The organism is Actibacterium atlanticum, from assembly GCF_000671395.1.
Classification (GTDB): Bacteria; Pseudomonadota; Alphaproteobacteria; order Rhodobacterales; family Rhodobacteraceae; genus Actibacterium_D; species Actibacterium_D atlanticum.
This window is the reverse complement of record NZ_AQQY01000008.1, coordinates 1-55,666: the sequence shown is the minus strand read 5'-3', so window position 1 is coordinate 55,666 and position 55,666 is coordinate 1. Positions and strand designations below refer to the sequence as shown.

Sequence of the window (55,666 nt, the reverse complement as noted above, 5' to 3'; positions counted from 1 at the left end):
TGGAAACAGGAATTCCACCGCCTCAAACCCCGCCTTTGCCGCCGCCGAAAATCGCTCAGGAAAGGGCCTTTCCGTGAACAAAAATGACAGGTTGGCAGCGAAACGGGGCATCAGGTTTCCAGTTCAGCCGACAGGATGATTGGAAAGAAAACCCCGCCGGACCAGACCCCAAACCAGCTGTCGCCGTCGTGCTGTTCGTGGCAGCCCAGCTCTATCAATCGATAGAAGCTCTTGCGATCCAGCAAGGCCTCCAGATTGGCGCGGATCAGGATGTAAGGCGACGGTTCACCGGTTTCGTCGCGCACCACACGGATCGGGTTTTCCGGGCCTGCGACGGCCTCATCCCCGACATGGGTGGTGAAACACAACAGCTGATCGCGGCCTTCGCCTTGGGCTTCGAAATCAACAGCGACAAAGGGGGCATCTTCGACGGTGATCCCGACCTTTTCAACCGGCGTGACAAGGAAGTAGTCATCCCCATCCTTGCGAAGGATCGAAGAAAACAGTTTGACCAGCTCAAACCGGCCAATCGGGGTGCCCAGATAAAACCACGTCCCGTCCCGCGCGATACGCATATCAAGATCGCCACAAAACGGCGGATTCCACAGATGCACCGGCGGCGGCCCCTTTTTGCCTGCCTTTTTCGCTGCAGAAATGATGTTATCCACACCCGGTTTCACAATCATTTGTCCTATCGACCATTTTGTCATTTGTGTGCAGCGCGATAGTTGCCTTTAATGGGACCATAGGCAACGGGAGAGTTCCAATGAGTGACGAGACACAGCTGGTTACGCAGATCGAGGCACTGGGCACGCAACTGGCCGAGGCCAAAGCGAGCATCACCAAGCGCTTTATCGGTCAGGAACGGGTCGTCGATCTGACACTCTCGGCGTTGCTGTGTGGCGGTCATGGGTTGTTGATCGGTCTGCCCGGTCTGGGCAAGACCCGGCTGGTCGATACGCTGTCGACCGTGATGGGGCTGAACGGCGCCCGCATCCAGTTCACGCCTGACCTGATGCCGGCAGATATTCTGGGCTCCGAAGTGCTTGAAACCGCCGCTGATGGCAGCCGCGCGTTTCGCTTTATCGAAGGCCCTATTTTTTGTCAGCTGTTGATGGCGGATGAAATCAACCGTGCCAGCCCACGGACCCAATCCGCCCTGTTGCAGGCGATGCAGGAAAAATCCGTGACCATCGCAGGCCAACCCCACACGCTGTCGCCACCGTTCCATGTGCTGGCCACGCAAAACCCGATTGAACAAGAAGGCACCTACCCGCTGCCCGAAGCCCAGCTGGACCGCTTTCTGGTTCAGATCGACGTGCCCTATCCGGATCGCAAGACCGAACATGACATTCTGCTGGCCACCACCGGGATGGCCGAGGACGACGCGCACGCCGTTTTCACCGCACAGCAGTTGATCGACGCTCAGGCGGTGATCCGGCGCATGCCCGTGGGCGAAAGTGTGGTTGAACTGATCCTGGATCTGGTCCGCGCTTTCCGCCCCGGCCAGCCTGACGCCCCAGCCGTCGTACGCGAAAACGTGGCCTGGGGGCCCGGCCCGCGTGCGGCGCAAGCGCTGATGCTGACGGTGCGGGCGCAGGCCTTGTTGGAAGGCCGGTTGGCCCCGTCGGCCGAAGACGTTCTGGCCATGGCCACACCGGTGCTGAAACACCGTATGGCGCTTAGCTTTGCCGCCCGGGCACGGGGCGAAGATCTGGACAGCATCATCACTGATGTTGCCACATCTGTCATCCGGGCCGAGGCCGCCGCGTGAGCACAGCCGCCACCCTCCGCGCCCGGTCCGAGGCGCTGGCGGCACAGTTGCCGCCGCTCTTGGCCGAGGCCGAGCATCTGGCGATGACCATCCTGATGGGTGAACATGGGCGACGCAGGTCCGGTCAGGGCGAAGAGTTCTGGCAATACCGCCACGCACAGCCCGGCGACCCGGCGCATCGGATTGACTGGCGCAGATCAGCCCGGTCAGATCAGCATTTCGTGCGCGAGAAAGAATGGCAGGCGGCGCAATCCGTGACCCTGTGGGTCGATGACGCCCAAAGCATGCAGTTCGAAGGCGATGGTAGCCACGGCAGCAAAGCCGAACGCGCGCAGGTTCTGGCGCTGGCGCTGGCGGTCCTGCTGGTGCGCGGCGGCGAACGCGTGGGGCTTTCTGGCTTCTCTCTGCCGCCGCGACGCGGCGCGTTGCAATTGCTGCGACTGGCCGAGGCTTTCTCCAATGCTGACCATAGCGCTGACTTTGGCTCGCCTGAAGCGCGTGGCATGCTGCCGCATTCAAGAACGGCGTTTATCTCTGATTTCATGGGCGATCTGGCGCCCGTCGAAGCCGCCATGGCCAAGGCCGCTGATCGCGGTGTGAAAGGCGTGCTGTTGCAGGTTCTGGACCCCAGCGAAGAAGCCTTTCCTTTTGACGGGCGCACCATCTTTGAAAGCATGGGCGGCAGCCTGCGCCATGAAACCCTGAAAGCGGGCGATCTGCGGGATCGGTATTTGCAGCGCCTCGCCGACCGTAAATCGCGGCTGGCTGAACTGGCCCAGATCAGCGGCTGGCATTTTCAATGCCACCACACAGGCGAAAGCGCGCAAGCCGCGTTGCTGTGGATGTATGGCGCGCTGGAGCGCGGGCGCTGATGTTGGCGCTGGGACCCATCGCCTTTACCGCGCCCGCCGTGTTGGTGGCGCTTCTGGCCCTGCCCGTGCTGTGGTTCCTGTTGCGCGCCGTCCCGCCCGCCCCTTTGCGGCGCCGGTTTCCGGGCGTCGCCCTGCTGATCGGGCTGAACGACGACGAAAGCCAAACCGACAAGACCCCGTGGTGGCTGTTGCTTTTGCGCATGGCCGCGGCTGTTTTGGTGATCCTTGGGTTTGCCGGACCGATCCTGAACCCGCAGTCCGAAAGCACCGGCACTGGCCCGTTGTTGGTGCTGGTCGATGGCACATGGGCCGACGCCCGCGATTGGAACCGCCGCGCCACGCGGCTTGACGCCGTGCTGGATGAAGCCAGTCGCGATGGCCGCCCTGTTGCATTAGCCCTGACCACCGACCTGCCCCCCGAAGGGCCACAGTTTCAGGCCGCCGAACGTTGGAAATCCCGCCTGCCCGGCATTTTACCCAATCCATGGGCCCCGGAAGCCGCCCGCCTGACCGAATGGGCCGATGCGCTTGAGGGCCGGTTTCAGACCTATTGGATGTCAGACGGGATCGCCCGCGATGGACGCATGCAGGTGCTGGGCGCGTTGGAAAGCCACGGCGATGTGCGCATCTTCGAAAGCCCCGCGCCCGCCTATGCCCTGCGCCCGGTTGTGCTGCAAGACGGCGACATTCTGTTGACGGCCCTGCGCGCGGGTGCCGGCGCCGCCGAGAGCGTGTCGATCACCGCGCATGGGCTTGACCCGAACGGCGTAGAGCGGGTTCTGGCACGCACCAGCGCCGCGTTTTCGCTGACCGGAAAAACCGCCGAAGCCAAGCTGACCCTGCCTCCGGAACTGCGCAACCGGATATCGCGCTTTACGATTGAAGGATACCGCTCTGCCGCCGCTGTCAGCCTGAGCGACGACAGCCTGAAACGCCGCGAAGTGGCGCTGATCGCCGGGCGCGACGAAGGGGAAAGCGTTGCTGTGCTGGCGCCGCTGCACTATCTGGAGCAAGCCCTGTCGCCCACCACAGACCTGATCGACGGTGCGCTTGAAGACCTGATGCTGGCCAATCCGGACGTGTTGATCATGGCGGATGTCGCACAAGTCAGCGAGTTGGAAGAAGACGCGCTGATCGACTGGGTGATGGACGGTGGTCTTTTGCTACGCTTTGCCGGGCCGCGCATGGCCGCCAGCAGCGTCAGCCGCAATGCCGAGCACCCGCTGATGCCGGTGCGCCTGCGCGCCGGGGGACGGTCGGTTGGCGGCGCCATGAGCTGGGGCGCGCCCAAAGTTCTGGCTCCTTTCCCCGAAGGATCCCCCTTTATCGGCCTGCCGATTCCCGAAGATGTCGAAATCAATGCGCAGGTTCTGGCCCAACCCGGCCCTGATCTGGCCGAACGCACCGTCGCCGCACTGGCCGATGGCACGCCTTTGGTGACGCGCAAGAAACTGGGGGCAGGTCAGGTGGTGCTGTTCCATGTCACAGCCAATGCTGAATGGTCGAACCTGCCGTTGTCGGTGCTGTTTGTGCAGATGCTGGAACGTCTGGCGGTCTCAACCCGCCCAGACCTGCCTGACGCCTCGGATCTGGCGGGCACGACATGGGTGCCGGAACAAGTGCTTGATGCCTTTGGCACGGTGCAAACGGCACAGGACCGCCCCGGTATCGCGGGCGAGGATTTGGCAGATGCGCCGCTGTCGCAGCAAGTGCCGCCCGGCCTATACCGCGGCGAAGATCGCCGTATCGCCCTGAACGTCACAAACGCAAATACCGAGCTAAGCGCCACAAACTGGCCGGCGCGCGTGCCGATAGATGGCCTGCAGGTCGCGCGCGAGGTCCGTTTGAAAGGCTGGGTTCTTAGTCTGGCGATGATCCTGCTGGCGCTGGACGTGCTGGCAACGCTGTGGTTGTCGGGCAAGCTGATGCGCGGCGCGGTGGCCGTGCTGGCGCTGGCCGTGCTGCCCTTGATGCCGCAAGATGCACTGGCGCAGGAAACCGAGCAGGACTTAGCAGCCCTTGCCGCCACAACCGAGGTCGTGCTGGCGCATGTCATCACCGGCAATGAACAGGTTGATGCGCTGGCCATGGCCGGGCTTTGGGGCCTGTCAGATAAACTCTATCAACGCACCACGGTAGAACCGGCTGCGCCGATTTCAGTGAATATCGAAACCGATGAGCTGTCGTTTTACCCTTTCCTTTACTGGCCGATCACACCGGAAACGCCCCTGCCCTCGGCTCAGGCCTATGCCAAGCTGAACCGCTATATGCGCAGCGGCGGGTTGATCCTGTTTGACACGCGCGATGGTGACATCGCCCGGTTTGGCAGCGGCACCCCGGCCGGGCGTCGGTTACAGGAACTGGCCCGCCCGCTGGACGTACCCCCGCTGGAACCCGTGCCCGAAGACCACGTGTTGACCCGCACCTTCTATCTGCTGCAGGCCTTCCCCGGGCGCTACGATGGTGGCTCGATCTGGGTCGAGGCCGCCCCCGCAGACGCTGAACAGGCCGAAGGCATCCCGTTTCGCAATCTCAATGACGGGGTGACCCCGGTGGTGATCGGTGGCAACGACTGGGCCGGGGCCTGGGCGATCAACCGACAAGGCCTGCCCAGCCTGCCAGTGGGGCGTGGCTATGCCGGGGAACGCCAGCGCGAGATTGCCTATCGGTTTGGGATTAACCTGATCATGCACGTGCTGACCGGCAACTATAAATCCGATCAGGTGCATGTGCCGGACCTGCTTGAAAGGTTGGGCCAATGAACGGCGTGGTGATCTTTGACCCTCTGGTGCCCTGGATGGTGGTGTGGATTCTGATAGCGCTGGCCGTGGCCTATGTCGGGCTGGCGGCGTGGCGTCGCCTCGCCGGGTGGGCCTTTCGGGGGCTGGCGGCGCTGGCGCTGTTGGCGGCCATTGCCAACCCCAGCCTGCAAAGCGAAATCCGCGAGTCCCTGTCGGACATTGTCGTGGCTGTGGTGGACGAAACCGCCTCGCAGAGGCTGTCAGACCGCCCCGCACAAACCAACGCCGCGCTGACCCGCCTGCGCGCCGAGGTTGCGGCCATGCCCAACACAGAACTGCGCGAAGTTATCGTCACCGATGCGCCCGACAATGGCGGCTCGCTGTTGATGGGGGCACTGAACCAGACCCTGAACGAACTGCCGCGCGGGCGCGTGGCCGGGGTGGTGATGTTCAGCGATGGGCAACTGCACGACATGGCCCAAGCGCCCGAGCTGGACGCCCCGCTGCACATGCTACTGACCGGGCGCGGTACCGATTGGGACCGCCGGCTGATCGTTAAATCCGCCCCGGCTTTCGCCATCATCGGCGAAGAATTCACCCTGCAATTGCGGATCGAGGATGAAGGCGCGGTACCGGTTTCCCAGCCCGCCCGGGTGGAAATTTCGATCGCGGTGGATGGCGGGGAACCCGCGTTCTATGAGGTGCCCGTTGGCGTCGATCTAAGCCTGCCGGTGACGCTTGAACATGGCGGGATGAACGTGCTGCAGTTCAGCCTGCCCGCCGCCGAGGGGGAACTTACCGACCGCAACAATGCCGCCGTTGTTCAAATCAATGGCGTGCGGGATCGCTTGCGGGTTCTGTTGGTATCAGGAGAGCCGCATCCCGGTGAACGCACATGGCGCAACCTGCTGAAATCCGACAGCTCGGTCGATCTGGTGCATTTCACCATCCTACGCCCGCCCGAAAAACAAGACGGCATCCCGGTGACGGAACTGTCGCTGATCGCCTTCCCCACCCGTGATTTGTTCATCGAAAAGATCGACGAGTTTGACCTGATTATCTTTGACCGTTTCAAACGGCGCGGCATCCTGCCCAGTGCCTATCTGGACAACGTGCGCCAGTATGTCGAAAACGGTGGGGCGGTTCTGGTGGCTGCGGGTCCGGATTTCGCCAGCGCCGACAGCCTGTTTCGCTCGCCTCTGTCCGATATCATGCCCGCCGAACCCACCGCACGCGTGGTCGAAGAAGGCTTTCGCCCCGGCATTACGGAATTGGGAGAACGCCATCCGGTCACCCGCGGGTTGCTGCAGGCATGGCAGGCCGACAAGGGCGAATGGGGTCGCTGGTTCCGTCTGATTGAAACCCGTTCACCCAAAGGGCAGGTCGTCATGGAAGGCCCCGATGAACGGCCGCTGCTGATATTGGATCGCGTCGGCGAAGGGCGCGTGTCGCTGCTGGCCTCGGATCACGCCTGGCTGTGGAACCGGGGCTTTGAAGGCGGCGGTCCGCAGTTAGAGCTGCTGCGGCGGCTGGCCCATTGGATGATGCGCGAACCCGATCTGGAAGAAGAGGCCCTGACCGCAACAGCACAGGGGCAACGTATTCAGATCACCCGCCGCAGCCTGGAACAGCGCGACCATTCTGTTCAGGTGCTTGGTCCGGATGGGTCCACAGCCACCGTGCAGCTGGTGGAAACCGCGCCCGGCCTGTTCACGGCCACCTATGTTGGGGCGCAAATCGGGCTGTATCGTCTGAGCGACGGAGAACTGGACGCGGTGATTGCGCTTGGCCCTGCCGCCCCGCGCGAATTTGAACGCACCATCGCCAGCGGCGATGTCGTTGCGCCAATGACCACGGCCACGCGGGGCGGGGTCAAGGCGCTGGAAAACGGCGTGCCCGACCTGCGCACCGTCCGCGAGGACCGCATGGCGCATGGGCGCGGTTGGATCGGGATCACCCCACGCAAAGCCTTTGTCACCGCAGACGTCACGCTGACGCCGCTGGCGCCGATTTGGTTGATGCTGTTGCTGGCTGCGGCCTTTAGCCTTGGCGCTTGGCTGCGCGAAGGACGGCGCTAAAGGCCTAAGGCAGGCGATACACAAACCTCTGATCGCCCCAGCCATCCACGTTATCACGCGCACGGATGATCACTTCGGCTACGCCCTCGGGGATCGTCACACCTGACAAGGATCGGGTGAAGGGCTGCTCGTTGACATGCGGATGCGCCAGAACCCGAAGGCCCAGCTGGCTTCCGTCTGGCGCCAGAACCTCCCATCCGTCAGCATAGTGATCCCAGCCGGTATCCGGGTGGCTCAGCGTTACGTCAAACCGCCAACTGCCCCCCTGTTGCGTGGCGCGGACCTGTTCCACGACCGGCCCATCAGCCAGCGCGGGTGTGGCGACAAACGCCAATATCAAGGGAATCGCTTTGAACATGTGTGCAGGATGCGCCCGATACCTGAACAGCGCCATTCACATTGATGTGCGGTCCAGCAAAGTCATGCGCGATGCCGACGCAAACTCGCGCCGCCAAAGCATCAGCAGCGTCGCGCCTGTTGCCAGCATTAAGGGCGCAGGCCCCAACAACCACGCCAATCCCGCCAGCGCGAAATAAAGCGAACGCATGCCCCGATTGAAGCTACGCGCCGCCGTGTTGCTCAGATCCGCCGCGTTCTGCGCGCGTGGATAGGCGTTGGGGTCTTGCGGTTCATTGGGCACCGCCGCCATGACAACAGCGCTATAGCCGAACAACCGATGCGACCAGACGAATTTCAGAAACGCATTGGTGACCAGCAGCAACACCGCCAGCAGTTTCAGCTCCCAAACCACCGCTGGCGCGATATCCAGCGTCAAATCGCGCGCCACGCCCAGCAGGCGTTCGGTATTGCCGATCAACGCCAACCCGCCCCCGATCGAAATCATCGAGGCCGAGGCAAAGAACGTCGTGCCCTGACGTAGGGTTCCCAAAATCTGGGCGTCAAACATGCGCGGCTGACGGGTGACCATCTCTTTCATCCAGTCGCTGCGAATTTGTTTCATCAGCACCGAAACGGACTCGCGCCCGCGATACCCGCGTTCGATCACCATCCCGATCAACAGCCACGCCCCGCCCCAAAACAGCACGGCGACCGCATCTAAGGGCGCGAACAAAGAAATGCGTTCCATCAATTCCATACGGGCACCCTAGCGCTACGCTTTTTGCTGCGCTACCGCTATCACGCCTTAATCTTGCCGCACCTGCGAAGTAACTTGACCTTACGACACGGAGGAAACATGCGCCATTTTGTAAAGCTTTGCCTTTTGGCTCTGCTGGTGTTCACGGCACCGGCACAGGCCAATCAGGCAAGCGATCTCAAACTTTTGGCTACCGCAGATGACAGCAAGGGCTGGCAGGCGGTGGGACGTTTGAACTTTGGGAGCAAGGGTTTTTGCTCGGGCGCGCTGATTGGTGCAGACCTTGTATTGACCGCGGCCCACTGCCTTTACGACAAGGAAAATGGCAAGCCCGTCGATATGTCCTCGATTGAGTTTCTGGCAGGTTGGCGCAATGGCCGGGCCGAAGCCTATCGCGGCGTCCGCAGCGGCGTGGTGCACCCCCGCTATGATTATCGCAATGATGACCGCGTCAGCCGCGTTGCCTATGACATTGCTGTGCTGAAGCTGGATCGCCCCATCCGTCTGCCCGGCCTTACACCCTTTGAAACTGCCAGCCGCCCGCGCAAAGGCGATGAGGTGGGCGTTGTATCCTATGCCAAAGACCGGGCCGAGGCCCCATCACTGCAAGAGGTCTGCCATGTTCTGGCTGGGCGTCCGGGCATCCTGATGCTGTCATGTTCGGTTAATTTTGGCTCTTCAGGCGCGCCGATCTTTTCGTTTCGTGATGGTGCGCCCCAGATTGTATCCGTCGTATCTTCGATGGCCGACATGAAGGGCAAACCGGTGTCGCTGGGCGTTTCATTGGGCGACAACCTGGACCTGCTGCAATCCCGTCTGGAGGCTGGTGAAAACATGTTCCGTGACACTTCGCCTGCCATTCGACGTTTCGGACAAGGTGCCCCGAAATCTGACCTGGGCGCAAAATTCCTGAAACCCTGACCGCTTGAAAGCGGTTTTTCCACTTCCTATCTCGGGATTGTGCGGGTGCCATGATGGGCCCGCCAAGCCCTGCCTGTCCCTTGGGGAAGGCGCAACATAGACATCGCTTCTAGGAGGATGACACCATGCGAAACCTTGATCTTTCGCCCCTTTACCGTGCCACTGTCGGTTTTGACCGTGTGGCCGATTTGATGGACCGGGCCCTTGCGGCCGACGGGACCAACGCCACCTACCCCCCTTATAACATTGAAAAAACCGCCGATGACGCTTACCGCATCACCATTGCGGTTGCGGGCTTTGCCGCCGACGAACTGAACGTCGAGGTCAAAGAAAACCAGCTGGTTGTCGCGGCCCGCAAGGCCGAGGACGACACGCCACGCAGCTATCTGCACCGGGGCATCGCCACCCGCGCGTTCGAGCGTCGTTTCCATCTGGCCGACCACGTTAAAGTGACCGGTGCGAGCCATGTGGATGGCTTGCTGAACATTGATCTGGTGCGCGAAGTGCCGCAGGCGCTGAAACCCCGCCGGATTGAAATTGCCGGTACCAACACGGTCGACGCAAAGGCCGTTGAGGCTTAACCAAACACCACCAAAATCATCGTCTGCAACGCGCGGTCCACAAGGGGCCGCGCGTTTTCTTTTGGCGGGGTACGCCGGTTAACCTTTGCGAAATCCTTGCAAGAAAGGTTTAAACCTTTGCCCTGAGTTTCAAGCAAAGGTTTAAAGGTTTTGCAGGCCCAGATCGGCTTATTGACCCAGACTATTGGCCAGTCGCATCAGCTGGACGGCCTCGGTCCGATAGCCGAACGGGTCGTCGCCGCGGGCACTGTTGGCCAGGGCGATGGCATCATCCCAGCCCCAGTCGTTCAGATAGGTCGCGCCGGTCAGAAGCTGCGCAAACCCGGCCATAGCAAAGGCGAACTGGGCCTCTTGCCCCGCCGCGGTTGGCTGGGCTGCGATGGGGGTTTCGATCAGCTGGCTGGTGGTTTCTCCGGGCGCCTTATAGCGCAGACGCAGGAAGCCCAGCTCGTCACTTTCGCTGGTCGCCACCGCATCGCCATAGCGCAGCGGATCGTTCAGCACCGCGTCCGAGCCAACCGGCGTGACCTCATAGATCGCGGTGACGGAATGGCCTGCGCCGATTTCACCCGCATCGACCTTGTCGTTGTTGAAATCTTCGCGCCGCAAGGCACGGGTTTCATAGCCGATCAGACGGTATTCGGCGACCTTGGCGGGGTTGAACTCGATCTGGATTTTGACGTCATCGGCAATCGGAAACAGCGCGCCGGAAAGCTGATCAACCAGCACTTTCTGTGCCTCGTTCAGCGTGTCGATATAGGCCGCCTGCCCATTGCCGTTCTGCGCCAACGCCTGCATTGTGGCGTCATCCAGATTGCCCCGGCCAAAGCCCAGAACCGACAGATAGGTGCCGCTGTCACGCTTGTCGGCGATGAAGGTTTTCAGCGCCTCGGGGTTGGACAGGCCGACGTTAAAGTCGCCATCCGTCGCCAGCAGAACGCGGTTCACTTCACCCTCTGCGGCCATGGTTTCCGCCAGCGCATAGGCCTGCTGCAAACCGGCCTGTCCGGCGGTTGATCCACCGGCTGACAGACGTTCAAGCGCGGCCAGAATCGTCGCGCGATCAGAGGCTTTGGTGGGCGCAAGCACCTGCCCGGCACTGCCCGCATAGGTCACGATTGCAACCTCGTCTTCGGGGCGCAGTTGCGACAACATCAGACTAAAGCTTTGTTTTAATAGGGGAAGCTTGCTGGGCGTGTTCATAGAACCTGACGTATCAATCAAGAATACAAGGTTCAGCGGCGGGCGATCCGCAAGTGCGGGCAACTGCCCCTGAAGCGCGATGTGCAACAGCTGCGTTCCTTCGTTCCACGGGGTCGGCGACAGGCTGACCGTGGGCTTGAAGGCGGCGTCATCCGGCGCCGGATAGGCATAGGGAAAATAGTTGATGATCTCTTCGGCCCGCACGGCATCAACAGGGGGCAACTGCCCGCGATTAAGCGAAGACCGCACGACCCCATAGGCGGCCGTATCGACGTCAATCGAGAAGGTCGAAACGGGGTCGTCGGCCACGACTTTTACCGGGTTAGGGTCTTCATTGGCAAAGGCTTCGGTGTTGGCGGGTTCCGCGATGATGATGTCAGGCGCAATAACCCCGCCAAAGCCGTTTACGGCACCGCCAGCGGGGGCCAATTTCTGGGCCGCGCGGGGGGCGGATGAAAGTGCATCAGCCTCTTGCGCGAACTCAACCATCGGTTCGGCTACTGCGTCATCAGAGATGCCGGGCAGGATGATTTCAGGGTCGATCATTGGTTCGTCAACGGCGCCTGGCTCGGGCTGGTTCAGCGTGATTACGGTGGGTTTTTGCAGCTGTTGCCCTTGCGGTGTGAAGACAATAAAGGCCGCTGCAACGGCGACGATACCGGTGGTCGCGGTAAGGCCCGCGCGGCTGCTAAGGGATTGAAACATATTAATAACTCCATCCAGAAAACCCCCACCCTTTGTGGCGGGATCATTCTTAAGACGGGTCTGGGCAGTGGTTTCTTGGTGGGCTTGGAAACTTTCCATCGCGCGCGCCAGATGGTCGGCCTTTTTATCAGGCGCGGGGGGCGGGGTTTGGCGCAAAGCGTCTTTGAGGAACTCCAGATCGTCACTCATTGCTGGGCCTCCTTTTCATGGATTTCGCGCAGGCGTTTTTTGACATCGGACATGCGCCACGCGACAGTTCCTTCTGCGATATCAAGAACTTGAGCAGCTTCGGATTGGCTGAGCCCTTCGCCCAGAACCAAGGCGACGGTATCACGTAAGTCATCGGGCAAAGTCGCCATCGCCTGGGTCAGCCAGTCATTGGCGTCGCGCGATTCTGCCTGTGTTTGCAGGCGGTTACGCTCCCAATCGCCCCAACCTTGGGATGCTTTTGCATGGCTTGCCGCACGGCGACGGCGGTCATGCGAGGCGTTCACTGCCACCCGGTAAAGCCACGTGCTAAACCGCGCATCCCCCCGAAAAGAAACAAGTTTTCGCGGCAGCGCAACGCATATGTCCTGGGTCAGGTCTTCGGCTTCGGCGCGGTTTCCGGTTAGGCGAAAGGCAAAGGCGAACAGCCGGTCATAGTGCCGCGACAGCAGGGCTGCAAAAGCATCGCGGTCGCCATCAGCGGCGGCCCGGGCCAGGTTTTCATCCGAACTGGTCATACGCATCACACTTGGTTGGACGTTTACCAACCGTTCATCCTTGGAAGAATGTTTTAAAGTGTTTAAAGCGCGCCAAGGCCAAGGTTTAAAGGTTTAAACCGCCCTATCCGCCGCATAATCGCGCAATGCTGCGATGGTGCCCTTGTCCCAGATCAGGGTCAGCCAGCGTATGAAGGACCGGGCAAAGCGGGGTTCCTGCAGGAGATCACCATAGAGGTGGGTTTGTTCGAGCCATGCCATCGGACGGTCGCGGGCCGCCAGCGCGGCGGCGTTCAATTGATCCCACTGCGGATCGTTTGGATCAATCGCGCTGCCATCCTCGCGGGTGCCCGCGCACATGCGGGCCCACAGGGCCTCGACCAGACTTAGGCCCTCAACCGGACCGCCCGCTGCCAGCGCGTCGCGCAGGATCGGCAGCACGAAACCGGTATGACGCGAGGCCCCGTCAAAGGCGACGCGCCGGGTGGTATCCAGAATGGCCGGGTTCGAGAACCGATTGGCGATCAGATCGACATAGGCATCGGCGGTCATGCCCGGAACGCCCGGCACATAGGGCGCGATTTCTTCGTGCTGGACACGGTTGAACAGCGCGGCAATTTCAGGATGTGCCATGCAGTCGGCGATGGTGCTGACTGAACATAGTTCACCCGCATTGGCCAAAACCTGATGTCCGGCGTTCAGAATGCGGATTTTCATCGTCTCATAGTCATGCACAGAGTCGGTGAAGATGGCTCCGGCCTGATCCCAGTCGGGACGACCGGCGCAAAAGTCATCTTCGATCACCCACTGGCGATAGTTTTCATGAGTGACGGGCGCGGCATCGTTGACGCCCAAAGAGCGGGCCAGCGCGATCTCGGCAGTGCCGGTGGCCGGGACGATGCAGTCAACCATGGAGTTGGGGAAGCTGCACTGGGCCTCTATCCAATCGGCCAGCGCCGGGTCTTGGTGGCGGGCAAGCGTGACGACGGCCTGTCGGGTGATCTGGCCATTGCCTTGCAGGTTGTCACAGCTTTGGGTGGTGAACGGCCCGTGCCCGGCAGCGCGGCGCAGGGCCAGCGCCGCAGTGATTGCGCCAAAGACCGTGTCCGGCGTTGTCGGGTTGGCGATGTCATGTTGGATATCGGGATGGGTCAGATCCAGCCCGCCCGCCGGGTCGATGAAATAGCCCCCTTCGGTCACCGTCAGAGACACGATCCGAATGCCGGGCTGTGCCATCGCTGAAATCAGGGCAGCGTTGCCCTGCTGAATGGGCAGATAGTCGATCATTGCGCCGGTGACCTCGGCCGCGGCGCTGTTGGGGGACAGTTCGATCAAGGTGGTCAGGCAGTCCTGCGCCAGCAATTTGTCGCGCATCGCGCTGTCATAGGGGCGCACCCCGGCCCCCAGAATGGCCCAGTCAAACGCCTGCCCTGCCTGCATCAGACGGTGCAGGTACCACGCCTGATGGGCGCGGTGGAAATTTCCCAGACCGATATGCACAATTCCCGGTGTCAGCGCGCTGCGATGATAAGACGGGCGCGCGATATCCGCTGGCAATTCAGACAGCGTCGCAAGGGAAAGACCAAGGGGTTGCGGGGCGTTTTTCTGCATCAGCTCATCCACTGTCCACCATCCACGTTGTACGTTTGGGCGACGATATATTTGGCCTCGTCGGTTGCCAGAAACACGGCCATGCCTGTCAGGTCTTCGGCCACCCCCATGCGGCCATAGGGGACGGCTTGGCCGACTTCTTGTTTCTTCTGGCCCGGGGCCTTGTTTTCATATTTGGCAAAGAAGGCATCGACCCCAACCCAGTGATCGCCGTCGACCACACCCGGCGAGATGGCATTCACGTTTATCCCATGCGCGATCAGGTTCAGCCCGGCGGATTGGGTCAGGCTGATCACCGCCGCCTTGGTGGCACAGTAGACCGCGACCAGCGGTTCACCCCGCCGCCCGGCCTGACTGGCAAGGTTGATGATCTTGCCACCCTGCCCGCGCGCGATCATGTGACGGGCGACGGCCTGCATCATGAACAGTGTTCCAGACACGTTTACCTCAAAGACCTTGGCATAGTCTTCGCGCGTGATCTCGGCGATTGGTGCGGCGGTGAAAAGCGCCGCGTTGTTGATCAGAATGTCGATATGGCCAAAGGCCTGCACGGTGGCTTCAACCGCTGCGTCGATGCTGTCCTGATTGGTGACATCCAGCGCCACCGCAAGAGCACCCTCGCCCAGTTCTGCCGCAGTTTGTTGGGCCTGTGCCATGTTGATATCGGCGATGGCAACGCGGGCGCCTTCTTGCAGATAGGCCTGCGCTAAGGCGCGCCCGATGCCGCGCGCGGCACCTGTAACCAACGCTGTTTTGCCGATCAGTCGGGTCATTCGATCCGCAGCCCCTGCGCATCGAACCGGTGGATCACATCGGCCCGCGGCGTCATGAAGACACGATCGCCGTGTTTGAAGCTGACGTTGCCATCGGTGCGCACGGTGATCGAGTCGGCCAGCCCGGTGTCATGCACGTGCAGGAACGTATCAGAGCCCAGATGTTCCGAGACGCTGACCCGGCCGGACCAGTCCCCGCTTTCGGCTGAAACTTCAAGGTGTTCGGGGCGCACGCCGATGGTCTGGGCATTGTATTTCGCTGCCTCTGGGCCTTCGATCAGGTTCATCTTGGGCGAGCCGATGAACCCGGCCACAAAGGTGTTGCAGGGGCTGTTATAGAGTTCAAGCGGAGAGCCAACCTGTTCGATCACCCCGGCGCGCAGCACCACGATTTTATCGGCCATTGTCATGGCTTCGACCTGATCGTGGGTCACGTAGATCATCGTGGTTTCAAGGCGTTCGTGCAGTTCGGAGATCTCCAGCCGCATGCCCACCCGCAGCGCCGCATCCAGGTTCGACAGCGGCTCATCAAACAGGAAGGCCGCCGGTTCACGCACAATGGCGCGGCCGATGGCAACGCGTTGACGTTGCCCGCCTGACAGTTGGCCCGGTTTGCGGTCCAGATAGTCGGTCAGGTTCAGGGCCTTGGCGGCGGCCTCGATGCGCTTGTTCTGCTCGGCCTCGTCGATCCCGGCCATCTTCATCGGAAAGGCGATGTTCTTGCGCACCGACATATGCGGGTAGAGCGCGTAGGACTGGAACACCATGGCCAGACCGCGTTTGGCGGGGGGCACTTGAGTGGCCTCGGTGCCATCAATGCTGATGGTGCCCGAAGTCACGTCCTCCAGCCCGGCGATCAGGCGCAGGAGGGTGGATTTACCGCAGCCCGAGGGGCCGACGAAGACGGCGAACTCGCCATCTTCGATGGTCAGGTTCAGCGGCGGGATGACCTCGACGTTGCCGAAGCTTTTGGTCACGTTTTCAAGTTGGATGCGTCCCATGGGTTCACTCCTTATTTCACAGCGCCGAAGGTCAGGCCGCTGACGAGTTGCTTCTGGCTGAACCAGCCAAGGATGAGTATCGGTGCGATGGCCATGGTCGAGGCCGCCGAAAGTTTCGCGTAGAACAGCCCTTCGGGGCTGGAGTAGCTGGCGATAAAGGCCGTGAGCGGGGCCGCTTTGGCCGCAGTCAGGTTGAGGGTCCAGAAAGCCTCGTTCCAGGCCAGGATCACGTTCAGCAGCAGGGTCGATGCGATGCCCGGGATCGCCATGGGCGTCAGGATGTGGATCACCTCTTCGCGCAGGGTGGCGCCGTCCATCCGCGCGGCTTCCAGAATTTCGCCGGGGATTTCCTTGAAGTAGGTGTAGAGCATCCACACAATGATCGGCAGGTTGATCAGCATCAGGACGATCATCAGGCCGATCTTGGTGTCCAGCAGACCCAGTTTGATGAACAGCAGGTAGATCGGGTACAGAACCCCAACCGCCGGCAGCATCTTGGTGGACAGCATCCACAGCAATATGTCTTTGGTCCGTTTGCTGGGCACAAAGGCCATCGACCATGCGGCGGGCACCGCGATGATGATGCCAAGGATGGTAGACCCGCCCGCAATGATGATCGAGTTCCACAGGAAGCGGCCATAGTTGGAGCGTTCCATCACGACGCCATAGTTTTCCAGCGTCCAGTCAAAGGCCAGGAACACTGGCGGGTCGGCGATGGCCTGCGCTTCGGTTTTGAAGCTGGTCAGGATCGTCCAGAGGATCGGAAAGAAGATCAGCAGACCCACGGCCCAGGCGGCTGTCGTGTTGATGATCTTGCGTTGTTGGGTAACGGCACGTGCCATGATTGTCTCTCCTCACGCGTCCAGGTTCTTGCCGACGATGCGCATCAGGAAGATGGCAACGATATTGGCCAGAATGATTGCATAGACACCCCCGGCAGAGCCGAGCCCGACGTTCTGGCTTTCCAGCACGCGCTGAAAGATCAGATAGCTGAGGGTCTTGGTCCCGAAGGCGCCGCCGGTGGTTACGAAAATCTCGGCGAAGATCGAGAGCAGAAAGATGGTTTGGATCAGGATCACCACGGTGATCGCACGGCTGAGGTGCGGCAGGGTGATATAGCCAAAACGTTTCAGGGCGGGGGCGCCATCCATTTCAGCCGCCTCCAGCTGTTCACTGTCCAGAGACTGGATCGCCGTCAGCAGGATCAGCGTTGCAAAGGGCAGCCATTGCCAGCTGACGATCATCACGATCGAGGGCAGCGACGCCTGACTAAGCCATTCCACCGGGGTGGCGCCAAAGAACTTCCACAGGTGGGCCAGAAGGCCATAGTTGGGGTCCATGAACATATTCTTCCAGACCAGTGCCGAAACGGTGGGCATGACGAAGAAGGGGGCGATGACCAGAATGCGGACCATGCCTTGACCCCACATCGGCTGGTTCAACAGGATCGCCAGCAAGACGCCCAGAACCACGGTGATCGCCAGAACGCCGCCCACAATGATCAGGGTGGTCACGACCGACGGCCAGAAGGCGCTGGAGGTGACGAAGCGGACGTAGTTATCGAACCCGACCCAGCCCAGGTCGCCGCCCCGCAGAGGCAGGTATTTCTTGAATGAGAAAAACAGCGTCATCGTAAGTGGGACAAGCATCCATCCCAGAAGCAGGATCACGGCGGGGGCCATCATCAGGCGGGCCGCAGATCTGGAGTGTTGAGTAGCCATTGGGTAAGTCTCCTCCGTTGACGGCAGGCGTACCTTCTTGAACAACTATGCGCTGTGAGGGGGGATTGGGGCCAGAGGGCGATATGAGGTCGCCCTCTGGAGTGGGAGGGGGCGGTTAGTAACCCGCGGCTTCCATGGCGTCGATGGTCAGAGCCTGCGCTTTTTCAAGCGCTTCTTCGACGGTCTGCTGGCCTGCATAGGCGGCCGAGAACTCTTGGCTGACTTCGGTGGCGATGCCAGCGAATTCAGGGATCGCGGCGAACTGAACACCAACATAGGGCGACGGTTCGACAGTCGAGTTGTTCGGGTCAGCCGACAGGATCGAGTCCAGCGTCATCTGCGCGAAGGGCACGGCCTGATAGTTCGGGTTTTCGTACAGCGAGGTGCGTGCACCCGGCGGAACATTGGCCCAGCCTTCGTTCGCGGCGACCAGCTCGATATAGTCTTTCGAGGTGGCCCATTCGATGAACTGCAGCGCGGCGTCCTGTTTCTGGGTGCCGGCGGGGATCGCCAGAGCCCAAGCCCAGAGCCAGTTCGACCGTTTGCCCAGACCGGTATCGGGGGCCAGTGCGAAGCCAACTTTGTCAGCCACGGTTGAATCGTTGGGGTTGGTCACGAAAGAGGCCGCCACAGTGGCGTCGATCCACATGCCGCATTTGCCTTGCTGGAACAGCGACAGGTTTTCGTTGAACCCGTTGGTCGCGTAGCCAGCCGGGCCGCTTTCATCCATCATCCCCTTATAGAAGTTCAGGGTGTTGGCCCATGCCGCGGTGTCGAACTGGGGTTTCCAGTCCATATCGAACCAGCGCGCGCCGAACGAGTTGGACATGGCGGTGATGAAAGCGCCGCCTTCACCCCAACCGGCCTTGCCGCGCAGGCAGACGCCGTTGATTTCAGCGTCACGGTCGGTCATGGCGGCGGCAGCCTGACGGATGAAGTCCCAGGTCGGGGCGTCGGGCATTTCCAGCCCGGCTTTTTCCATCAGATCGGTGCGATACATGATCATCGAGCTTTCGCCATAGAAGGGCGCCGCATAGAGCGTGCCTTCGTGGCTCAGACCGCCAGCCATGGCGGGCAGGATGTCATCGACGTCATAACCCTCGGACAGGTTGTCCAGTGCGACCAGCCAGCCGTTGGCACCCCAGATCGGGGTTTCATACATGCCGATGGTCATGATGTCGAAAGCACCGCCCTTGGTCGAGATGTCGGTGGTGACGCGCTGACGCAGAACGTTTTCTTCCAGCGTGACCCATTCGACCTCGTGGCCGGTTTTGGTTGTGAAGTCGTCGGTCAGACCCTGCATGCGGATCATGTCGCCGTTGTTCACTGTTGCGATGGTGATGGTGTCGGCAGCGGCGCTGCCTGCGGCGACCAGAGTCAGGGCCGTTGCCGCACGAAGTGCGTTTCTAAGAAACATCCTATTCCTCCCGTTTTAGATGTTGGGAAGATGTTAGCGCCTAAATGACCGCCCGGTCAATTTATTTTTTACACGCGTAAACTTTTGGATATTTGTCGTTATATAACAAACCCTAAGCAGACCCTCGCATCACCAAACGCCCGTTGAAAAGTGTCTCTTCCCGCGAATCGAAGTGTTTGGAACTGTCGATCAGGGCGAACAATGTCTCGGCGCTTTTCTGGGCGATGGCGGCGTAATCCTGCGAAACGGTGGTCAGCGTCGGGCAGGTGTAGCGCGAGAACGGATGGTCATCATGCCCCGCGACGCGCAGCGCACAGCCATCCCCCAGACCCACGCGCAGGCCGGCCTGATAGGCGGCGGACAACAGCCCGATCGCCAAACGGTCATTGCTGCACAGGATGGTATCGGTAGGCAGGTCATGTTCCTGAATGATACGGGTGCCTTCGGAAAAGCCGATCTGTTCAAACTCCCAGCCCTCGCCGTCAGCCTGCAACAAGTGGGGCTTGTGGCCCAGCGCCTCGATCGACTTGATATAGGCCGCGCGGCGTTTGTTGGCATTGGGGTTAACCGGGTTGCGGATTTCAAAAAAGGCGGGCGGGGCGCCGGTGCGGCACAGGTATTCGACGATCAATCCGATGCTTTGATCATTGTCAGAGCCGACAAAGGCCGCGCCCAGATCTTCGATGTTGGCGTCAAACAACACGGTGGGCACATCCGCGCAAAAAGCCGCAAGGCGCTCGGCGTCGGACACCCGGCCCAGGGGCGCCAGCAAAACCCCGGCGGGTTTGATCAGGCGCAGGTTTTCAAGGTTGTCGATTTCTAGATCCGGGTCGCCATGCGAGCCCAGCAAGACCGGACGATACCCGGCGCTAAGCACATGGTTTTCGATGATCCGGGCGATTTCAGCAAAGAACGGGTCAGCAAGATAGGGCACGACCACACCGATGTTCTTGGTCAGCCGCCGGTTCTGGTTCATCGCGTACATGTTGGGGCGATAATCGAACCGGTCCAACGCCGCTTCGATCTTACGGCGGGTCGATTTGCGGACACTGTCAGGATCGTTGAAATACTTGGAAATGGTTGGCCGGGAGATTCCGCTGACGGCGGCGAACTCTTCCATGTTCTTGATCTTTGGCTCGTCCATGACTGGTGTCTTTCCGGCGCACCAAGGGCCCGAAGGCCCGACGCGCAAATTGCATTTCCTTAAGAAACATTACTTTACGCGCGGCAACTTTGCCAGTGCGCGGTAAAATTAACCATTTCCGGGGCCGCGCAACAAAAAAGGGAGGGGTGGCCCCCTCCCTTTCAGCAGTTTTTTGAAATCGCGCTCCGATCAGGACGGATCAGCCTGACCGTTGACACCGATCGAGAAGAACAGGGTCTCGCCCGAGTGATCATCGACACCATCGTTGTCGGTTGAGATGAACATCTCGCCATCGGGCATGATGGCCAGACCTTCGACCTTGTCCTGCACATAGCCGTTCAGCGACAGCAGATCGGGGATCAGGTCACGGACCAGTTCTTTGGAAACCACCGGCAGATCGCCACCCAGTGCTGCGGGCACCATTTCGGCGGCGGGGATACGGTAGACCTTTTTGGTTACAGCATCGGCACCGATCTGGTTGTCACGCTCTATGACGTAAACCCAATCGCCGTGGGCAACGATTTCCGACAGGCCAACCCAGCCCCTGGCAGGCTCGGCTTTGGGGTACAGCACGGCGCCCCATTCCTTGGTGTCGGTGTTATAGGCAACCAGTTTCACGTGGTTCGCCGGATCGTCTTTCCATTCACGCTGAGTGGCCATCCACAGGGTGTCGCCCACCTTGGTGATGCCCTCAAACCCAAAGCGTTTTTCAACAGCCATCAGTTCCGCAGGCAGGCCGAATTCCTGCTTGTGGCTTTTGATCAGGCCCTTGCTGTTCACGTGGTACAGCGCGTGCGGGATGGCGCGGTCGGTGCGGCCCTCGGACGCCAGCCAGAAGCCGCCTTTGCCGTCCAGCGTGATGCCTTCGAGGTCCAGTTTCTGGGCCGGGGCGCCGTTGGCACGGTGCACGCGGATCACATCAACGATGCGGGCCGGGGTGGTCGAGGGGTCGATCTTGAAGATCGAGGGCTGGAAGCCATAGAAGCTGTCGTTGACCGCATAGATCATGCCGTCTTCGTCAGCAACCATGCCGGAAATCGCACCCCAACCGATCAGCTCATCGGCGCCAGCCGAGGTTAGCTGCGGATAGGCCGCCGGGGCGTCTTGGTATTCGAAGATCATGACGTGGCTGCGCACGCCGCCGTCCTCAATGAGGTCTTTTTCATTGGCCGAAATCAGCAGGTTGCGCGACGGGATCGCGACGTAACCTTCTGGGCCAACACCCGAGGGCAGCAGTTGTTTCAGCACCGGGTTGGCCAGATCAGTGGCGTCGTAAACACCGACGACCGAGGCACGTTCGGCACCCACAAAGATCATCTGGGTGTCGCCGAAAGTGGCGGCTTCGATCGATTCAGGCTCCACCCCTTTGGAGTCGGAGCGTTTGTCGGGGTAGTGGCCGATTTCAATCACGGCTTTTTCGAACGAGGTGCCGGATTCGTACACCACGGTGCCGTCTTTGTTGAAGATGGTCCAGCCGCGCGAGCCACCCTGATAGTCACCTTCGTTGGCGGTGGCGAAGTGGTTGTCGTCAATCCATTTCACCGCGTCAGGCTCGCGCAGGCGGCCTTCTTGGGTTTCGGTGAAGATCAGCGCGCCGCGCTCATCGGTGGCGTCGATGCCTTCAAGATCAACAGCACCCGCCGAGAAGTGGTTCACGATGGAACCGTCAGCGGCCACTACAACCATGTGGTTGTTTTCTTGAAGGGTGATGACAGTTTCGCCCAGGGCGTTGACGTCAACGAATTCTGGCTCGGGGTCGGTGGGGGCGATGTCGGCCAGACCGGTGACATCGGCGATTTTCATCGCGGCGCAATCCAGCGCGCCGTCGTTCAGCGCGATCATGTCCAGCGTGCCGGCGGGCAGCTGCGGGATTATGCCGTCGTTCAGGTCTTCGTCGCGCTCGTTTTCGATGGCGACAACGACGAACGAACCATCCTTGGCGGCGGCGATGCTGTCAGGCTGACCGGACAGCGCGCAGGAGCCGGTTTCGGCTTTGGTGGTCAGGTCGAACGACTTGAGGAAGCCCGACGGGGCCACATAGCTTTCCGAGGTGTTCACGCCGACGTAGGCGGTGGTGCCGATGATCGCCACGCTGGTGGGCTCGCCATCCAGCATGATGTTGCCAGCGGGCCTGGGGTTGGCGGGATCGGTGATGTCGATCAGGCCCAGCGCCTCGAGCGGGCTATCGGTGTAGGCCAGCATCATGCCATCAGCGGTGGCGGCGATGATTTCAGCCGAGCTTTCGCGCGATGTGTCTTCGCCTTCGGCCATGTTCAGCGGCGTGGCGAAAGAGGCGATGCGGTTAAAGTTCATCTCGGCGCTGGCGGTCCCGGCAGTCAGGGCCAGCACAGAGGTTAAAGCGATCTTGCGGATCATCAGAAGTCTCCTGCGGTTATATGCGCAGGGAGTGGCCCAATCCGGTAACCCTTTTGCGACAGTTTTGATTCAGAAATTCGAAACTGTCGCCTTTGTTAAGATTTAATGCCCTTAGGTCACCGCGCCGATCACACTGACAGGCAGATATACTTCAATTCCATGAAATCTTCGATCCCGTGGCGCGAGCCTTCGCGGCCAAGCCCGGACTGTTTGACGCCGCCAAACGGGGCGACTTCGGTCGAGATGATCCCGGTGTTTACCCCCACGATTCCGTATTCCAGCGCCTCGGCGACCTTGTAAACGCGGCTAAGATCCTTGGCATAGAAATACGAGGCCAGACCAAAGATCGTGTTATTGGCCAGCGCGATGACCTCTTCCTCGTCCTTGAAGCGGAATAACGGTGCGAGCGGGCCGAAGGTTTCATCGGTGGAAAAGGCCATGTCGCGCGTTGCGCCGGTGACGATGGTGGGTTCAAAGAAGGTGCCTTCATTGCCCATGCGCGCGCCCCCCAGTGTGATCTGCCCGCCCTTGGCCGTGGCATCGGCGATGTGGGCTTCGACCTTGGCGACGGCTTTGTCGGAAATCAGCGGGCCCAGATCGGTGCCCTCCTCCATGCCGTTGCCCACGGTCATCTTGGCAACCGCCGCCGCCAGCTTTTCGGCAAAGGCGTCATAGACGCCGTCCTGCACATAAATCCGGTTGGCGCAGACGCAGGTTTGGCCGTTGTTGCGGAACTTGCACATGATCGCGCCTTCGACGGCGGCGTCCAGATCGGCGTCGTCAAACACGATGAACGGCGCATTGCCGCCCAGCTCCATCGAGCATTTCATCACCTGCGGCGCGGCTTGGGCCAACAGAATCCGGCCCACTTGGGTTGATCCGGTGAAGGTCAGTTTGCGCACGGTGGGGTTTTCGCAGAACTCTTTACCGATGCCTGCGGCGTCATTGGACGGGATCACAGAAAGCAGCCCCTTGGGCAGGCCCGCGCGGTCGGCCAGCACCGCCATTGCCAGCGCCGAGAGCGGTGTTTCCGAAGCCGGGCGCGCGACAAAGCCACAGCCAGCGGCCAGCGCCGGCGCGGCCTTGCGGGCGATCATCGCGTTCGGGAAGTTCCACGGGGTGATCGAGCCAACCACGCCGATGGGCTGTTTTTGCACCATGATCCTTTTGTCGGGCGCGTGGCCGGGGATGGTTTCACCATAGACGCGTTTGCCCTCTTCGGCGAACCACTCAATAAACGAGGCACCATAGGCGATTTCGCCGCGCGCTTCGGTCAGGGGTTTGCCCATCTCGGCGGTCAGGATGATCGCCAGATCCTCTTGGTTGGCCATCATCAGATCGAACCAACGGCGCAGGAGCTGCGCGCGGTCTTTGGCGGTGCGCGCGGCCCAGTCTTTTTGCGCGATGCGGGCGGCCTCAATCGCGCGGGCGGTTTCGGCCCGTCCCATATCGGGCACGGTTTCAAGCACTTCGCCCGTGGCCGGATTAGTAACATCAAAGCGGGCGCCGGTGTCGGCCTCGACCCAGTCGCCCGCCAGATAGGCCTGCGTGGCCAGCAGTGACGGATCGGACAGCATCTTGGACAGGATCATGGCGGGCCTCCTTGTTATAACAGCTGTATCAAACCCCGAAACGCGTTCGCCAGCAAGGCATGGCGTCATTTGGGGCGGGGGTGGCGTGGTAAACTCCGCGTGCAATCGCGCGGGCCAGACAGGTGGCGGCGAAATGGCCCAGCATCAGCAGATCAGGCTCTTGCGGGGCTGTGGCGGTCGCGGCCGCAAAGATCAAATCGCCATCCATCGGGGTGTGCGATGGCAGCAGCGCGCGGGCCATGCCGTCATGGGCGGCGGTGGCAAGGCGGGTGCATTGGGCTTGCGTCAGGGCGGCATCGGTGGCGACGATGGCGATGGTGGTGTTTTGCGGCGCATGGCCTTTAAGGGCGGGCGGTTTGGTCGGGTCAAACGCACCCTGCCCCAGCCCGCCGAACTCAGCCCCCATTTCAAACGGGGCGGCCCAGAACTGCGGCCCCGCGCCCATGATGGTATCCCCCAGCGCATTCACGGCAACCAATGCGCCCACCGTATGGCCCGAAGGCAAAACGCAAGAGGCCGATCCCAACCCGCCCTTGAGCGTCGCGGTCAAAGCGCCGGTGCCCGCGCCGGTACTGCCCAGTGCAAAGTCCGTTGCCGCATTGGCCAGCGCTTGCGCGCCAAGGGGTTTATAAGGGTTTTCGGCCCAGTCTTTATTGCCGCCATTGATCAGGTCAAACAGGATCGCGCCGGGCACAATGGGCACGCGCACATCGCCCACGGCAAATCCGCGCCCCTGCGCGGCCAGAGCATCCGCCACGCCCGACGGTGCGTCCAGACCAAAGGCCGAGCCGCCCGACAAGACCAACGCGTCGACCTGTTGCACGGTTTTGTCGGGCGCCAGAAGATCACTTTCGCGGGTGCCCGGCGCGCCGCCCATCACATGTATCCCGGCGGTGAAGGGCACCTCTCCAACCAGAACCGTTGCGCCGGTTTTCACCGTATCGTCCTGCGCGTTACCCACGCGCAATCCAGTGACATCCGTGATCAGGTTGCGTTCGCCCGGCTGCATGGTCTGGCCCCTTATGCGTTGCCTTTTCCCTATCTGTAACGGCTGTGAGGCCACGGCGAAACCGCCGACGGTCGCGCTAACAGAGGAAATGCTGGTTTTTCTGCACCCGCGAAATTATAAACCGCCCGAACTATCATCGGTTTAGGAGCCGCCCATGAGTGCGACAGCGCAAATTCGGGTCCCCACCCCGCAAGACATTCTGGCCCGCAAAGGCGGCGACCCGATTGTCAGTCTGACAGCCTATACCCACCCCATCGCCGAGATGGTTGACGAGGCTTGTGACTTTGTTTTGGTGGGCGATTCAGTGGGCATGGTGATCCACGGCTTGCCGTCGACCCTGGGCGTGACCATGGACATGATGGTGATGCATGGCCAAGCCGTGGCGCGCGCCCTGAAGCATTCGATGCTGGTGATCGACATGCCCTTTGGCAGCTATGAAGAAGGCCCCGAACAGGCTTTTCGCAATGCCGCCCGTCTGATGCGAGAGACCGGCTGCGCCGCCGTCAAACTGGAAGGCGGCGTTGAGATGGCTGAAACCATCCGCTTCCTGACCTCGCGCTCGATCCCGGTGATGGCCCATGTCGGACTGACCCCGCAAGCGATCAACACGCTGGGCGGTTATGCTGTGCAGGGACGCGGCGAAGATGGCGATCGCGTGATGGCGGATGCCAAGGCTGTCTCGGACGCCGGGGCCTTTGCCGTTGTGTTGGAAAAAGTTCCCGCCAATCTGGCCGATGGCATCACTGCCGCCATCCCGATCCCGACGATTGGCATTGGGGCCTCGGCCGGGTGTGACGGGCAAATTCTGGTGGTCGATGACATGCTGGGCCTGTTCACCAAGTTCAAACCGAAATTCGTGAAACGCTATGGCACGCTGTTCGACGATGGCAAAGCCGCCGTGGAACAATATGCCAAGGAAGTGCGCGCGCGCAGCTTCCCCGCCCCGGAACACATTTTCGCCGATCAGGCGCCGGAGAAAAAGAAATGAGAATTCTGCGCCGTCTGGACGAGCTTTACCTGGGCACAGGGCCTTGGCACACAGGCCGCAAGACCATCGGTGTTGTCCCCACCATGGGCGCTTTGCACGAAGGCCATCTGAGCCTTGTGCGCGCCGCGCAGGCCGAGTGCGATCTGGTGATCGTCACGATCTTTGTGAACCCCACGCAGTTCAATGACGAAGGCGATCTGGAAACCTATCCGCGCACCGAAGAACAGGATCTGGCGATGCTGGGCGAATTGAAGGTGGACGCTGTCTATTTCCCCAAGGTCGAAGAAATGTACCCCAACGGCTATGCCACCACCGTTAGCGTGGCCGGCGTGTCCGAGGGCCTGTGTGGCGCTGGGCGTCCGGGGCATTTTGATGGCGTGTCGACCGTGGTCAGCAAGTTGCTGATCCAGACCCGCGCGCATCGTGCTTATTTCGGCGAGAAAGACTATCAACAATTGCAGGTGGTCAAACGTGTCGCCGCCGATCTGGACCTTCAGGTTGAAATCGTCGGCTGCCAGACCAACCGCGATGAAGATGGGTTGGCGCGCTCTTCGCGCAATATGCATCTGACCGCCGAGACCCGCGCCAAAGCGCCCGGTCTGTACGCCGCAATGCAGGCCGCCGCCGCTGAAATTCAGGCGGGCAAACCCGTGGACAAAAGCCTTGCCAAAGCCAGCAAGGCGATCACCAAAGCGGGCTATGACAAGGTCGAATATCTGGAGCTGCGCGCTGCCGATGGGCTTGCCCCGCTTGAGGCCTTGGACACGCCGGCACGGTTGCTGGCCGCAGCATGGTTGGATGGCATCCGTTTGATCGACAATATCGCGGTCGACCCGGTCTGATCACTTGCGTGGCGTGCCCTTCCAGGTGTTCAGCCACGCGCGAAATCCGGTCGCTTTGGCCTTAGCCGCATCGCGCGCCTGATCGGCGCGTTCATCAACGGCATCCCATGCCTCGCCTGCGTCTTCCAGCAGCGGATCAATCGCGCGCTGACGGAATTGCGCCCAAAGCCGATATAGAAACAACAGCACAAGACCGATCAACGTCAGGATCACGATGTTCATCCACGGGAACAGGCTGACATCGGGGCTGTCGACCTGACGCACGCCAACGGCGTTTGGGTAGATCGACAGGAATTCATTGCGCCAGCCGTAATGCTTGATCACCACCCACTTGGGCGCCTCGGCGCTGGATTTCAGATCAGCGGCCTCGGTTTGCAGGTTCGAGGTATCAAGCTTGAAATACGGCGGCCAGCCCCAGCCGGTATCTTCGTTGCGATAGACCATTGGTTTGCCGTTGGTCTGGATCGTCTGGATGAAAAAGATATCGCGGTTCACGGTGCCGGTGGCATTGCCGGTGTCTGGCGACGACCAGAAGATCGAGTTTTCACCAAAGTCGATCCGCTTTTCATAGGTATCGGAAATGCGCACCACGTCGCGTTGCGGCAGGGTGTAGTGAAAGAAAGCAATCGCCAGCAAAGCGATCAGGGCAATCAGGGTGCCTTTGACGTAACGCATTGGTGCCTCACATGAAATTCGTCACATAAATCAGTATGATCACCACCACGACGGGCACGACGAACACACCAAGGATCAACTTGCGGCGCAGGGAATTTTCATAGTCCTGCATGCCGTCTTCGATATAGGCATCGCGCGCGGCGGCGTCGAGGGTGCCTTGGGCGATCTGTTCTGCCGCCTCATTCTCAAGCTTTTCGCGCCGGACCGACCGCGAATACAGCGATATCAGGAAATACAGGATCGTCAGGGCCACCAGCCCGAAAACGCCCAGTCGGATCGCACCCAACATCTATCGCCCCTTTCTTACCGCGCCCCACGGCCCAACCAGATCGACGATGCGGTCTGGCACCACGTTGGGCTTGGGCGGCGGGGTTGTCATATCTGGCTCGGGGCCGAACAACGCAGCCCGCGCCCCGACTTTATCTACCAGATATTCGCGCTCCAGAAAATTGGCGACGAAGGTTTTCTTGTCATCGCTCCACCCCGCATACAGGCGGTAAAACAGCTGTTTGTGGCAGATGAACAGCTGGCGCACATCCAGCGGGGCAAGCTCGGCCAGCAATTGGTTGACCAGATCACGGTCAGGGCCGGATTTGGCGCGCAGGGTATAGAAATAGGATGGGTGTTCGGAGGTGATACGGGGCCACTGCCCGCCACCCTCGACCCAGCGCAAGAGGTCCGCCAGCCCCTGAAACGCATCGGGCAACGCGGCGCCCAGCTTATAGGCCAGCTTACGCAGATCATGGCGGGTGGCCTCGCCCATGTCATGGCCCAGCGTGGCCGCGGCATCGACCAAAATGAAATCCATTTTCTGGCGCAGGATTGCCGCGGCATCGACGTTGCGGGCTTTGACGATGGGTTCGATCAGGTCATTCGTTGTCAGGAAATGGGCGATCGCGTTGCGTTCATCGGGACCATAGACGTTGGGCACGGGCAAATCGCCCAGTTGATCGTCCCCTGCCATAGCAATCACGCCGGGGGTTTCGAGCGTCGGGAACAGATAAAGCCCGCCAAAATGCGAGGTCCAGAAATTGACCTCTCCCATCTCGGTGGGTTTCAGCTGCACCGGGTTGCGGGTGACGTCACCGGTTTCTTTGGCGAGGGTGATCATCTCGGCGATCAGAACGTCGTCAAACCACGCGTCTTCCTTGGTGCGGAATTGGGTGATCTTGTCGGCCAGCTTGTCGGCGTTGGCGACGTGGCTGCGCGTCGTGTCGGCCTCGACCGTGATCTTGCGGATGTCGAACAGGCGCTTGGGTGAACTGAGTTCAAAGACCGAATTCGCCAGCTCGCCCGCGACGGCATCTTGCGCGGTGAGAGCGAAAAGCTGGGGTTCGTTTTCCTCAATAAACCGGCGCAAGAGCCCGCGCGAGGTGGAGAATTTCGCCCCCAGCAAGGGCGCGGTTTTCTGTTCGGTCGTCAGCAAGATGAACTGCCGGTTCACCCCGTTGGGGTTCAGGTAGAGATGATCGCCCAGCTCATCACCGACCTCGGGCGAGTAGCCTGCAATGTCGATGTGGAAATCCTGCAACGCGGTTTCGCGGCCCGTCAGATGCTTAAGGGCGCGGTTGTAGCGGGCAATCAAAGCGGGGCTGGAAACCTCGATCAGATTGCCGAACATCAGACCTTTTTCGATGAGGCGTTTCATAGCGTTTCTCCATCAGTCCGCCCCCAGAGGCGGTGCGCCAGAAGCCCGGCAAAGGCGAAGAATGCAACGCCTTTCGCAAACAGGAACACGACAGCCGAGTATTCGTCACTAAAGAATGCAGCGAAGACTTGGTCAAAGGCGTAACCTTCTACAGCAACAAAGAAATACGTTCCAATCGCAATCAGTATCAGCATCGTCCGACCAGTAAGATATACAAAAAGGATCAGGTAGCTCGTCAAAGGTTTGCGCACAGTATCCCAACGGTCCCAAGGCACGAAGACCAAAGGCCCCAGCAACATAACCACCACCATCAGAAATGCGTAGGCTGAATCCCAAGCCATCAGGCTCTCCCAACGCAGGACAGCGCCCGAGCCTGGGGGCGCGTGAAGCGCCCTCCCGTGGGGAGGGTCCTTCTCGGCGATTGTTCCAATCGCCTGTCAGCAACGGGGCGCTGTCCGGGCCGTTGGCCCGGACGGAAGAGGCTTAGGAGGTTGTGCACTAGCCTTTCCCCTCCAGATACCGCCGTTTGGCTTCCTCGGTCAGGCCGTAGTCGCGGACCATGCGGGCGATGGCGGCTTCGTCGGATTTGTCGGCATAGCGGAACTCGGAATCGGCGTAGCGGTTGATCTCTTGGATGACCATTTCGACGGTGATCGGCTGGGTCATGTCGCGGATCATCGCCAGTTTTTCATCGTAGGGTTTGAACAGGAACAGGTCGGGTTGTTCCATCCATTCATCGGGCAGCTCAAAATCCATCGCGCGGACTTTGACGGCGTCGGTGATGTTCTTGATGGCGCGGCCGGTGAAGCGCGGGTCGGCCTGTTGGATCGCTTTCAGGTAGGTACCCAGCTTGGCGATGGTATCGAGCGGGCCGATGTCGGCGGCGGTTTGTTCCCAGACCTTCAGCAACCCGTCTTCCTGCGGTTTTCCGTGGGCCTCGAACGACGCGGCGACCGCGCGTTTGATCTGTTGCGCGGCGTAAAGTTCATGCTCGCCCAGCGGGATGTCGTGGTTCTTGCCCATCAACAGCGCGAGGATGTCGATATAGTCGTCCTGCGTCTGCGGCCCGTCGACCAGAAAGCGCGCCCCGGCGCGTTGGCGCAGGGCGTCATCGACGTTTTCGGGGTAGTTCGAGAACATGCCAAAGGTACAGTTGCCGCGCACCACGGTGCCGGCACCCGCGAAGGCCTCCATAAACACCGCCGTGACCTCTTGCTGGCCGGCCGAGGACTGTTTGTCACCGCGCTTGCCGGCGATTTGGTCGATGTCGTCGATGGTGCCAAAGCCGATTACATTGGGATCAAGAACGTTGTTCACAAACGCCTTGGCATTCTGGCCGGACTTGCCCTGATAGCTGTCGATCTGGTCGATCGAGAAGTTCTGATAGCGGAACGGATAGCCCGCGTTTTGGCAGTATTCATTGATCAGCCCGGCCATCATCTGGATCAGAGTGGTCTTACCGGTGCCCGGCGCGCCGTCGCCCATGAAGGTAAAGATGAACCCGCCCATTTCGGCGAAGGGGTTGATTTTGCGGTCAAAATCATAGGCCATCAGCATCTTGGCCAGCTTCATTGCCTGATATTTGGCGATGTGGTTGCCGACGACCTGATGGGGTTTCTTGAAGCTCATGGTCAGGGTGGTGCCCTTGCCGCGCCGCGCCGGGGTGAAGCCCTGAATGGTCAGGTCGTCGGCCTCAACGCGGTAAGAAGCGCCGGTAAACGGTGCCAACCGCGGGGCGGTTTGGCCGCGCAGGGCGAGCTTCTCCATCAGCTGTTCGGCAAAGGCGGCGACGGTGGCGACCATGCGGGGCTCGTCGGTGGCGAAGGCGGCCAGATCCTGATCCAGCTCCCACAGGGCGCCGTGCAGGGCAAGCTGGGCGTTGTCGGTCAGGATCTCTTCGACCCCGCCGATTTCGACGGTGGTTTCCGACAGGTGTGGGGCGATCAGGAAGGCGGTGGCGTTGGCGAAGCTGGCAAGGGTCACCAGCGCCTCGGCGGCCAGAAGTTCCGAGAATTCGGTGCTGCGGGTGGTGGGCAAGTTGCCTGCCAGGTTGGCTTTTTTCAGCTCGGACAGGCCGGTTTGTTCCGAGAACCCCTCGCCCATCGCAAGGCCAATCGCCAACGCGCGGCGCAGCACGTGCAGGGTGGTTGCCTGCAGCGGTGAGACCAGCGGGTCATCGCCATCAGCGCCCTCTATGCGTTCGATCAGGCGCACGCCTTCGGGCCGCGCGGTGGAGCGCGTCACCAGCCCCGGCGTGGTCGACCGGAACCGCCGGGTGCGGGTGATCCCGGGCGAGCGTTCCACGGCGGCGGGCTCTTTGCCCTTGGCGATGCGCGGCGTGTGATCCAGCCCCTCCAGCATCGCGGCGGCGGCGTCATAGTGTTTGTTAATCTCGCCCTCGGGCAGTTCCATCGCGTCGGTTGGGAGGCTCATTTGGATTCTCCGCTTGGATAAAATACGTAGTACATCAGCGCTTCCTCAACGGCTTCAAATCCGTTCAGTTGGGCCGTTTCTTCAACATCTACCCAACAAAGGCAGCAATCTTCAGGCAGGTCGAAATCGCTTTCAGGGTTAAGAACCAAACCCTTCGGCATCAGGGCAGTCAGCCCCTTCATGCCGTCTACAACCTCGTTGCCGATTTCAATTTCAACACACACTCTGGATCACCTGTAGCTCAGCACCCGGCCACCCGGGCTGACGACAAACTTGCGCACGTCACGAAAGCCCGGCGGGTTGCGTTCAGCCAGCACCTGAAAGGCCCGTTGCGGCAGGATGACGGCGCGCTCGGTGCGGGTCGCGCCGGTGTCGGCACCGCGCCCTGAAAACGGATCCAGCGCAAAAACCTCTCGCTCAACCGAGCCAAACCAGCCGCTGCGTTCTTCGATCACCCGCTCGCTTTCAAGGTCTTCAAGGGTCCAGGCCAGCGCCCAATCTTCGCCCGCCGGTGCGTTGGCCTGATCCAGCACCTCGTGCAGCGGGCCGGACTGATGGGTGAAGGCGGATGAATGCATCGGGCCAAGGTGGAAGCGACGTAGGCGTTTGGGATGCAAATCGTCGAAATCCGTGTCAAACCCGCGCGCGATTGTCAGCAGCTTCAAAGAGCCAAGCGATTGCGCCATCAGATGGGCCTGCACCTCGGGCCAGCGGCGTTCGTCTTTGGGCAGCGGCCGGCGACCCGTGTCTTCGACCTCCATCAGGTACAGCGTCGGCAGGTTGACCTGACTGTCATAGACGGCCCAATGCACCAAAAAGGTCCGGCGGTCCGGGTCCAGATCGCCGACGAACACAGCGGAAGGATCGTTCTGCGCCCAAAACAGATCACCGTCCTGCAGGGCCTCATAGTAAAGTCGCTGCGACATGGCGAACTGCAGACGTGTGGGGATGGTCAGTTCGCCCACGATCTGCTGCACCATTTGGTCTTTCAGGGCATCGGTGGTTGGCAGCTGATCCAGATGCTTTTGCGCCTGTGCTGCGTCATTGGCCATGGTCAGCAACTCGCGAAACACCGGGAAGCCGCTTTCATGGGCATCAAAAGACAGCGACCCAAAGAACTGTCCAGTATCGCGGCCCGTCAGCAAGTACTTCAGCGACAGCGCATGAAACGTGTCGGACAGTTTCTTCAGATAGCCGCCCAGTAACCGCTTCTCCAGATCGGTGATCTGGCCGTCACGTTCCATCTCCTGCGCAACCCGCAGCAAATGGCCGGTGATCAGGTCGAACTTCTTGAAATAGCGCCGCGCCGCATAGGTATCGGTCAGGGCCGCATGATCCAATGTCATATCGATATCGGTCACGCGCAGCCCCCCCGAACGGGCCCAAAGGCCCGGACGGCGCCCACTCCGGCCCTCAATGGGGCGGGGCGGGCGCGCTTGGTTGGAAAATCAACCGCCATAGAGGTTCTTGTCATGTTTCTCGACAATCTCTGAAAACCGGCGGGCAAAGCGTTCGTCTGATTTCGCCTTTTGCTCCAGCACCTTGCGGGCAAAGACCATGTGGTCTTCGTGGGCTTCCATCATTTCGGCCATACGGCTGTTCGTGGCCGAACCAATCGCCGCCATCGCGGTTTGCGCCTCTTGATCGGTCTGCACGCCGATCTCGTTGATCCGGTGCGCCACGTCCTGCTGCTGCGCGGTCTTCAACGACTTGGTCAGCGCGTCATAGAGCACCACCCGCTGCTTGGTGTCGGTTTCCAGCTTGTTGATCAGCACCATTTGCGTCGCCGCCTGGTTCTGCAGGGAATCGACCCAGGTTTTGCCCTTTTCGATATAGCGTTCCAGCGTCTGGCTCTTGGCCAGTTTCACCTGCTCTTGCTGCACCATTTCGTTGTATTTGGCGTTCAGCTCGGCCAGTTCGCTTTCCAGCTTAGTGCGCGCCGCGGCGTCCTGTTCGACGCTGATTTTGTTTTCCAGCTCGATGATTTTCGGGTCCATCCCCAAAATCTCGGCCCGCAGCCCCTCCAGCTCGCCCACCGTCACCTCACGCTCGTCCAGCGTTCCTGACAGGTTGGTTTCAACCTTGGCCTTTTGGTCATTCAGCAGCGCCAACTGCCCCTGCAACAGCTGCACAATCACATCCGACTTGCCGATAAGGTCCTGCAGCTTGTCATCAATGCTGGCGGTGCGCAGACGTTCCTGACGCATCGATTCCGATTTGCCACGCGCGAAAATGCCGACAAAGCTTTCCCAGCCGGTCTTGTTGCGCATCTCGTCAAAGTCTTTCGAGAACCCGGCGGTGACGTCATCCAGCCCCATGATCAGCTCGGCAATATTGGCATTCATCGCCTGAGTGTGGGCGTGGACGTCTTCCAACGAGGCATTCTCGATATCAATCGCGATATCATCGCCGCTTTCCATTTTGGCACGCGCGGTCTCGATCCGGCTGGTTAGGTCTGAGATCTTCGACTGAGCCTCGGCGACCTGCGCCTGGCTGTCGCGGATTTGCGCTTCGAAATCGGCCATATGTTTGGTCCTCGCTGCAAAAGAGAATGGGGGCAATCACACGAATGTTAACGTGATTGATATGGCCACGTCACCCGCTTTTACAAGCATTGCCGCAAAGGGTTGCCTGACCTAGGGTGGCGGCATGAAAGACGCATTGGACATATCTATTTGTGATGCGGTTGAGGCCCGGCGCGACGACATGGTCGCACTTTGTGCCGACCTGATCCGTATTCCCACGCTGAACCCGCCGGGGCTGAACTACCGCGAAGTGTGCAGCTATCTGGCGGAGCGTCTGGCCAAATCGGGCTTCAAGGTTGAAATGATCCGCGCTGAAGGCGCCCCTGCCGACAGCGCCAAGCATCCGCGCTGGAACATCGTGGCGCGCTATGCGGGGGCTGAAGCGGGCGAGTGTGTGCATTTCAACGGTCATCATGACGTGGTTGAGGTTGGCCATGGCTGGAGCGTCGACCCCTTCGGTGGTGAGGTCAAAGACGGCCGCGTGTATGGGCGCGGCGCTTGTGACATGAAGGGTGGTCTGGCGGCCTCGGTCATCGCGGCCGAGGCCTTTATCGCCGCCTGCCCCGATTTCAAAGGCTCGATCGAGATCAGCGCCACGGCGGATGAGGAATCCGGTGGTTTTGGCGGCGTCGCCTATTTGGCGCAGCAAGGGTATTTCGATCACGTCGATCACGTAATTATTCCCGAACCTTTGCACAAAGATCGCATCTGTTTGGGTCATCGTGGTGTGTGGTGGGCCGAGTTGGAAACCAAGGGGCGCATCGCCCATGGCTCCATGCCCTTTCTGGGGGATTGCGCCGTGCGCCACATGGGCGCGGTGCTGGAAGAAATGGAGCGCACGCTGTTTCCATTGCTGGCCACCAAACACACGGAAATGCCAGTAATCCCAGATGGCGCCAAGCAATCGACGCTGAACATCAATTCGATCCACGGCGGCGAGGCCGAGCAAGACCCCGATTACACCGGTCTGCCTGCCCCTTGCGTGCCGGATCGCTGCCGCATCGTGCTGGACCGGCGTTTTTTGATCGAGGAAGACATCGGTGATGTGAAAGCCGAAGTCACAACGTTGATGGAACGCGTCAAGGCAGAGCGCCCCAGTTTCGAATACGAAATCCGCGACTTGTTTGAGGTCCAGCCCAGCATGACTGACCGCGACGCGCCGGTGGTGCAAACCGTGGCGCATGCGATTGAAAAGGTGCTTGAGAAAGCGCCGGAATACGTGGTGTCGCCCGGCACCTACGATCAAAAACACATCGACCGGATCGGCAAGCTGAAAAACTGCATCGCCTACGGCCCCGGCGTGCTGGACCTGGCGCACCAACCCGACGAATGGGTCGGGATCGACGATATGGCCGACAGCGCCAAAGTGATGGCCCTGACATTGCGCGAATTGCTAGGTCCCTAATGCGCATCCAACCCAATTGCATTCCCTGCCCCCTGCCAAGGCAGGGGACGTAAAATACAGTTATTCGGGTATTGGATGCGCCGGCGCGCCCGCAGGGCGCGCTTGGCCCAACGCCGGGCAAGCGGCTTGCTGCGCCAGCCCGGGGGCGGGAGCGCCCCGGTTTAAATCAGTCCTTGTTTGGCGAACAGCGCTTTCAGATCGGCCTCGGGCCGGGCGCCGACGTGGCTGATCACCTCGGCCGCCGCGACGCAGCCCATGCGCCCGCAGGTCTCCAACGACTGGCCGGTGGCATATCCATAGAGGAATCCAGCGGCAAACTGATCGCCCGCACCGGTGGCGTCCACCGGCACGATCCGGTTCACCGGCACCACGGCTTCCTCGTCACCGCGCACCAGCACCACGTCATGGCCCGAGCGTGTGCACACCACCATCCCGGCCTCCGACGCGGCCTGTTCCAGCGCCGCGCTCAGATCGGTCTGATAGAGCGATTCCCACTCATGCTCATTGCCGATCACATAGTCCAGTTCCTTGACCAGACGGCGGAAATCCTCGCGGTGGCGATCCACGCAGAACGGGTCAGACAAGGCGATCCCCGCCTTGCCACCTGCCGCGCGACACACCTGTGCGGCGCGCTCAAACGCCTGTTTTCCCTTAGGTTTGTCGTACAAATACCCTTCCAGAAACAGAATCTCGGCTTGGCCCGCCACGTCATCCGACACGTCCTCGGGCCCCAGCTCGGCCGAGATCCCCAGATAGGTATTCATCGACCGCTCACCATCCGGCGACACAAAGATCATCGAGCGCGAGGTCGGCAGCTCCCCCCCCGTAACCGGTGCGTTCACGAAATCGGTGCCATCCGCCGCGGACGCCTGCGCATAGAACCGTCCCAGCGCGTCATCCTGCACCCGGCCAATGAACCCGGTCTTCAGCCCCAGGTTCCCCAACCCGGCCAGCGTGTTCGCCACCGAGCCGCCGGGCGCCTGCGTCCGTTCTTTCATCGCGCCATAGAGCATTTCGCCCCGTTCGCGTTCTACCAGTTGCATAATGCCTTTCTGGATTCCCATCAGGTCCAGAAACGAGTCGTCAGATTGGGTCAGCACATCGACAACCGCATTGCCGATGCCCACCACCTGATAGGTCTTGCTCACAGAGTTTTCTCCTCAAAGGGACAGAGATCCCGGATGATACAGTTGCTGCACACCGGCTTGCGCGCTTTGCACACATAGCGCCCGTGCAGGATCATCCAGTGATGCGCGTGTTGTTGGAATTCGGCGGGGATGTGGTCCTCGATGGCGTGCTCCACCGCCACCACTTCCTTGCCCGGGCAAATGCCGGTGCGATTGCCCAGCCGAAAGATATGGGTGTCGACGGCCTGGGTGGGCTGCTTGAACCACATGTTCAGCACCACATTGGCGGTCTTGCGCCCCACACCGGGCAAAGACACCAGCGCCGCGCGCGAGCTGGGCACCTCGCCGCCATAGTCATCCACCAAAATTTGGCTGAGCTTGATCACGTTTTTCGCCTTCTGGCGGAACAACCCGATGGTCTTGATATGCTCAATCAGGCCTTCTTCACCCAGATCCAGCATCTTTTGCGGCGTGTCGGCGATCTTGAACAATTCCGCCGTGGCCTTGTTCACGCCCACATCCGTGGCCTGCGCCGACAAAGCCACTGCCACCACCAAGGTGTAGGCGTTGGTGTGGTCCAACTCGCCCTTGGGCTCGGGTTCTTGGTCGCGAAACCGGCTAAAGATCGCGTGGATCGTATGATAATCAAGCTGCTTTGCCATAGGCGGGGTATGGCAAAGCCCACCGCCAAGCGCAACCACCGCGCGCAGCGCGGCCCGGCCCAACGCCGGGCACGCGGCGCAGCCGCGCGGGCCGGGGGCGGGAGGGTCCCCGACTTAGCCCTGTTCACATATTCACTTCATGGTATTGCTAGATCGAAGATCGGTAGAGGAGTCCCCAGTGGTTAAGGGTAGCCTGATTGAGAGAAGCGAGAAATTCAACGCCCTGTGCAGAGTATTTACTCCACTCATCGGTGCGACGCTTTCGCGGTATGAGACCGCTCAACTTGAGTACGAACCGGGGAAGTGGGATGACTGGTCCGATTTCCCCATTCGGTTCTATTTCGGTAGTGAGCAGGTCGTCTCGATCGCTTGGAACCATAGCGAAGCACTCTGGATTCGTGATGATCTTTCATACCCGTTCAGCCCTTCAAATTTAGGGGTGCGTTGGGTTGAGAACAGCCTGCCCTGTTTTTCCAAATTGCGTGGCGAAAGGCTCGTTGACGTCACTCTTGGCGCGACCCTATTTTCCGGGTTTCCTAAGATGTGGGATCGGATTTTCCTGTGTTTCGGCAGCGCATGGGTCGAGGTATTTTTAGCTGGAGATGAAAACGCATATCGATCCCACACCGTTTTACCGGAAGTGGACATGATGCACATTTTGAAGACCTCTAATCGGAAATCTTGACCTGGATAAAGCCGCACGTTTCGGGTCGCGTGGCGCGCGCGCCCTCGCTAAGGTCACCTTATGGATGACCAAAGCTATCATTACCACGTCATGCGCCGTGCGCTGGATTTGATTGATGCCGCCGACGGCCCGCTAAGCCTTGATGATTTGGCGGCGCAGATGCAGATGAGCCCGGCGCATTTTCAGCGTCTGTTTTCGGCATGGGTCGGGGTGTCGCCCAAGCGCTATCAGCAATACCTAACGCTGGGCCATGCCAAGACCCTTCTGCACGACCGCTTCACCACATTGGAGACCGCGCAGAATGTCGGCCTGTCGGGGACCGGGCGGCTGCACGATCTTTTTCTGCGCTGGGAAGCGATGAGCCCCGGCGAGTTCGCCCGCAAGGGCGACGGGCTGACCATCCGCTATGCGTTCACCGACAGCCCCTTTGGCGAGGCCCTGACCATGGCCACAGAACGCGGCATTTGCGGCATGGCCTTTACACAGGAAACCGGGCGCGACGCGGCGTTGGACGACATGACCGCCCGCTGGCCCAATGCCGACTTCATCGAAGACCCGGGGGTCATCGCCCCGCTCGCCCAAGCCAGTTTCACCCAAAAGGGCGAGGCCGCGCTGCATTTGCTGGGCACGCCTTTGCAGATCAAGGTTTGGGAGGCATTGCTGCAAATCCCCTCTGGCCATGTCACCACCTATTCGGAAATCGCCCAAAGCATCGGCAACCCGCTTGCGGTGCGGGCCGTGGGCACCGCTGTGGGGCGAAACCCGATCTCGTACCTGATCCCGTGCCACCGCGCCCTGCGTAAATCCGGAGCGTTGGGTGGATATCACTGGGGTCTGCCCGTCAAACGCACCATGCTGGCGTGGGAATCCGCCCGGGCCGACGCTGGTTAGGCGGATTGCCGCGCGGGGCATGGGCGCGCGGCATTCCCCATGGAATGCGGTCCCAAGCTTCCTATATTCTTGCCATAACCCGTAAGGGATCAAGAAAAGAGGCAGCCTCATGCGTACAACCTATACTCTTCCCGCCGTTCTGGTCGGAGCATTGGCGCTTTCCGCCTGCACCGATGTCGACAGCTACAACCCCGATGAAAATGCCCGCACCAAGGAAGGCGCTTTGCTGGGCGCGATTGCCGGTGCCGTGGCCGTTGGCGCCGCAACCGAAGACGCTGGAAGTGCCCTGCTGGGCGGCGTTATCGGGGGCGCATTGGGGGCCTATGGCGGGGCGCAGCTGGATGCGCAGGCCCGCGATCTGGAACAGCGTTTTGGCAATGATGCCATCACCGTAAGCAACACCGGTGGGCAACTGGTGGTGACCATGCCCCAGGACATCCTGTTCGCCATCGACAGTGCCGCGCTGAACGTCGCGCTGGAAGCCGATCTTGCGATTCTGGCGGATAGCCTGAACAAATATGACCAATCCGCCGTCGAGATCATCGGCCACACCGACAACACCGGCTCAGCTGGGTATAACGCCACCTTGTCATTGGACCGCGCCCAGGCCGTTGCGGATGTGTTGGTGAACAATGGCGTGTCGGTGACACGTCTGGACGCCACCGGACGCGGTGAGGAACAGCCGGTGGCCTCGAACCTGTCCGAGGAAGGCCGCGCCCAGAACCGCCGCGTCGAGATTGTCATTACCCCGTACAGCTGATCGGGTGTTGCAGGTTTAAACAACAAAAAACCCGGCACGTGGCCGGGTTTTTTCGTGTTTCTGTGCGGCGGCTTAGTGCAGCTTGGCACCCACCTGTGCAATCGCATCGTCGATCAAAGCATCGCTTTTTTCATCGCTGATACGCTTGGTGATCACTTCCGAGGCGGCCTGAACGGCCACGGCTACGGCGCGGTCACGCACTTCGCGAACAGCCGTAGCTTCGGCCGATGCGATTTGATCTTCGGCGGCCTGCAAACGACGTTCGATCGAGGCGGCAAGATCGTCTTTGGCTTGCACTGCTGCAGCTTCGGCTTCTTCACGGGCGTGGGCGACGATACGCTCGGACTGTTCTTTGACTTCCTGTTGCTTACGCTCATAGGAGGCCAGAATGGTCTGAGCTTCTTCGCGCAGCGCTTTGGCTTGTTCCAGCTCGCTGCGGATGTCGTCTGCACGCTTGTCCAGCATCCCGCCCAGCATGCCGGGTACTTTGAAGTACACCAGAACGCCGATGAACAGCAGGAAGGCCAGCAGCACGACAAAGTCTGTGTTGCCCAACGAGAAGAAAGGACCGCTTGCAGCCAGAGCCGGCGTGCCTGCGACGGCGAAAAGAACGCTGAGTTTCTTCATCATTCTTCCCCTCCGGTCAGACGGCCAACCGTGCTGTTGATGATCTTCGGACCGGCAGCATCGCCGTGGCCCAGGGCATCAACAATTGCCTTGGCAGTGTCTTTTGCAACTTCGGTGACGCTCTGGTCTGCGCCGGCGCGGATCTCAGCGATACGCTTTTCCGACTCTGCCGTTTTGGCAGAGATCTGAGCATCTGCCTTTGCGGTAGCATCATCCAGGTCAGCCTGAATTTCAGCCTTTGCATCGGCGATAATCTTTTGTGCCTCAAGGCGGGCATCGGCGAGAGCTTGGTTATAAGCCTCTTCCGCTTCCTGCGCTTTCAGCTTCAGTTCTTCGGCGGCCGCGATGTCGTTGGTGATCGTGCCCTGGCGGTCAGCCAGAACGGCGCCGATCCGAGGCAACGCAACGCGCGACAGGATCAGATAGATCACGACGATCGTGATAACCAGCCAGAAGACCTGGTTTGGGTAGGTCGAGAAGTCGAGCTGCGGCATGCCGGCCGATTCAGTGGCGGCATAGGCGGCGTCGGCTGCCCCGTGTGCGGCGTGCGCCGCGTCATGCGTTGTATCTGCCATGTCGTCCTCCAGGAACCCCGGTTACACCGGGTGGATGCGCAAAGCATCCACCCAGCCGTAAGGATTGGTTCGTTGGATTAGACTGCGAACATCAGCAGCAGAGCAACGAGGAACGAGAAGATCCCCAGCGCTTCTGCAAACGCGATACCGATGAACAGAGTAGCAGTCTGGCCGCCAGCGGCCGAGGGGTTGCGCAGAGCGCCCGACAGGAAGTTGCCTGCCACGTTGCCAACACCGATTGCGGCTGCGCCCGAGCCGATTGCTGCCAGGCCTGCGCCGATGTGTGCGAGATCGCCTTCCATGTGATATCTCCTTACGGTTGGAAGTTTAGATTAGGTATGTTGCGGGTCGGACCTTAGTGCGACGGATGCAGAGCGTCCTTCAGGTACACGCAGGTCAGAATGGTAAAGACGTAGGCCTGAATGAAGGCCACCAGGACCTCAAGACCATACATTGCGGTGATCGCCACCACGGCCAGCGGGGCCACGGTGGTAACCTGTGCGAAGCCAGCGAACACTTTGATCACCGCGTGGCCGGCCATAACGTTACCAGCAAGACGGATGAAGTGGCTGACAGGGCGCACAAAGTAAGAAATCAGTTCGATGACCGCCAGGATCGGGCGCAGCGGCAGCGGTGCCGAGCTGACCCAGAACAGGCCGAGGAATGCAGCGCCGTTCTTGACGAAGCCAACGATGGTGACGGTGAAAAACACTGCCAGCGCCAGCACCAGTGTCACCGCGAAGTGCGAGGTGGTGGTGAACGACATCGGGATCAGACCAAGGAAGTTGGCCACAACGATGAACATGAACAGGGTCATGATGTAGGGGAAGAACTTGATCGCGTCCTTACCGGCAACATCCTCAACCATCTGATAGACGAAACCGTAAGCCAGTTCGCCGATCGACTGCACGCGCGAGGGCACCTGAGCACGGCCACGGGTGCCGATCACCAGCAGCAGGAAGATCGCGACGATGGTGATGCCCATCCACAGGGTCGCGTTCGTCGGGGTATACCAGTGGATCGTATCGCCACCAAACAGAGGTTTGATGATGAACTGATCCATCGGGTGGAATACCAGGCCTGCTTCTTCGCCATGTGCTTCGGTTGCCACGTTCAGTCCCTCTCGTCCTCATCGGCCTTGGCCGAATTCTGTTGTTGCAGCTCTTGGGCGGATCGCAGCATCACCTGCACCCCGGCCACAAAGCCAAGCAATATGAACAGCACCATCAAGAGCGGTGAGGTCCCAAAGACCAGATCCAGCCCGTATCCGATGCCAAAGCCAATCGCGAGACCGGCTACAAGCTCTGTTACCATCCGCCAAGCGACCTGCGCCTGAGAATAGTGTTCTTCCTGGTGGGGTTTGGATGGGTGTTGAGCATCTTTCAGCTCTTCGATCCGCGCATCGAGCTGTGAAAGTCGCTCTTTATCTTCCGGATCTACCATTCACGAACGCCCCCTGGACAGTCGCCGCGAACCTAGGAACAGGGGGTGCCAGAGTCAAGCAAGAAGAACGGCGAATGCGAACGCAGCAAGCCACTGATTTGAAACGATATTTTGGCGGGCGTCGCGTTGTCGCAACCACCCCGGGCGGGCTGATAGGCGCTAACAGGGTGGAAATCCGTTATTCAACCATCTGGTTGATGATTGCCTTTGGGGCGCAACAGCCGCACCAGACGTCCGTCGATCAACAGAAGCGCGGTAAATATCGCGCCCATGCCCGCCAGCTGTGGCCAAAGCAGCTGTTCGTTCAAAAACCACACGCCCAACAGCACCGCCGAGATGGGCGCGACATAGGTTACCGTCGAGGTTGCGAGAGGCCCAACCCGCGCCAAAACCCAGTAGAACACGATGAACGAGGCGGATGTCAGAACAAAGCCAACCATCGCCAGTGACGCCCAGCTTTCAGGCCGTGTGACAACCGGAACGCCCTCCATGATCAGCGTGACCGGGGCCAGAAAGAGCGTCGCCATAGTGAGCCCCCAGGCCGCCATCGCGGCGTGGGGCACGCCCGTGACAGCTTTGGTATAGTTCACAGCGATGGCGTAGCACACCGGCGCCAGCGCGGCGAAGAGGATCGCCCAGAGCTGTGATCCCCCACCCGCTTGCAACGCGGGCACGGCCAGCAAAACGATCCCGCTGAAGCCGATGGCCACCCCGATGGATTTCAGCACAGTCGCGCGTTCGCGGCCCGGCCAGAAATGGGCCACGATCACCACCATCACCGGGGTCAGCGCGTTGATGATGCCCGCAGCACCCCCGGTGATATACTGTTGTGCCAGCGCATAGATCGAAAACGGCAGCCCGTATTGCACCAGCCCGATTAGCAGGAACTGCCGCGCCTCACGCATAGATGCGCCCCGCAAGCCTCCGGTGGCCGCCAGATAAATCCAGCAGCCCAGCGCGCCAAGGCCGACCCGACCCAGCGACAGGCCAAACGGGCCCAGTTCGCGCAGCAGCACCTCGTTAAAGAAGAAAGACGAGCCCCAGCCGATCCCCAGCAGGACAATCACCGCCCAGTTGACCAAACTCATGACCCACCTCGTGTTCGTGACATAACACGTAGGCCATGGGCGGGTCGCCGGGTCAATCCGGAACCTGCGCTTTTCCCAGCCGTTAATCCGGGTTACCAAGGGGCATGGCGCAGCTTGATCAGATTTTCGCGGCATTGGCCGACCCCACCCGCCGACAGATCCTTGAGATGCTGCTGGAGGATGATATGGCTGTCACCGATGTTGCCGAGCCGTTTGAGATGTCTCTGGCCGCCATTTCCAAACACCTGACCATCCTGACCAAGGCAGGGCTGATCAATCAGGAAAAGCGTGGCCGCGTGAAATGGTGCAAGCTGGACCCCGATGCCCTACGCGATGCGTCGATCTGGATGCAAAGTTTTGGCCAGTTCGAGGCGGTCAATCTGGACGCGTTTGAAAAGTTTTTGCAGAGCGAATTGGACGGTTAAGCCGCCAGTTCCCGATTGCACCGCTGTACAAACTTTGCCGCAGATCGGTAATGCGACGCTCCGGCGGCCTCGGCCCAGCGGCCCGTCGTCCAATGGTTCTTGGCGCCTTTCATCGGCGCGGCATAAAGGGCATCGTCATCCAGCCGCCCCAGAAAATCGATCAGCACCGCATGCGACGCCCGCAACAAAGCCCGCGCGGCCGCCCACGACAAATGACCCTGTGACGCGCGAATGCGTTCATTGAAGTCGTTCAACTGGTTCCAAGTGTACCCGTCAGCCGGAAAGCTGACGTCTTTGCCCGCCTGACCGTCGGCATACCAGCCCATGAACAGCCGTATCCAATAGGCGCGGTGCGCGATAACATCCTTTATCGAGGTCTGATCGACGCATTTCTTTGCCGCCAGTTCTGGCGGGATTGTATCAAGAAGCGCCTCTAGCTTTGAAAATTCGTTCTGACTCAGGTCTAGCAATTCTGCTTTGCTATGTGCAGGCATCTGTCCTCCCATCTTTGGAATGGAAGGATCATATCAGCCTGCCCGTGCGGGCGCTTTGAGCCGCGTCAACCAAAAGGCCTAAGGCCAGCCTTTTGCGGCCTCTTTCAGGGCGGTAGTGAAACCCTGCACCTTGGCCGTGCGATGAAGGTCCACATGGGTGACCAGCCACAGGTTGGCGCTCCACTCGGGGATCGGCGGCAATACCTCGATCAGGTCGGGGTTGCCGCGCGCCATCCAGCCCGGCACAAAGCCCAGCCCACAGCCATTGATCACGGCGTGATAGCCATCATTCATGTTGGACATTTTCAGCGCGATGTTTTCAGCCGGAACGTTTTCGCGCATCCATTGATAAAAAGACGCCCGGTGGGTTTCATCGGTGTGCCCGATAAAGCGGTGATTGCAGAATTCGGCACGCCCTTCTGGTATGCCGTGCTTTTCGACATAGCTGCGATGCCCAAACACCGCCATGGACAGGTCCGCCAGCGATTGGACGATGTTATCGGGATCCTGCGGCTTAGCCCCGGCACGCACGGCGACATGGGCCTCGCCATATTCCAGCCGGAACAGGCGTGAATCGGTGATCAGCTTGATTTCAAGATCCGGGTTTTCCTCTTGGAAGGTGGCGATGGTGGGCAACAGCAGCGGCGAAACACTGTCGACCGAGGTGATCACCAGTTCGCCCGTCATCGCCGCACCTGCACCGTGTAATCGCCCAGCCAGCTGTTCAAACTGATCCGCCGTGGCCTGCGCCACCTGCAACAGGTCCAGCCCCGCATCGGTCGGCGTGTAGCCGCGCGCGTGGCGTTGGAACAGCTTGACCCCCAAACGGCCTTCAAGCGCATCAATATGGCGGATCACCGTGGCATGGTGCACGCCCAGCACCTCGGCCGCGCCGCTGACCGTTCCCAGCCGCGCCACCTGAAAAGCGGTTCGGACCTCATCCCAATTGTCGATATCCATATGTGCACCTATCCACAGATCATGTTGATTATTGACGATTGTGTTCATTCACGCAAGACTTATCTTTTTCGCAAGAGATATGAACAGGAGTACACCATGGCCAAGCACATTCTGCGCATCGACGCATCCGCCCGCAAAGAAGGTTCGATCACCCGCCAGCTGACCGACCGCATCATTGACCGCTTCGCTGAAGCAACAATCACCACCCGCGACCTGACCGAGGCCCTGCCCCAGATCGACGAATCCTGGGTCGGTGCGAACTTTACCCCCGCTGACGACCGCAGCGATGTGCAAAAGGCCGCGCTTGAACTGTCCGACAGCCTGATCGCAGAATTGCAGGCCGCTGACACCGTGGTTATCGGCATTCCCGTCTATAACTTCGGCGTTCCGGCCGCGTTTAAAGCATGGGTTGATCTGGTCGCCCGTGCAGGCGTGACCTTCCGCTATACCGAAAACGGCCCCGAAGGGCTGCTGGAAGGCAAGCGCGCGATTGTCGCCTTTGCTTCGGGCGGCGTGCCGTTGGGCTCGGATGTCGACTTTGCCTCGGGCTTTGTGCGCCACGTTCTGGGCTTTATCGGCATTACGGATGTCGAATTCGTCGCCGCAGACGCCATGGCCAGCGATGCCGATGCCACGATCAAAGCCGCCAATGACGCGGTCGACGCGCTGGCGGCCTGACCCCCGTTTCACTCACGGCTCAGACGGTCCCGCCCTGCGGGGCCGTCTTTGTATTAGAATCACGCGGCACCGTGCTATGCTGATCAGGCATTTAGAAAATTATTTTAGTACGGAGTATGTTTGATGGATAATCGTCATCTTCAAATGGTCATGGCTGCGGCGGGTGCTTATGGCGGCGGCATTGATGGAATCCTTGGCGCGATGTCCGAAGCCGCGATGCGCGAAATTGAGACACGACACGCCGCGCTCTACACCTTCGACCCGACAAGCACGACCGAGAACCGGCGTAAAACCGGGGTGCTGCAAGCATGTTTGAATGAGCTCGGGTTTGAACCGGGGTTTGTTGACGGGTGGTATGGCAACATCACCGGCGAGGCCCTGAACGCCTTTTTGTATCGCACCACCAACGGCACGGATGAAGTGATCGACCGCACACCTCTGACAGGCACAACGCTGCCTGAAGATCTGCCAACCCGCGCTCAGTGCACAAGCGTCTATGGTGACCCCGAGCACGAGGTCCCACAACGTGTCATCACAATCGAACTGCCCTTCAGCTATCGGTTGGATTGGAACCTGCGCAAGAAAACCAATCGTGTCACGGTGCACCGTGACGCCGCGCCATCGCTGGAAGCCGCGCTGATTGCGGTGCACAATCACTATGGCCCCGCGCAAATGACAGCGCTTGGTCTGGATCGCTATGCCGGTGCCTATAACAAGCGCCGTGTGCGCGGCGGCAGCAGCTGGTCGATGCACGCTTATGGCTGCGCGATTGATTTTTATGCTGCGCCCAACGGGCTGCGTACAGAATGCCCTCAGGCCCTGTTCTGTGGTCCGCCGTATCAGGCCTTTCTGGACATCATGGAAACCCATGGCTGGTTGCCAGCCATTCGCCTGTGGGGCGCGGACGCCATGCATTTTCAGCGCGCCCGTTTATGACGCCAATGCCTTGACTCCACCGCGCACGCGCGATAGTTGCCCCCTCAATTCCGGAAGTGTGTCAAAACTTCCGGTCCTGTGGCATGGCCCAGGATCGCCCCCCGTCAGCGAGGATTCGCCCACGGGGGACATTGGCGTTTGGTTGGTTCGTCCCCAGATTGGACGGACATGGTTGTAACGGTCTTGGAGGGCCAGGCATGTTTGAAAATCTATCCGAACGCCTGTCTGGCGTCTTTGATCGTCTGACCAAACAGGGCGCCCTTTCTGAGGACGATGTAAAAACCGCGCTGCGCGAGGTGCGTGTGGCCCTGCTTGAGGCCGACGTCTCGCTGCCTGTCGCCCGTGACTTCGTCAAGAAAGTGCAGGAGCAGGCCACCGGTCAGGCCGTGACCAAATCGGTCACCCCCGGTCAGCAGGTCGTCAAGATCGTGCATGACGCGTTGGTCGACACGCTGACCGGCGAAGAAGACCCCGGCGAGTTGAAAATTGACAACCCGCCCGCGCCGATCCTGATGGTCGGCCTGCAGGGCGGTGGTAAAACCACAACGACCGCAAAGCTGGCGAAACGGCTGAAAGAAAAGAACGGCAAACGGGTGCTGATGGCGTCACTGGACGTCTACCGCCCCGCTGCGCAGGATCAGCTGGCCGTGTTGGGCACGCAGATCGGTGTGGACACCCTGCCGATTGTCAAAGGCCAATCGCCTGTTGATATCGCCAAACGTGCCAAGCAGCAGGCCACCATGGGTGGCTATGATGTGTACATGCTGGACACCGCCGGTCGTCTGTCGATCGACGAAGAGCTGATGGCCGAGGTTGAGGCCGTCCGCGATGTCGCCAACCCGCGCGAAACCCTGCTGGTGGTCGATGGCCTGACTGGTCAGGATGCCGTGCACACGGCTGAAAACTTTGAAGAACGCATCGGGATTTCCGGCGTTGTCCTGACCCGGATGGACGGTGATGGGCGCGGTGGTGCCGCGCTGTCGATGCGCGCCGTCACCGGCAAGCCGATCCGCTTTGTCGGCTTGGGCGAAAAGATGGACGCGGTGGAGGAATTCCATCCTGAGCGTATCGCGGGCCGTATCCTTGGCATGGGCGACATCGTTTCGCTGGTGGAAAAGGCGCAAGAAACCATCGAGGCCGAACAGGCCGAGCGCATGATGAAACGGTTCCAAAAGGGCCGCTTCAACATGAACGACCTAAAAATGCAGCTGGAGCAGATGCTCAAGATGGGCGGCATGGAAGGCATGATGGGCATGATGCCCGGCATGGGCAAAATGGCGAAACAAGCACAGGCGGCGGGCGTGGACGACTCGATCCTGAAACGCCAGATCGCTTTGATCCAGTCGATGACCAAGCTGGAGCGCGCCAACCCGCAGATCCTGCAGGCGTCGCGCAAAAAGCGCATCGCCAAGGGCGCCGGTCTGGAAGTGTCCGAGCTGAACAAGCTTCTGAAAATGCACCGCCAGATGGCGGACATGATGAAGAAGATGGGCAAAGGCGGCATGATGAAACAGGCGATGAAAGCCATGTTCGGCAAAGGCATGCCCGAGATGCCGGCGGGGATGGACCCGGCTGGCATGGACCCCAAAGCGCTGGAAGCGGCGGCCAAACAACTGGGCAAAGGCGGCGGCCTGCCCGGTGGTCTGCCCGGCCTTGGCGGCGGCGCCCTGCCCCCCGGCCTGTCTGGTTTCGGGAAGAAGAAGTAAGCCAGCATGATCTCGCCCGTCACCCTCCCCTGCCCCGGCGCCCCGATCGCCGAATCCGCGCGCGGCGCGCTGCCGGTGTTGCAGACCGCGCGACTGACGCTGCGCGCGCCGGAGTTGGCGGATTATGAGCTGTTCTCGCGGCTGTTTTCGTCACCGTCGGGCAAGTTCATGGGCGAAGTGCCGGACGAGGCCGCGATCTGGGCGCAGTTCACCAATTACACCGCCGGATGGCTGTTGCGCGGCGACGGCATGTTCACGGTCACCCATGATGGCGCCCCGGTTGGCTTTGTTTTCGCCGGTGTCGAGATCGGCGATCAGGCGATTGAGCTGGGCTTTTTCATCGCGCCCGAACACCACCGCAAGGGCTTTGCCTTTGAGGCCGCAAATGCCGCGCTGATCCACCTGCGCAGCATCGGCCCCGACCAAATCGTCAGCTATGTCTCGCCCAAGAACGCTGCCAGTCAGGCGTTGGTCACCAAACTGGGCGGTGTGCAAACCGGCACGCTGGAAGGCGCGCTTGTTTACTCCTATCCGCTGGACGCGGACGGCGGACCGGAGGCTTATGCATGAACGCGCAAAACATCCCCGTTCTGGAAACCCAGCGTCTGATCCTGCGCGGCCCCACCGCCGAGGATTACCCGGATTTCAAAGCCACCTTCACCAGCTATCGCGCCCGTTTCATGGGCGGGCCTCTGAATGCTTATGAAAGCTGGATGCTCTATGCCGCCGAGATCGGCCACTGGGAGATCCGCGGTTTCGGCATGTGGATGATCCATCTGAAAGACACCGATGAATGCGTCGGCATGGCCGGTGGCTGGATGCCCGCCAAATGGCCCGAACGCGAGATCGCCTGGATCATCTTCCCCGACAAGGGCGGCAAGGGCTACGCGCTAGAGGCCACCAACGCCGCGCGCAACTATTTCTATACCGAACAGGGCTGGGACGGTGCGGTCAGCTATATCGACCCCAAGAATCTGGACAGTATTCGTTTGGCCGAACGTTTGGGCGCCGTCAAAGACAGAACCGCCCGCACGATTGACGGCAACGATGCTGTTTACCGCCATCCGACCCCCGACGAGCTGGCCAACAGCCAGATCGCCGATGGCATTGCGCTGGAAATCGGCCACTACTGCGACCCGCTGTTCAAACCGAAAGGATGGGCCATTGACTGACGCTGTGACCCGCGCCGCCGAGGTGCTGAAAGAACATCGCGAAAGCATCGACCGCTTGGACGCGATCCTTGTTTACACGCTGGGCGAACGCTTCAAGCACACGCAGGCCGTGGGCAAGCTGAAGGCGCAGCACGCGCTGCCGCCCAGCGACCCGAACCGCGAGGCCGCCCAAATCGCCCGTCTGGAAGACCTGGCCACCCGCGCCGATCTGGACCCCGAATTCGCTAAATCCTTCCTGAATTTCATCATTCGCGAAGTGATCCATCATCACGAGAAACACCAGAAATAAGCGGCCCTTGTCGCTGACGCCAATCTAAGGAGAAACCCAATGGCTATCAAAATTCGTCTCGCCCGTGGCGGCTCGAAAAAACGTCCCTTCTATCGCATCGTGGCTGCTGACAGCCGCATGCCGCGCGATGGTCGTTACATCGAAAAGCTGGGCACCTATAACCCGCTGCTGCCCAAAGACAGCGAAGAGCGCGTAAAAATGGACATGGAGCGCGTTCAGTACTGGTTGGGCGAAGGCGCTCAGACCACCGACCGCGTGTCGCGCTTCCTGGAAGCTGCTGGCGTTGTTGAAAAGAAAGAACGCGCCAACCCCAACAAAGGTGAGCCGGGCGCCAAAGCCAAAGAGCGCGCTGAAGAGAAAGCCGCCAAGGCTGCGGAAGCTGCCGAAGCTGCAGCTGCTCCGGCCGAAGAAGCCGCAGCAGAAGAATAAACCCCGGATGCGAAGCTTTACCCAAAGCTTCCAGGCGGAGTTGACGGAACTGATGCGGTGGCGGCGCGATGTGCGCCGCTTTCGCACCGATCCGGTGGACGAGGCGTTGCTGCGGCAATGCCTCGATGCATTTTTGCTGGCCCCATCTGTGGGCTTGTCCGAACCTTGGCGCGTTCTGCGGATCGAAAGCCCGCAAGCGCGGTCAGCGGCTCTGACCAATTTCGAGGCCGCAAATGCGCAGGCCTTGCAGGGCTATGAGGGCGAAAAGGCGCAGTTATACAGCGGTTTGAAACTGTCGGGGATGCGCGATGCGCCCGTGCAGTTGGCCGTCTATTGCGATGACAGCACCGAAAAGGGGGCCGGGCTGGGCGCGGCCACCATGCCGGAAATGCGGCGCTATTCGGTTGTCGGGGCGATCACCTTGCTGTGGCTGCAATTGCGGGCGCACGGGTTGGGCATGGGGTGGGTCTCAATCCTGGACCCTGACCAGCTGAACCGTGATCTTGATGTTCCGGCGCATTGGTCGCTGGTAGGCTATTTCTGCATCGGCTGGCCCGCCGAAGAATGCACCACGCCCGAACTGCAAAAAGCCGGCTGGGAAGAGCGCCGCGACGCCCTGCCAGTTCAGAGCGTTTGATCAATCGCGCCGAGCGTGCCAAAACGCATCTGACGAAAGGGTGCCAATATGAGCGATGACAAGATCTGCGTGGCTGCGATTGCTGGCGCCTTTGGCGTGCGCGGCGAGGTGCGCTTGAAAAGCTTCACCGCCGAGCCCGAAGCCATGGCCGACTATGGCCCGCTGAGCACCGAAGACGGGGGGGCGACCTATAGCGTCACCCTGACCCGCCCGGTCAAAGGCGGCTTTGCCGCACGTCTGACGGGTGTGGCCACCAAGGAACAAGCCGACGATCTGAAAGGCACGCGCCTTTACACAGATCGCGACGCGCTGCCCAACTTGCCGGATGATGAATATTACCACGCCGACCTGATCGGGTTGGACGTGTTTGACACCGGTGGCGTGAAACTGGGTGCCGTGCGGGCCGTGCATGATTACGGCGCGGGGGACATGCTGGAGGTCTTTGGGCCCGGCCTGAAAACCACCGTTTTGATCCCCTTCACCAATGCCTGCGTCCCCACGGTTGATCTGGCCGGGGGCCGCGTCGTGGCTGACCCACCCGAAGGGCTTTTTCCCGATGAGTAAACTCGCCAAATCCCATGGCCGCCTGTCCATTTCAGCCAGCCTCAAACCGCGTGATTTGGTGGAGGATCGCCCGCGCCTGCATGGTGCCTGGACGGCCAAGGTCATCACCCTGTTCCCGCAGGCCTTTCCCGGCGTGTTGGGCCAGTCGTTGACCGGCAAGGCTCTGGAAGAGGGCAAATGGGCGCTTGAAACCGTCGATCTGCGCAAGTTCGGCATCGGCAAGCATAACAACGTCGATGACACCCCCGCAGGCGGCGGCGCGGGCATGGTGTTGCGTGCGGATGTGCTGGGCGAGGCCATCGAAAGCGCCCAACAGGGCGCCACGCCCAATTGGCCGCTTTTGTACCTGTCACCGCGCGGGCGACGGATGGACCAACGCATGATGCGCAGCCTGTCGCAAACCGATGGCGTCACGCTGATTTGCGGTCGGTTCGAAGGCGTCGATGAACGCGTGCTGGAACAATACGGTGTTCAGGAAGTCAGCCTTGGCGATTTCGTCATGACCGGCGGGGAAATCGCCGCGCAAGCCCTGCTGGACGCCACCGTGCGGCTGATGCCCGGCGTATTAGGGAACGAGGACTCGGCTGTTGAAGAAAGCTTTTCCAACGGCCTTCTGGAACACCCGCAATACACCCGCCCAGCTGTCTGGAAAGGCCGTCCGATCCCACCGGTGTTGATGTCAGGCCACCACGGCAAAGTCGCCGAGTGGCGGCAGGAAATGTCGGAACAAATCACCAAGCAGCGTCGCCCGGACCTGTGGCAGGCGTATCAGGACGCCAAGGGCAAATCGGAATGAGCCATGTGATCGTTCATGCCGGGTTTCACAAAACCGGCACGACCAGCCTGCAGCAATGCCTGCGCGCCTATCACAAGCAACTCTCACCCCATGTCGGCCTGTACTACGGCGCGAAGCTGGGGCCTGTGCAGCATCGCGGGCGGCACTATGGCTATGAGCCAACCGAAGAGATGCTGGGCCGGTTTCGCCGCGGGTTGCGTAGGTTTCTGAAAAGCGTGCCTGACCAGCCTCAGATCGTGCTCTCGCGCGAGGCCTTTTGCGGTGCTTTGCTGGGCGAAACCCGCACCGATGGCACCCGGATCACCAGCTATGCGCCTACGTCTGTGCCGTTGGCAAAGGCCTTGGTCAACGGCATCCAGGAGAGATTTGGGCAGGACGTGCAGATAACCTTTCTGTTCACCACCCGTGAGAACGACAGCATGATCGCCAGCGCCCACCGCCACCTGCTGCGCCTGCGCCGGATGACCGATGATCTGGAGACCTTCAGCGCCAGTCTGGCGTTTGACAAGGACACCGAACTGGCCGCCCTGCGCAACGCGCTGGGACCGATCCCGCTGGTCGAAGCCCCGCTCAGCGAATACGGCCCTAAACCCGCCGGCCCCGCCGCCGCCGTGTTGGACCTGCTGACCCTGCCCGACGCGCTGCGGGCCTCGATCACCTGGGAGAAACGCAACCGCCCCGGCCAAAGCGCTGATCTGTCCGATGAATTGCTGGCCCTGAACCGCAGCATTTCGGACGATGAGGCCCTTAAGATGATCAAAGAAAAATTGCTGCTGGAACGTGAGGGCATCCGGCCCGACTAAGAGCGGGCAAAAATCTTGCAAAGATTTTTCGTGCGAATTTTTGTCGAAAAATTCGCCCCCGCCCCGACCGAACCGGTTGATTTGCAGTGAAATTGGCAGTAGCAAGCACCGTCCGCGACTGATCTGAGTCGTTCGGACCCGTTTTTATATGGGATTGCTGGGTTGCGACGGCCCCGCGAGACATCCCCAAAAAACGGCGCAAAGCAAAGACGACCTGAAACTCTGGCGGGCGCTGCGGCGGACCCGATCGACGACCAAGAGCTCTGAGGCGACAGCAATCTTCGTGGAACAAACCACGAGCAGTTTAGGAGAGATGCGATGGATCTGATCGCACAGCTCGAGGCAGAACAAGTTGCCTCGCTGGGGAAAGACATCCCCGATTTCAAAGCGGGTGACACCATCCGCGTCGGTTACAAAGTGACCGAAGGCTCGCGTACCCGCGTGCAGAACTACGAAGGCGTTTGCATCAGCCGTAAAAACGGCGGCGGCATTGCCGGTTCGTTCACCGTGCGCAAAATCTCGTTTGGCGAAGGCGTGGAGCGTGTGTTCCCTCTGCACTCGACCAACATTGACAGCATCACCGTAGTACGCCGTGGCCGTGTGCGCCGCGCCAAGCTGTACTACCTGCGTTCGCGCCGCGGTAAATCGGCACGTATCGCCGAGGTCACCAACTACAAGCCCAAAGCTGGCGCTGAAGCGTAAGGAGACGGGACATGAAAGCAGACATTCACCCCGATTACCACTTCATCGACGTCAAAATGACCGATGGTTCAATCGTAAAAATGCGTTCGACCTGGGGCAAAGAAGGCGACACTCTGGCGCTGGATATTGATCCTTCGGCGCACCCGGCATGGACCGGCGGCAACACCCGCCTGATGGATGCTGGCGGCCGCGTGTCGAAGTTCAAAAAGAAATACGAAGGTCTGGGCTTCTAAGCCACTTACCTTTGATCGCGACGAAACGCCGCCCTTTGGGGCGGCGTTTTGCGTTTTGGGTTATCCACAGGAAATTCCTAAAATTCGTGCAGCCGCGCACATCAACCGCTTCCGCCAAGCCAATATACAACATATAGTGTTCAAAACCGGGAAACGGTGGCAGCAAAGGGGAACGGCGTGGCGCATATCATCGTCGTAGGCAATGAAAAGGGTGGTGCGGGAAAATCGACCGTCTCCATGCATGTGGCGACAGCCTTGGCCCGGATGGGGCACAAGGTGGGGGCGATTGATCTGGACCTGCGCCAACGCAGCTTTGGCCGGTACATGGAAAACCGTGTGGCCTATTGCGCCCGCGAAGGGCTGGAACTGGCCACCCCAGTCTATCGTGACCTGCCTGAAATCGACCGTGATCAACTGGCTCCGGGCGAAAACATCTATGACCGCCGCCTGTCGATGGCCGTGTCCGCGCTTGAGGAAGACTCGGATTTCATTCTTATCGACTGCCCCGGCTCGCATACCCGTCTCAGCCAGGTGGCGCATTCGTTGGCTGACACACTGATCACCCCGCTGAACGACAGTTTCGTCGACTTTGACCTGCTGGCCAAAATCGAACAGCCCAGCGGCACCATCCTTGGCCCGTCGATCTATTCGGAAATGGTCTGGAGCTCGCGCCAGCTGCGCGCACAGGCCGGCCTGCCGGCGATCGACTGGATCGTATTGCGCAACCGTCTGGGGGCGCAGCAAATGCACAATAAACGCAAGATGGCCGAAGCGTTGATGAACCTGTCGCGCCGGATCGGATTTCGGGTGGCCCCGGGGTTCAATGAGCGCGTGATCTTCCGCGAGCTGTTTCCGATGGGCCTAACCCTGCTGGACCTGCGTGACATTGGGGTGAAGGGACTGAACCTGTCCAATGTGGCGGCACGTCAGGAACTACGCGACCTAATGGGTGCGCTGAACCTGCCCGGCGTCCGGGTTGATTTCTAAACCTGGCGCCACGGTTCCAATTGAAATCAGAACAATCGCCCGACTATGACCCAAAGAAAAAGCCCACCGGCACAGGCTGGTGGGCTTTTCCTCTGGATACCGGGGTGGCTTAAATCAGCCCTCCCATTGCGACGGCGGTGTCAGCCATGCGGTTTGAGAACC

The 55,666-nt window shown here is 60.5% G+C and carries 61 protein-coding genes (1 of these 61 cut by a window edge); 27 read left to right on the top strand and 34 right to left on the bottom strand.

Features of this window, described 5'->3' with window-relative positions; genetic code table 11:
- Both ATO10_RS12490 and ATO10_RS12485 read right to left on the bottom strand, forming a co-directional pair.
- Window positions 1-111, bottom strand: partial view of a hydroxypyruvate isomerase family protein gene (locus ATO10_RS12490; RefSeq protein ID WP_035252046.1) — the beginning only. It extends 642 nt beyond the left edge of the window; 111 of the gene's 753 nt are visible here — the first part of the coding sequence; it begins with the start codon at window positions 109-111; its stop codon lies off the left edge, out of view.
- Window positions 111-686 (bottom strand): DUF1285 domain-containing protein, encoded by a 576-nt coding sequence (locus ATO10_RS12485; RefSeq protein ID WP_155886764.1) that lies wholly within the window; start codon window positions 684-686, stop codon window positions 111-113. The genes ATO10_RS12490 and ATO10_RS12485 overlap by 1 nt, the downstream gene beginning before the upstream one ends.
- Window positions 687-766: 80 nt before the next feature.
- Here ATO10_RS12485 and ATO10_RS12480 point away from each other — a divergent pair, with 80 nt between their 5' ends.
- Genes ATO10_RS12480 through ATO10_RS12465 form a run of 4 tightly spaced genes read left to right on the top strand, consistent with a single transcriptional unit; the run spans window position 767 to window position 7,465 of the window.
- Window positions 767-1,774, top strand: coding sequence for an AAA family ATPase (locus ATO10_RS12480; RefSeq protein WP_035252044.1), 1,008 nt, complete (start codon window positions 767-769; stop codon window positions 1,772-1,774).
- Window positions 1,771-2,646: a DUF58 domain-containing protein gene (locus tag ATO10_RS12475; protein ID WP_035252040.1), complete on the top strand. Its 876-nt coding sequence runs from the start codon at window positions 1,771-1,773 to the stop codon at window positions 2,644-2,646. Before ATO10_RS12480 ends, ATO10_RS12475 begins: the two co-directional genes overlap by 4 nt.
- Complete coding sequence (locus ATO10_RS12470; RefSeq protein WP_035252037.1) at window positions 2,646-5,408, top strand: DUF4159 domain-containing protein; 2,763 nt, start codon at window positions 2,646-2,648, stop codon at window positions 5,406-5,408. The genes ATO10_RS12475 and ATO10_RS12470 overlap by 1 nt, the downstream gene beginning before the upstream one ends.
- A complete protein-coding gene (locus tag ATO10_RS12465) occupies window positions 5,405-7,465 on the top strand; it encodes a membrane protein (protein ID WP_035252034.1) in 2,061 nt (686 codons plus the stop codon). Before ATO10_RS12470 ends, ATO10_RS12465 begins: the two co-directional genes overlap by 4 nt.
- Window positions 7,466-7,469: 4 nt before the next feature.
- On the opposite strand, the gene ATO10_RS12460 is transcribed toward ATO10_RS12465, so the two are convergent.
- Window positions 7,470-7,823 (bottom strand): hypothetical protein, encoded by a 354-nt coding sequence (locus ATO10_RS12460; RefSeq protein WP_035252118.1) that lies wholly within the window; start codon window positions 7,821-7,823, stop codon window positions 7,470-7,472.
- 36 nt (window positions 7,824-7,859) lie between these two features.
- Window positions 7,860-8,561 (bottom strand): DUF599 domain-containing protein, encoded by a 702-nt coding sequence (locus ATO10_RS12455; RefSeq protein ID WP_035252032.1) that lies wholly within the window; start codon window positions 8,559-8,561, stop codon window positions 7,860-7,862.
- Window positions 8,562-8,660: 99 nt separating this feature from the next.
- On the opposite strand from ATO10_RS12455, the gene ATO10_RS12450 reads away from it, so the two are divergent.
- Together ATO10_RS12450 and ATO10_RS12445 are read left to right on the top strand one after the other, a co-directional pair.
- The gene (locus ATO10_RS12450; RefSeq protein WP_035252029.1) at window positions 8,661-9,482 is read left to right on the top strand and encodes a trypsin-like serine peptidase; all 822 of its coding nucleotides are present in this window, start codon (window positions 8,661-8,663) and stop codon (window positions 9,480-9,482) included.
- Window positions 9,483-9,607: 125 nt separating this feature from the next.
- Complete coding sequence (locus ATO10_RS12445; RefSeq protein ID WP_035252028.1) at window positions 9,608-10,063, top strand: Hsp20 family protein; 456 nt, start codon at window positions 9,608-9,610, stop codon at window positions 10,061-10,063.
- A 168-nt stretch (window positions 10,064-10,231) separates the two neighbouring features.
- On the opposite strand, the gene ATO10_RS12440 is transcribed toward ATO10_RS12445, so the two are convergent.
- The 12 genes from ATO10_RS12440 to ATO10_RS12385 form a co-directional block, all read right to left on the bottom strand.
- A complete protein-coding gene (locus ATO10_RS12440) occupies window positions 10,232-12,160 on the bottom strand; it encodes a vWA domain-containing protein (protein ID WP_035252027.1) in 1,929 nt (642 codons plus the stop codon).
- A complete protein-coding gene (locus ATO10_RS12435; protein ID WP_035252116.1) occupies window positions 12,157-12,696 on the bottom strand; it encodes an RNA polymerase sigma factor in 540 nt (179 codons plus the stop codon). Before ATO10_RS12435 ends, ATO10_RS12440 begins: the two co-directional genes overlap by 4 nt.
- Before the next feature lie 93 nt (window positions 12,697-12,789).
- Window positions 12,790-14,286 (bottom strand): mannitol dehydrogenase family protein, encoded by a 1,497-nt coding sequence (locus ATO10_RS12430; RefSeq protein ID WP_035252025.1) that lies wholly within the window; start codon window positions 14,284-14,286, stop codon window positions 12,790-12,792.
- Window positions 14,286-15,059, bottom strand: coding sequence for an L-iditol 2-dehydrogenase (locus ATO10_RS12425; RefSeq protein ID WP_035252024.1), 774 nt, complete (start codon window positions 15,057-15,059; stop codon window positions 14,286-14,288). Before ATO10_RS12425 ends, ATO10_RS12430 begins: the two co-directional genes overlap by 1 nt.
- Complete coding sequence (locus ATO10_RS12420; RefSeq protein WP_035252023.1) at window positions 15,056-16,060, bottom strand: ABC transporter ATP-binding protein; 1,005 nt, start codon at window positions 16,058-16,060, stop codon at window positions 15,056-15,058. The genes ATO10_RS12425 and ATO10_RS12420 overlap by 4 nt, the downstream gene beginning before the upstream one ends.
- A gap of 11 nt (window positions 16,061-16,071) precedes the next feature.
- Complete coding sequence (locus ATO10_RS12415) at window positions 16,072-16,902, bottom strand: carbohydrate ABC transporter permease (protein ID WP_035252021.1); 831 nt, start codon at window positions 16,900-16,902, stop codon at window positions 16,072-16,074.
- Window positions 16,903-16,914: 12 nt separating this feature from the next.
- Window positions 16,915-17,781 carry a carbohydrate ABC transporter permease gene (locus ATO10_RS12410; RefSeq protein ID WP_035252020.1) on the bottom strand — a complete coding sequence of 289 codons (867 nt, stop codon included), beginning with the start codon at window positions 17,779-17,781 and terminating at the stop codon, window positions 16,915-16,917.
- 115 nt (window positions 17,782-17,896) lie between these two features.
- Entirely contained in the window at window positions 17,897-19,198 is a 1,302-nt protein-coding gene (locus ATO10_RS12405; RefSeq protein ID WP_035252017.1) for an ABC transporter substrate-binding protein, read from the bottom strand.
- A gap of 112 nt (window positions 19,199-19,310) precedes the next feature.
- A complete protein-coding gene (locus ATO10_RS12400; RefSeq protein ID WP_035252015.1) occupies window positions 19,311-20,342 on the bottom strand; it encodes a LacI family DNA-binding transcriptional regulator in 1,032 nt (343 codons plus the stop codon).
- Between the two features lie 189 nt (window positions 20,343-20,531).
- Complete coding sequence (locus ATO10_RS12395) at window positions 20,532-22,718, bottom strand: esterase-like activity of phytase family protein (RefSeq protein ID WP_035252013.1); 2,187 nt, start codon at window positions 22,716-22,718, stop codon at window positions 20,532-20,534.
- Between the two features lie 128 nt (window positions 22,719-22,846).
- Window positions 22,847-24,310: an NAD-dependent succinate-semialdehyde dehydrogenase gene (locus ATO10_RS12390; RefSeq protein ID WP_035252010.1), complete on the bottom strand. Its 1,464-nt coding sequence runs from the start codon at window positions 24,308-24,310 to the stop codon at window positions 22,847-22,849.
- Between the two features lie 28 nt (window positions 24,311-24,338).
- On the bottom strand, window positions 24,339-25,319 hold the full coding sequence (locus ATO10_RS12385; RefSeq protein WP_035252007.1) for a P1 family peptidase: 981 nt from the start codon (window positions 25,317-25,319) through the stop codon (window positions 24,339-24,341).
- Window positions 25,320-25,473: 154 nt separating this feature from the next.
- On the opposite strand from ATO10_RS12385, the gene panB reads away from it, so the two are divergent.
- Together panB and panC are read left to right on the top strand one after the other, a co-directional pair.
- Window positions 25,474-26,307: a 3-methyl-2-oxobutanoate hydroxymethyltransferase gene (gene panB / locus ATO10_RS12380; protein ID WP_035252004.1), complete on the top strand. Its 834-nt coding sequence runs from the start codon at window positions 25,474-25,476 to the stop codon at window positions 26,305-26,307.
- Window positions 26,304-27,149: a pantoate--beta-alanine ligase gene (gene panC / locus ATO10_RS12375; RefSeq protein ID WP_051598132.1), complete on the top strand. Its 846-nt coding sequence runs from the start codon at window positions 26,304-26,306 to the stop codon at window positions 27,147-27,149. The genes panB and panC overlap by 4 nt, the downstream gene beginning before the upstream one ends.
- Here panC and ATO10_RS12370 read toward each other — a convergent pair whose 3' ends face one another.
- The 8 genes from ATO10_RS12370 to ATO10_RS12335 form a co-directional block, all read right to left on the bottom strand.
- Complete coding sequence (locus tag ATO10_RS12370; protein ID WP_035252002.1) at window positions 27,150-27,824, bottom strand: DUF1523 family protein; 675 nt, start codon at window positions 27,822-27,824, stop codon at window positions 27,150-27,152.
- Between the two features lie 7 nt (window positions 27,825-27,831).
- Window positions 27,832-28,113 carry a hypothetical protein gene (locus ATO10_RS12365; protein WP_035252000.1) on the bottom strand — a complete coding sequence of 94 codons (282 nt, stop codon included), beginning with the start codon at window positions 28,111-28,113 and terminating at the stop codon, window positions 27,832-27,834.
- Complete coding sequence (locus ATO10_RS12360; protein ID WP_035251998.1) at window positions 28,114-29,472, bottom strand: DUF6638 family protein; 1,359 nt, start codon at window positions 29,470-29,472, stop codon at window positions 28,114-28,116. It lies immediately after the preceding gene.
- Window positions 29,469-29,813, bottom strand: a complete 345-nt coding sequence (locus ATO10_RS12355; protein ID WP_035251996.1) for a hypothetical protein — start codon at window positions 29,811-29,813, stop codon at window positions 29,469-29,471. Before ATO10_RS12355 ends, ATO10_RS12360 begins: the two co-directional genes overlap by 4 nt.
- Before the next feature lie 157 nt (window positions 29,814-29,970).
- The gene (locus ATO10_RS12350; protein ID WP_035251993.1) at window positions 29,971-31,905 is read right to left on the bottom strand and encodes an AAA family ATPase; all 1,935 of its coding nucleotides are present in this window, start codon (window positions 31,903-31,905) and stop codon (window positions 29,971-29,973) included.
- On the bottom strand, window positions 31,902-32,129 hold the full coding sequence (locus ATO10_RS12345; protein WP_035251990.1) for a hypothetical protein: 228 nt from the start codon (window positions 32,127-32,129) through the stop codon (window positions 31,902-31,904). Before ATO10_RS12345 ends, ATO10_RS12350 begins: the two co-directional genes overlap by 4 nt.
- A gap of 6 nt (window positions 32,130-32,135) precedes the next feature.
- A complete protein-coding gene (locus ATO10_RS12340; protein ID WP_035252112.1) occupies window positions 32,136-33,251 on the bottom strand; it encodes a hypothetical protein in 1,116 nt (371 codons plus the stop codon).
- Between the two features lie 102 nt (window positions 33,252-33,353).
- A complete protein-coding gene (locus ATO10_RS12335) occupies window positions 33,354-34,430 on the bottom strand; it encodes a coiled-coil domain-containing protein (protein ID WP_035251988.1) in 1,077 nt (358 codons plus the stop codon).
- Window positions 34,431-34,554: 124 nt separating this feature from the next.
- On the opposite strand from ATO10_RS12335, the gene ATO10_RS12330 reads away from it, so the two are divergent.
- A complete protein-coding gene (locus tag ATO10_RS12330; protein ID WP_155886762.1) occupies window positions 34,555-35,835 on the top strand; it encodes an acetylornithine deacetylase/succinyl-diaminopimelate desuccinylase family protein in 1,281 nt (426 codons plus the stop codon).
- A gap of 161 nt (window positions 35,836-35,996) precedes the next feature.
- Here ATO10_RS12330 and ATO10_RS12325 read toward each other — a convergent pair whose 3' ends face one another.
- Both ATO10_RS12325 and nth read right to left on the bottom strand, forming a co-directional pair.
- A complete protein-coding gene (locus tag ATO10_RS12325; protein WP_035251985.1) occupies window positions 35,997-36,983 on the bottom strand; it encodes an adenosine kinase in 987 nt (328 codons plus the stop codon).
- Window positions 36,980-37,624 (bottom strand): endonuclease III, encoded by a 645-nt coding sequence (nth, locus tag ATO10_RS12320; RefSeq protein ID WP_035252106.1) that lies wholly within the window; start codon window positions 37,622-37,624, stop codon window positions 36,980-36,982. The genes ATO10_RS12325 and nth overlap by 4 nt, the downstream gene beginning before the upstream one ends.
- 178 nt (window positions 37,625-37,802) lie before the next feature.
- Between nth and ATO10_RS12315 the strand changes: the two genes are divergently transcribed.
- From ATO10_RS12315 to ATO10_RS12305, 3 genes are all read left to right on the top strand, one after another.
- Window positions 37,803-38,309: a hypothetical protein gene (locus ATO10_RS12315; RefSeq protein WP_035251983.1), complete on the top strand. Its 507-nt coding sequence runs from the start codon at window positions 37,803-37,805 to the stop codon at window positions 38,307-38,309.
- A 60-nt stretch (window positions 38,310-38,369) separates the two neighbouring features.
- Entirely contained in the window at window positions 38,370-39,200 is an 831-nt protein-coding gene (locus ATO10_RS12310) for a methylated-DNA--[protein]-cysteine S-methyltransferase (RefSeq protein ID WP_035251982.1), read from the top strand.
- A gap of 109 nt (window positions 39,201-39,309) precedes the next feature.
- Entirely contained in the window at window positions 39,310-39,960 is a 651-nt protein-coding gene (locus tag ATO10_RS12305; RefSeq protein ID WP_035251980.1) for a YiaD family glycine zipper/OmpA-like lipoprotein, read from the top strand.
- 72 nt (window positions 39,961-40,032) lie between these two features.
- Here ATO10_RS12305 and ATO10_RS12300 read toward each other — a convergent pair whose 3' ends face one another.
- The 6 genes from ATO10_RS12300 to ATO10_RS12275 all read right to left on the bottom strand — a co-directional run bounded on the left by ATO10_RS12300 (window position 40,033) and on the right by ATO10_RS12275 (window position 43,693).
- A complete protein-coding gene (locus tag ATO10_RS12300) occupies window positions 40,033-40,587 on the bottom strand; it encodes a F0F1 ATP synthase subunit B (protein ID WP_035252104.1) in 555 nt (184 codons plus the stop codon).
- The gene (locus tag ATO10_RS12295) at window positions 40,587-41,162 is read right to left on the bottom strand and encodes a F0F1 ATP synthase subunit B' (RefSeq protein WP_035251979.1); all 576 of its coding nucleotides are present in this window, start codon (window positions 41,160-41,162) and stop codon (window positions 40,587-40,589) included. Before ATO10_RS12295 ends, ATO10_RS12300 begins: the two co-directional genes overlap by 1 nt.
- Before the next feature lie 77 nt (window positions 41,163-41,239).
- Window positions 41,240-41,464, bottom strand: a complete 225-nt coding sequence (locus ATO10_RS12290; RefSeq protein ID WP_035251977.1) for a F0F1 ATP synthase subunit C — start codon at window positions 41,462-41,464, stop codon at window positions 41,240-41,242.
- A 53-nt stretch (window positions 41,465-41,517) separates the two neighbouring features.
- Complete coding sequence (locus ATO10_RS12285; RefSeq protein ID WP_035251975.1) at window positions 41,518-42,273, bottom strand: F0F1 ATP synthase subunit A; 756 nt, start codon at window positions 42,271-42,273, stop codon at window positions 41,518-41,520.
- 2 nt (window positions 42,274-42,275) lie between these two features.
- Entirely contained in the window at window positions 42,276-42,605 is a 330-nt protein-coding gene (locus ATO10_RS12280) for an AtpZ/AtpI family protein (RefSeq protein WP_035251972.1), read from the bottom strand.
- Between the two features lie 182 nt (window positions 42,606-42,787).
- The gene (locus tag ATO10_RS12275) at window positions 42,788-43,693 is read right to left on the bottom strand and encodes a DMT family transporter (protein WP_035251970.1); all 906 of its coding nucleotides are present in this window, start codon (window positions 43,691-43,693) and stop codon (window positions 42,788-42,790) included.
- 104 nt (window positions 43,694-43,797) lie between these two features.
- Between ATO10_RS12275 and ATO10_RS12270 the strand changes: the two genes are divergently transcribed.
- The gene (locus ATO10_RS12270) at window positions 43,798-44,118 is read left to right on the top strand and encodes an ArsR/SmtB family transcription factor (protein ID WP_035251963.1); all 321 of its coding nucleotides are present in this window, start codon (window positions 43,798-43,800) and stop codon (window positions 44,116-44,118) included.
- Here ATO10_RS12270 and ATO10_RS12265 read toward each other — a convergent pair.
- Complete coding sequence (locus ATO10_RS12265; RefSeq protein ID WP_035251960.1) at window positions 44,115-44,612, bottom strand: ClbS/DfsB family four-helix bundle protein; 498 nt, start codon at window positions 44,610-44,612, stop codon at window positions 44,115-44,117. The genes ATO10_RS12270 and ATO10_RS12265 overlap by 4 nt on opposite strands.
- Before the next feature lie 78 nt (window positions 44,613-44,690).
- A complete protein-coding gene (locus ATO10_RS12260) occupies window positions 44,691-45,566 on the bottom strand; it encodes a LysR family transcriptional regulator (RefSeq protein WP_035252101.1) in 876 nt (291 codons plus the stop codon).
- A 102-nt stretch (window positions 45,567-45,668) separates the two neighbouring features.
- On the opposite strand from ATO10_RS12260, the gene ATO10_RS12255 reads away from it, so the two are divergent.
- The 14 genes from ATO10_RS12255 to ATO10_RS12190 all read left to right on the top strand — a co-directional run bounded on the left by ATO10_RS12255 (window position 45,669) and on the right by ATO10_RS12190 (window position 55,504).
- Complete coding sequence (locus ATO10_RS12255) at window positions 45,669-46,250, top strand: FMN-dependent NADH-azoreductase (RefSeq protein WP_035252099.1); 582 nt, start codon at window positions 45,669-45,671, stop codon at window positions 46,248-46,250.
- Window positions 46,251-46,373: 123 nt separating this feature from the next.
- The gene (locus tag ATO10_RS12250) at window positions 46,374-47,186 is read left to right on the top strand and encodes a M15 family metallopeptidase (protein ID WP_035251958.1); all 813 of its coding nucleotides are present in this window, start codon (window positions 46,374-46,376) and stop codon (window positions 47,184-47,186) included.
- 197 nt (window positions 47,187-47,383) lie between these two features.
- On the top strand, window positions 47,384-48,892 hold the full coding sequence (gene ffh, locus ATO10_RS12245; protein ID WP_035251956.1) for a signal recognition particle protein: 1,509 nt from the start codon (window positions 47,384-47,386) through the stop codon (window positions 48,890-48,892).
- Between the two features lie 6 nt (window positions 48,893-48,898).
- On the top strand, window positions 48,899-49,462 hold the full coding sequence (locus ATO10_RS16050; RefSeq protein ID WP_051598131.1) for a GNAT family N-acetyltransferase: 564 nt from the start codon (window positions 48,899-48,901) through the stop codon (window positions 49,460-49,462).
- Window positions 49,459-50,064 carry a GNAT family N-acetyltransferase gene (locus ATO10_RS12235; protein WP_035251955.1) on the top strand — a complete coding sequence of 202 codons (606 nt, stop codon included), beginning with the start codon at window positions 49,459-49,461 and terminating at the stop codon, window positions 50,062-50,064. The genes ATO10_RS16050 and ATO10_RS12235 overlap by 4 nt, the downstream gene beginning before the upstream one ends.
- Entirely contained in the window at window positions 50,057-50,353 is a 297-nt protein-coding gene (locus tag ATO10_RS12230; RefSeq protein WP_035251953.1) for a chorismate mutase, read from the top strand. The genes ATO10_RS12235 and ATO10_RS12230 overlap by 8 nt, the downstream gene beginning before the upstream one ends.
- Before the next feature lie 39 nt (window positions 50,354-50,392).
- Window positions 50,393-50,782, top strand: a complete 390-nt coding sequence (gene rpsP / locus ATO10_RS12225; RefSeq protein WP_035251951.1) for a 30S ribosomal protein S16 — start codon at window positions 50,393-50,395, stop codon at window positions 50,780-50,782.
- Between the two features lie 7 nt (window positions 50,783-50,789).
- Window positions 50,790-51,419: a 5,6-dimethylbenzimidazole synthase gene (bluB, locus tag ATO10_RS12220; protein WP_035251949.1), complete on the top strand. Its 630-nt coding sequence runs from the start codon at window positions 50,790-50,792 to the stop codon at window positions 51,417-51,419.
- Between the two features lie 48 nt (window positions 51,420-51,467).
- Window positions 51,468-51,983 (top strand): ribosome maturation factor RimM, encoded by a 516-nt coding sequence (rimM, locus tag ATO10_RS12215; protein ID WP_035251947.1) that lies wholly within the window; start codon window positions 51,468-51,470, stop codon window positions 51,981-51,983.
- Window positions 51,976-52,779, top strand: a complete 804-nt coding sequence (gene trmD / locus ATO10_RS12210) for a tRNA (guanosine(37)-N1)-methyltransferase TrmD (protein ID WP_035251946.1) — start codon at window positions 51,976-51,978, stop codon at window positions 52,777-52,779. The genes rimM and trmD overlap by 8 nt, the downstream gene beginning before the upstream one ends.
- Window positions 52,776-53,582: a sulfotransferase family protein gene (locus ATO10_RS12205; RefSeq protein ID WP_035251945.1), complete on the top strand. Its 807-nt coding sequence runs from the start codon at window positions 52,776-52,778 to the stop codon at window positions 53,580-53,582. Before trmD ends, ATO10_RS12205 begins: the two co-directional genes overlap by 4 nt.
- A gap of 318 nt (window positions 53,583-53,900) precedes the next feature.
- Entirely contained in the window at window positions 53,901-54,284 is a 384-nt protein-coding gene (rplS, locus tag ATO10_RS12200) for a 50S ribosomal protein L19 (protein ID WP_035251944.1), read from the top strand.
- An 11-nt stretch (window positions 54,285-54,295) separates the two neighbouring features.
- On the top strand, window positions 54,296-54,517 hold the full coding sequence (gene rpmE / locus ATO10_RS12195; RefSeq protein ID WP_035251943.1) for a 50S ribosomal protein L31: 222 nt from the start codon (window positions 54,296-54,298) through the stop codon (window positions 54,515-54,517).
- A 177-nt stretch (window positions 54,518-54,694) separates the two neighbouring features.
- Window positions 54,695-55,504, top strand: coding sequence for a division plane positioning ATPase MipZ (locus ATO10_RS12190; RefSeq protein WP_035251942.1), 810 nt, complete (start codon window positions 54,695-54,697; stop codon window positions 55,502-55,504).
- Window positions 55,505-55,666 lie beyond the last annotated feature (162 nt).

Coding starts and splice junctions, on each gene's coding strand:
- ATO10_RS12485 (WP_155886764.1), bottom strand. CDS start 686: ATGATTGTGAAACCGGGTGTGGATAACATCATTTCTGCAGCGAAAAAG.
- ATO10_RS12480 (WP_035252044.1), top strand. CDS start 767: ATGAGTGACGAGACACAGCTGGTTACGCAGATCGAGGCACTGGGCACG.
- ATO10_RS12470 (WP_035252037.1), top strand. CDS start 2,646: ATGTTGGCGCTGGGACCCATCGCCTTTACCGCGCCCGCCGTGTTGGTG.
- ATO10_RS12465 (WP_035252034.1), top strand. CDS start 5,405: ATGAACGGCGTGGTGATCTTTGACCCTCTGGTGCCCTGGATGGTGGTG.
- ATO10_RS12460 (WP_035252118.1), bottom strand. CDS start 7,823: ATGTTCAAAGCGATTCCCTTGATATTGGCGTTTGTCGCCACACCCGCG.
- ATO10_RS12455 (WP_035252032.1), bottom strand. CDS start 8,561: ATGGAATTGATGGAACGCATTTCTTTGTTCGCGCCCTTAGATGCGGTC.
- ATO10_RS12450 (WP_035252029.1), top strand. CDS start 8,661: ATGCGCCATTTTGTAAAGCTTTGCCTTTTGGCTCTGCTGGTGTTCACG.
- ATO10_RS12445 (WP_035252028.1), top strand. CDS start 9,608: ATGCGAAACCTTGATCTTTCGCCCCTTTACCGTGCCACTGTCGGTTTT.
- ATO10_RS12440 (WP_035252027.1), bottom strand. CDS start 12,160: ATGAGTGACGATCTGGAGTTCCTCAAAGACGCTTTGCGCCAAACCCCG.
- ATO10_RS12435 (WP_035252116.1), bottom strand. CDS start 12,696: ATGACCAGTTCGGATGAAAACCTGGCCCGGGCCGCCGCTGATGGCGAC.
- ATO10_RS12430 (WP_035252025.1), bottom strand. CDS start 14,286: ATGCAGAAAAACGCCCCGCAACCCCTTGGTCTTTCCCTTGCGACGCTG.
- ATO10_RS12425 (WP_035252024.1), bottom strand. CDS start 15,059: ATGACCCGACTGATCGGCAAAACAGCGTTGGTTACAGGTGCCGCGCGC.
- ATO10_RS12420 (WP_035252023.1), bottom strand. CDS start 16,060: ATGGGACGCATCCAACTTGAAAACGTGACCAAAAGCTTCGGCAACGTC.
- ATO10_RS12415 (WP_035252021.1), bottom strand. CDS start 16,902: ATGGCACGTGCCGTTACCCAACAACGCAAGATCATCAACACGACAGCC.
- ATO10_RS12410 (WP_035252020.1), bottom strand. CDS start 17,781: ATGGCTACTCAACACTCCAGATCTGCGGCCCGCCTGATGATGGCCCCC.
- ATO10_RS12405 (WP_035252017.1), bottom strand. CDS start 19,198: ATGTTTCTTAGAAACGCACTTCGTGCGGCAACGGCCCTGACTCTGGTC.
- ATO10_RS12400 (WP_035252015.1), bottom strand. CDS start 20,342: ATGGACGAGCCAAAGATCAAGAACATGGAAGAGTTCGCCGCCGTCAGC.
- ATO10_RS12395 (WP_035252013.1), bottom strand. CDS start 22,718: ATGATCCGCAAGATCGCTTTAACCTCTGTGCTGGCCCTGACTGCCGGG.
- ATO10_RS12390 (WP_035252010.1), bottom strand. CDS start 24,310: ATGATCCTGTCCAAGATGCTGTCCGATCCGTCACTGCTGGCCACGCAG.
- ATO10_RS12385 (WP_035252007.1), bottom strand. CDS start 25,319: ATGCAGCCGGGCGAACGCAACCTGATCACGGATGTCACTGGATTGCGC.
- panB (WP_035252004.1), top strand. CDS start 25,474: ATGAGTGCGACAGCGCAAATTCGGGTCCCCACCCCGCAAGACATTCTG.
- panC (WP_051598132.1), top strand. CDS start 26,304: ATGAGAATTCTGCGCCGTCTGGACGAGCTTTACCTGGGCACAGGGCCT.
- ATO10_RS12370 (WP_035252002.1), bottom strand. CDS start 27,824: ATGCGTTACGTCAAAGGCACCCTGATTGCCCTGATCGCTTTGCTGGCG.
- ATO10_RS12365 (WP_035252000.1), bottom strand. CDS start 28,113: ATGTTGGGTGCGATCCGACTGGGCGTTTTCGGGCTGGTGGCCCTGACG.
- ATO10_RS12360 (WP_035251998.1), bottom strand. CDS start 29,472: ATGAAACGCCTCATCGAAAAAGGTCTGATGTTCGGCAATCTGATCGAG.
- ATO10_RS12355 (WP_035251996.1), bottom strand. CDS start 29,813: ATGGCTTGGGATTCAGCCTACGCATTTCTGATGGTGGTGGTTATGTTG.
- ATO10_RS12350 (WP_035251993.1), bottom strand. CDS start 31,905: ATGAGCCTCCCAACCGACGCGATGGAACTGCCCGAGGGCGAGATTAAC.
- ATO10_RS12340 (WP_035252112.1), bottom strand. CDS start 33,251: ATGACATTGGATCATGCGGCCCTGACCGATACCTATGCGGCGCGGCGC.
- ATO10_RS12335 (WP_035251988.1), bottom strand. CDS start 34,430: ATGGCCGATTTCGAAGCGCAAATCCGCGACAGCCAGGCGCAGGTCGCC.
- ATO10_RS12330 (WP_155886762.1), top strand. CDS start 34,555: ATGAAAGACGCATTGGACATATCTATTTGTGATGCGGTTGAGGCCCGG.
- nth (WP_035252106.1), bottom strand. CDS start 37,624: ATGGCAAAGCAGCTTGATTATCATACGATCCACGCGATCTTTAGCCGG.
- ATO10_RS12310 (WP_035251982.1), top strand. CDS start 38,370: ATGGATGACCAAAGCTATCATTACCACGTCATGCGCCGTGCGCTGGAT.
- ATO10_RS12305 (WP_035251980.1), top strand. CDS start 39,310: ATGCGTACAACCTATACTCTTCCCGCCGTTCTGGTCGGAGCATTGGCG.
- ATO10_RS12300 (WP_035252104.1), bottom strand. CDS start 40,587: ATGAAGAAACTCAGCGTTCTTTTCGCCGTCGCAGGCACGCCGGCTCTG.
- ATO10_RS12295 (WP_035251979.1), bottom strand. CDS start 41,162: ATGGCAGATACAACGCATGACGCGGCGCACGCCGCACACGGGGCAGCC.
- ATO10_RS12290 (WP_035251977.1), bottom strand. CDS start 41,464: ATGGAAGGCGATCTCGCACACATCGGCGCAGGCCTGGCAGCAATCGGC.
- ATO10_RS12280 (WP_035251972.1), bottom strand. CDS start 42,605: ATGGTAGATCCGGAAGATAAAGAGCGACTTTCACAGCTCGATGCGCGG.
- ATO10_RS12275 (WP_035251970.1), bottom strand. CDS start 43,693: ATGAGTTTGGTCAACTGGGCGGTGATTGTCCTGCTGGGGATCGGCTGG.
- ATO10_RS12270 (WP_035251963.1), top strand. CDS start 43,798: ATGGCGCAGCTTGATCAGATTTTCGCGGCATTGGCCGACCCCACCCGC.
- ATO10_RS12265 (WP_035251960.1), bottom strand. CDS start 44,612: ATGCCTGCACATAGCAAAGCAGAATTGCTAGACCTGAGTCAGAACGAA.
- ATO10_RS12255 (WP_035252099.1), top strand. CDS start 45,669: ATGGCCAAGCACATTCTGCGCATCGACGCATCCGCCCGCAAAGAAGGT.
- ATO10_RS12250 (WP_035251958.1), top strand. CDS start 46,374: ATGGATAATCGTCATCTTCAAATGGTCATGGCTGCGGCGGGTGCTTAT.
- ffh (WP_035251956.1), top strand. CDS start 47,384: ATGTTTGAAAATCTATCCGAACGCCTGTCTGGCGTCTTTGATCGTCTG.
- ATO10_RS16050 (WP_051598131.1), top strand. CDS start 48,899: ATGATCTCGCCCGTCACCCTCCCCTGCCCCGGCGCCCCGATCGCCGAA.
- ATO10_RS12235 (WP_035251955.1), top strand. CDS start 49,459: ATGAACGCGCAAAACATCCCCGTTCTGGAAACCCAGCGTCTGATCCTG.
- rpsP (WP_035251951.1), top strand. CDS start 50,393: ATGGCTATCAAAATTCGTCTCGCCCGTGGCGGCTCGAAAAAACGTCCC.
- bluB (WP_035251949.1), top strand. CDS start 50,790: ATGCGAAGCTTTACCCAAAGCTTCCAGGCGGAGTTGACGGAACTGATG.
- rimM (WP_035251947.1), top strand. CDS start 51,468: ATGAGCGATGACAAGATCTGCGTGGCTGCGATTGCTGGCGCCTTTGGC.
- trmD (WP_035251946.1), top strand. CDS start 51,976: ATGAGTAAACTCGCCAAATCCCATGGCCGCCTGTCCATTTCAGCCAGC.
- ATO10_RS12205 (WP_035251945.1), top strand. CDS start 52,776: ATGAGCCATGTGATCGTTCATGCCGGGTTTCACAAAACCGGCACGACC.
- rplS (WP_035251944.1), top strand. CDS start 53,901: ATGGATCTGATCGCACAGCTCGAGGCAGAACAAGTTGCCTCGCTGGGG.
- rpmE (WP_035251943.1), top strand. CDS start 54,296: ATGAAAGCAGACATTCACCCCGATTACCACTTCATCGACGTCAAAATG.